The sequence below is a fragment of the Providencia stuartii genome, assembly GCF_029277985.1.
In the GTDB taxonomy this organism is placed as follows: Bacteria; Pseudomonadota; Gammaproteobacteria; order Enterobacterales; family Enterobacteriaceae; genus Providencia; species Providencia zhejiangensis.
Window position 1 is genome coordinate 1,441,788 of record NZ_CP119546.1, and the last position, 57,671, is coordinate 1,499,458.

At 41.5% G+C, this 57,671-nt stretch carries 50 protein-coding genes (2 of these 50 cut by a window edge); 34 read left to right on the top strand and 16 right to left on the bottom strand.

Annotation, left to right across the window (positions count from 1 at the left end; genetic code table 11):
* On the top strand, positions 1–16 hold the 3' end of the coding sequence (locus tag P2E05_RS06180; RefSeq protein ID WP_154622999.1) for a LysR family transcriptional regulator. 899 nt of this gene lie to the left of the window's left edge; only the last 16 of its 915 coding nucleotides appear in the window; its start codon lies beyond the left edge, outside the window; its stop codon occupies positions 14–16.
* 351 nt (positions 17–367) lie between these two features.
* Here the strand turns inward: P2E05_RS06180 and metK are convergent, their stop codons facing one another.
* Entirely contained in the window at positions 368–1,522 is a 1,155-nt protein-coding gene (metK, locus tag P2E05_RS06185; RefSeq protein ID WP_154622998.1) for a methionine adenosyltransferase, read from the bottom strand.
* A 643-nt stretch (positions 1,523–2,165) separates the two neighbouring features.
* On the opposite strand from metK, the gene speA reads away from it, so the two are divergent.
* The 4 genes from speA (at position 2,166) to P2E05_RS06205 (ending at position 7,612) form a co-directional block, all read left to right on the top strand.
* Positions 2,166–4,070, top strand: a complete 1,905-nt coding sequence (speA, locus tag P2E05_RS06190) for a biosynthetic arginine decarboxylase (RefSeq protein WP_163860884.1) — start codon at positions 2,166–2,168, stop codon at positions 4,068–4,070.
* A 104-nt stretch (positions 4,071–4,174) separates the two neighbouring features.
* A complete protein-coding gene (gene speB / locus P2E05_RS06195; protein ID WP_154622996.1) occupies positions 4,175–5,095 on the top strand; it encodes an agmatinase in 921 nt (306 codons plus the stop codon).
* A 460-nt stretch (positions 5,096–5,555) separates the two neighbouring features.
* The gene (locus P2E05_RS06200; protein ID WP_154622995.1) at positions 5,556–6,335 is read left to right on the top strand and encodes an acetoin reductase; all 780 of its coding nucleotides are present in this window, start codon (positions 5,556–5,558) and stop codon (positions 6,333–6,335) included.
* Between the two features lie 371 nt (positions 6,336–6,706).
* Positions 6,707–7,612, top strand: a complete 906-nt coding sequence (locus P2E05_RS06205; protein ID WP_154635630.1) for a sphingomyelin phosphodiesterase — start codon at positions 6,707–6,709, stop codon at positions 7,610–7,612.
* Between the two features lie 39 nt (positions 7,613–7,651).
* Here the strand turns inward: P2E05_RS06205 and P2E05_RS06210 are convergent, their stop codons facing one another.
* Positions 7,652–8,521 (bottom strand): alpha/beta fold hydrolase, encoded by an 870-nt coding sequence (locus P2E05_RS06210; RefSeq protein ID WP_272578140.1) that lies wholly within the window; start codon positions 8,519–8,521, stop codon positions 7,652–7,654.
* A 184-nt stretch (positions 8,522–8,705) separates the two neighbouring features.
* Here P2E05_RS06210 and P2E05_RS06215 point away from each other — a divergent pair, with 184 nt between their 5' ends.
* Positions 8,706–8,945, top strand: coding sequence for a helix-hairpin-helix domain-containing protein (locus tag P2E05_RS06215; protein ID WP_154622659.1), 240 nt, complete (start codon positions 8,706–8,708; stop codon positions 8,943–8,945).
* 173 nt (positions 8,946–9,118) lie between these two features.
* Here the strand turns inward: P2E05_RS06215 and mutH are convergent, their stop codons facing one another.
* The 6 genes from mutH to leuA all read right to left on the bottom strand — a co-directional run bounded on the left by mutH (position 9,119) and on the right by leuA (position 17,045).
* Complete coding sequence (gene mutH / locus P2E05_RS06220; RefSeq protein ID WP_154622660.1) at positions 9,119–9,802, bottom strand: DNA mismatch repair endonuclease MutH; 684 nt, start codon at positions 9,800–9,802, stop codon at positions 9,119–9,121.
* A gap of 549 nt (positions 9,803–10,351) precedes the next feature.
* The gene (gene sgrR / locus P2E05_RS06225) at positions 10,352–12,031 is read right to left on the bottom strand and encodes an HTH-type transcriptional regulator SgrR (protein ID WP_154622661.1); all 1,680 of its coding nucleotides are present in this window, start codon (positions 12,029–12,031) and stop codon (positions 10,352–10,354) included.
* A gap of 318 nt (positions 12,032–12,349) precedes the next feature.
* Positions 12,350–12,952 carry a 3-isopropylmalate dehydratase small subunit gene (gene leuD / locus P2E05_RS06230; protein ID WP_154622662.1) on the bottom strand — a complete coding sequence of 201 codons (603 nt, stop codon included), beginning with the start codon at positions 12,950–12,952 and terminating at the stop codon, positions 12,350–12,352.
* 13 nt (positions 12,953–12,965) lie between these two features.
* Positions 12,966–14,369 (bottom strand): 3-isopropylmalate dehydratase large subunit, encoded by a 1,404-nt coding sequence (gene leuC, locus P2E05_RS06235; protein ID WP_163860886.1) that lies wholly within the window; start codon positions 14,367–14,369, stop codon positions 12,966–12,968.
* Between the two features lies 1 nt (position 14,370).
* A complete protein-coding gene (leuB, locus tag P2E05_RS06240; RefSeq protein WP_154622664.1) occupies positions 14,371–15,462 on the bottom strand; it encodes a 3-isopropylmalate dehydrogenase in 1,092 nt (363 codons plus the stop codon).
* A gap of 2 nt (positions 15,463–15,464) precedes the next feature.
* Entirely contained in the window at positions 15,465–17,045 is a 1,581-nt protein-coding gene (leuA, locus tag P2E05_RS06245; protein WP_163860888.1) for a 2-isopropylmalate synthase, read from the bottom strand.
* Positions 17,046–17,929: 884 nt separating this feature from the next.
* Here leuA and leuO point away from each other — a divergent pair.
* From leuO to lpxC, 21 genes are all read left to right on the top strand, one after another.
* The gene (leuO, locus tag P2E05_RS06250; protein ID WP_272657584.1) at positions 17,930–18,883 is read left to right on the top strand and encodes a transcriptional regulator LeuO; all 954 of its coding nucleotides are present in this window, start codon (positions 17,930–17,932) and stop codon (positions 18,881–18,883) included.
* A gap of 236 nt (positions 18,884–19,119) precedes the next feature.
* The gene (locus P2E05_RS06255; protein ID WP_272657583.1) at positions 19,120–20,952 is read left to right on the top strand and encodes an AMP-dependent synthetase/ligase; all 1,833 of its coding nucleotides are present in this window, start codon (positions 19,120–19,122) and stop codon (positions 20,950–20,952) included.
* A 307-nt stretch (positions 20,953–21,259) separates the two neighbouring features.
* On the top strand, positions 21,260–22,987 hold the full coding sequence (ilvI, locus tag P2E05_RS06260; protein ID WP_154623205.1) for an acetolactate synthase 3 large subunit: 1,728 nt from the start codon (positions 21,260–21,262) through the stop codon (positions 22,985–22,987).
* Between the two features lie 2 nt (positions 22,988–22,989).
* Entirely contained in the window at positions 22,990–23,481 is a 492-nt protein-coding gene (gene ilvN, locus P2E05_RS06265) for an acetolactate synthase small subunit (protein WP_068445711.1), read from the top strand.
* A gap of 163 nt (positions 23,482–23,644) precedes the next feature.
* Entirely contained in the window at positions 23,645–24,658 is a 1,014-nt protein-coding gene (gene cra, locus P2E05_RS06270) for a catabolite repressor/activator (protein ID WP_163860892.1), read from the top strand.
* Positions 24,659–25,353: 695 nt separating this feature from the next.
* Entirely contained in the window at positions 25,354–25,812 is a 459-nt protein-coding gene (gene mraZ / locus P2E05_RS06275) for a division/cell wall cluster transcriptional repressor MraZ (RefSeq protein WP_154622685.1), read from the top strand.
* Between the two features lie 2 nt (positions 25,813–25,814).
* Positions 25,815–26,765: a 16S rRNA (cytosine(1402)-N(4))-methyltransferase RsmH gene (gene rsmH, locus P2E05_RS06280; RefSeq protein WP_154622684.1), complete on the top strand. Its 951-nt coding sequence runs from the start codon at positions 25,815–25,817 to the stop codon at positions 26,763–26,765.
* A gap of 2 nt (positions 26,766–26,767) precedes the next feature.
* Entirely contained in the window at positions 26,768–27,085 is a 318-nt protein-coding gene (gene ftsL / locus P2E05_RS06285; RefSeq protein WP_154622683.1) for a cell division protein FtsL, read from the top strand.
* A gap of 15 nt (positions 27,086–27,100) precedes the next feature.
* The gene (gene ftsI / locus P2E05_RS06290) at positions 27,101–28,867 is read left to right on the top strand and encodes a peptidoglycan glycosyltransferase FtsI (protein ID WP_154622682.1); all 1,767 of its coding nucleotides are present in this window, start codon (positions 27,101–27,103) and stop codon (positions 28,865–28,867) included.
* Positions 28,854–30,341 carry a UDP-N-acetylmuramoyl-L-alanyl-D-glutamate--2,6-diaminopimelate ligase gene (gene murE / locus P2E05_RS06295; RefSeq protein ID WP_272657582.1) on the top strand — a complete coding sequence of 496 codons (1,488 nt, stop codon included), beginning with the start codon at positions 28,854–28,856 and terminating at the stop codon, positions 30,339–30,341. Before ftsI ends, murE begins: the two co-directional genes overlap by 14 nt.
* Positions 30,338–31,711: a UDP-N-acetylmuramoyl-tripeptide--D-alanyl-D-alanine ligase gene (murF, locus tag P2E05_RS06300; protein WP_154622681.1), complete on the top strand. Its 1,374-nt coding sequence runs from the start codon at positions 30,338–30,340 to the stop codon at positions 31,709–31,711. Before murE ends, murF begins: the two co-directional genes overlap by 4 nt.
* Positions 31,705–32,787 carry a phospho-N-acetylmuramoyl-pentapeptide-transferase gene (mraY, locus tag P2E05_RS06305; protein WP_154622680.1) on the top strand — a complete coding sequence of 361 codons (1,083 nt, stop codon included), beginning with the start codon at positions 31,705–31,707 and terminating at the stop codon, positions 32,785–32,787. Before murF ends, mraY begins: the two co-directional genes overlap by 7 nt.
* Positions 32,788–32,797: 10 nt before the next feature.
* Positions 32,798–34,114, top strand: coding sequence for a UDP-N-acetylmuramoyl-L-alanine--D-glutamate ligase (gene murD / locus P2E05_RS06310; protein ID WP_231131800.1), 1,317 nt, complete (start codon positions 32,798–32,800; stop codon positions 34,112–34,114).
* Positions 34,114–35,307 carry a cell division protein FtsW gene (gene ftsW, locus P2E05_RS06315; protein ID WP_154622678.1) on the top strand — a complete coding sequence of 398 codons (1,194 nt, stop codon included), beginning with the start codon at positions 34,114–34,116 and terminating at the stop codon, positions 35,305–35,307. Before murD ends, ftsW begins: the two co-directional genes overlap by 1 nt.
* Positions 35,304–36,377 (top strand): undecaprenyldiphospho-muramoylpentapeptide beta-N-acetylglucosaminyltransferase, encoded by a 1,074-nt coding sequence (murG, locus tag P2E05_RS06320; protein ID WP_154622677.1) that lies wholly within the window; start codon positions 35,304–35,306, stop codon positions 36,375–36,377. Before ftsW ends, murG begins: the two co-directional genes overlap by 4 nt.
* A 101-nt stretch (positions 36,378–36,478) precedes the next feature.
* A complete protein-coding gene (murC, locus tag P2E05_RS06325; RefSeq protein WP_230085795.1) occupies positions 36,479–37,897 on the top strand; it encodes a UDP-N-acetylmuramate--L-alanine ligase in 1,419 nt (472 codons plus the stop codon).
* A 4-nt stretch (positions 37,898–37,901) separates the two neighbouring features.
* Entirely contained in the window at positions 37,902–38,822 is a 921-nt protein-coding gene (locus P2E05_RS06330; protein ID WP_196713376.1) for a D-alanine--D-alanine ligase, read from the top strand.
* Between the two features lies 1 nt (position 38,823).
* Positions 38,824–39,633, top strand: coding sequence for a cell division protein FtsQ (gene ftsQ / locus P2E05_RS06335; RefSeq protein WP_154622675.1), 810 nt, complete (start codon positions 38,824–38,826; stop codon positions 39,631–39,633).
* Positions 39,634–39,669: 36 nt separating this feature from the next.
* Positions 39,670–40,926, top strand: coding sequence for a cell division protein FtsA (gene ftsA / locus P2E05_RS06340; RefSeq protein ID WP_008910356.1), 1,257 nt, complete (start codon positions 39,670–39,672; stop codon positions 40,924–40,926).
* Between the two features lie 56 nt (positions 40,927–40,982).
* A complete protein-coding gene (gene ftsZ / locus P2E05_RS06345; RefSeq protein WP_154622674.1) occupies positions 40,983–42,152 on the top strand; it encodes a cell division protein FtsZ in 1,170 nt (389 codons plus the stop codon).
* 99 nt (positions 42,153–42,251) lie between these two features.
* Entirely contained in the window at positions 42,252–43,169 is a 918-nt protein-coding gene (lpxC, locus tag P2E05_RS06350; RefSeq protein WP_154622673.1) for a UDP-3-O-acyl-N-acetylglucosamine deacetylase, read from the top strand.
* A 58-nt stretch (positions 43,170–43,227) separates the two neighbouring features.
* Here the strand turns inward: lpxC and P2E05_RS06355 are convergent, their stop codons facing one another.
* On the bottom strand, positions 43,228–43,749 hold the full coding sequence (locus P2E05_RS06355) for a DUF721 domain-containing protein (RefSeq protein WP_154622672.1): 522 nt from the start codon (positions 43,747–43,749) through the stop codon (positions 43,228–43,230).
* A 106-nt stretch (positions 43,750–43,855) separates the two neighbouring features.
* On the opposite strand from P2E05_RS06355, the gene secM reads away from it, so the two are divergent.
* The 3 genes from secM (at position 43,856) to mutT (ending at position 47,637) form a co-directional block, all read left to right on the top strand.
* Entirely contained in the window at positions 43,856–44,380 is a 525-nt protein-coding gene (secM, locus tag P2E05_RS06360; RefSeq protein WP_154622671.1) for a secA translation cis-regulator SecM, read from the top strand.
* Positions 44,381–44,482: 102 nt separating this feature from the next.
* Positions 44,483–47,194 carry a preprotein translocase subunit SecA gene (gene secA, locus P2E05_RS06365; protein ID WP_163860899.1) on the top strand — a complete coding sequence of 904 codons (2,712 nt, stop codon included), beginning with the start codon at positions 44,483–44,485 and terminating at the stop codon, positions 47,192–47,194.
* 53 nt (positions 47,195–47,247) lie between these two features.
* Entirely contained in the window at positions 47,248–47,637 is a 390-nt protein-coding gene (mutT, locus tag P2E05_RS06370; RefSeq protein ID WP_163860900.1) for an 8-oxo-dGTP diphosphatase MutT, read from the top strand.
* A gap of 237 nt (positions 47,638–47,874) precedes the next feature.
* On the opposite strand, the gene yacG is transcribed toward mutT, so the two are convergent.
* The 7 genes from yacG to ampD form a co-directional block, all read right to left on the bottom strand.
* On the bottom strand, positions 47,875–48,072 hold the full coding sequence (yacG, locus tag P2E05_RS06375; RefSeq protein WP_154622668.1) for a DNA gyrase inhibitor YacG: 198 nt from the start codon (positions 48,070–48,072) through the stop codon (positions 47,875–47,877).
* A gap of 17 nt (positions 48,073–48,089) precedes the next feature.
* A complete protein-coding gene (zapD, locus tag P2E05_RS06380) occupies positions 48,090–48,848 on the bottom strand; it encodes a cell division protein ZapD (RefSeq protein ID WP_154622667.1) in 759 nt (252 codons plus the stop codon).
* A 9-nt stretch (positions 48,849–48,857) separates the two neighbouring features.
* Positions 48,858–49,463 carry a dephospho-CoA kinase gene (gene coaE / locus P2E05_RS06385; protein ID WP_154622666.1) on the bottom strand — a complete coding sequence of 202 codons (606 nt, stop codon included), beginning with the start codon at positions 49,461–49,463 and terminating at the stop codon, positions 48,858–48,860.
* Positions 49,464–49,619: 156 nt separating this feature from the next.
* Positions 49,620–50,807 carry a type II secretion system F family protein gene (locus tag P2E05_RS06390; RefSeq protein WP_154635761.1) on the bottom strand — a complete coding sequence of 396 codons (1,188 nt, stop codon included), beginning with the start codon at positions 50,805–50,807 and terminating at the stop codon, positions 49,620–49,622.
* A complete protein-coding gene (locus P2E05_RS06395) occupies positions 50,807–52,207 on the bottom strand; it encodes an ATPase, T2SS/T4P/T4SS family (RefSeq protein WP_154635760.1) in 1,401 nt (466 codons plus the stop codon). The genes P2E05_RS06390 and P2E05_RS06395 overlap by 1 nt, the downstream gene beginning before the upstream one ends.
* A gap of 15 nt (positions 52,208–52,222) precedes the next feature.
* Positions 52,223–52,648: a prepilin peptidase-dependent pilin gene (ppdD, locus tag P2E05_RS06400; protein ID WP_154635759.1), complete on the bottom strand. Its 426-nt coding sequence runs from the start codon at positions 52,646–52,648 to the stop codon at positions 52,223–52,225.
* Between the two features lie 399 nt (positions 52,649–53,047).
* Entirely contained in the window at positions 53,048–53,596 is a 549-nt protein-coding gene (gene ampD, locus P2E05_RS06405; RefSeq protein WP_154625098.1) for a 1,6-anhydro-N-acetylmuramyl-L-alanine amidase AmpD, read from the bottom strand.
* A gap of 252 nt (positions 53,597–53,848) precedes the next feature.
* On the opposite strand from ampD, the gene nadC reads away from it, so the two are divergent.
* From nadC to aceE, 4 genes are all read left to right on the top strand, one after another.
* The gene (gene nadC, locus P2E05_RS06410; RefSeq protein WP_154625097.1) at positions 53,849–54,748 is read left to right on the top strand and encodes a carboxylating nicotinate-nucleotide diphosphorylase; all 900 of its coding nucleotides are present in this window, start codon (positions 53,849–53,851) and stop codon (positions 54,746–54,748) included.
* A gap of 243 nt (positions 54,749–54,991) precedes the next feature.
* Positions 54,992–55,174 (top strand): PT domain-containing protein, encoded by a 183-nt coding sequence (locus tag P2E05_RS21645; RefSeq protein WP_276123057.1) that lies wholly within the window; start codon positions 54,992–54,994, stop codon positions 55,172–55,174.
* Positions 55,175–55,778: 604 nt separating this feature from the next.
* Complete coding sequence (gene pdhR, locus P2E05_RS06420) at positions 55,779–56,549, top strand: pyruvate dehydrogenase complex transcriptional repressor PdhR (RefSeq protein WP_154625096.1); 771 nt, start codon at positions 55,779–55,781, stop codon at positions 56,547–56,549.
* Between the two features lie 165 nt (positions 56,550–56,714).
* Positions 56,715–57,671, top strand: partial view of a pyruvate dehydrogenase (acetyl-transferring), homodimeric type gene (gene aceE / locus P2E05_RS06425; RefSeq protein ID WP_196713371.1) — the start only. Its footprint extends 1,710 nt past the window's final position; 957 of the gene's 2,667 nt are visible here — the first part of the coding sequence; it begins with the start codon at positions 56,715–56,717; its stop codon lies beyond the right edge, outside the window.

Consider the following 57,671-nt stretch of genomic DNA (forward strand, 5'->3'; position numbering starts at 1 on the left):
TTTGTCTAAATCATAATAGAAAATATATTAAATATTTTTCGGTTTGTGAGGCTGAGTTATGCTGAGCTACCCTAGTTATTATGATACAACCTATCTCTAGGGTTGGCTTATTTTATTATTTAGATATTGAACTATTGAGTTTTCTACTAAATTAGTTTAATTCATTTATTGAATTGAGCTGATATTCTATGATTAATACGGAGTGACAGTGACTAGATTGAAGGAGAGCGGATATTTTTAGGGCTATTCAGCGTGTGTAAATATTAAATCTATATTTCAATGAGTAGAAAAATAATCGAACATATTGAGTGTTAAAAAATAAACCCCAGCATTGTGGGGCCTATTTTTATTATCAGAGCCTTTTGTTTTATTTCAAACCGGCAGCTTCACGTAAAATAGCCGCTTTGTCAGTTTTTTCCCAAGGGAATTGAGAACGACCAAAGTGACCATATGATGCAGTTTGCTGATAAATAGGGTGTAGCAAGTCCAGCATTTGAATGAGTCCGTATGGACGTAAATCGAAAAATTCACGTACTAACAGAACCAGTTGTGCCTCTGGAACTTTACCTGTGCCAAATGTTTCAACCATGATAGAGGTTGGCTCAGCCACACCAATTGCATAGGATACTTGGATTTCACAACGATCCGCTAAACCAGCTGCAACAATGTTTTTTGCAACATAGCGGGCCGCATAAGCAGCAGAACGGTCGACTTTAGAGGGATCTTTACCAGAGAATGCTCCACCACCATGACGAGCCATACCGCCGTATGTATCAACGATAATTTTTCGGCCAGTTAAACCGCAGTCACCCATTGGTCCACCAATAACAAAACGACCTGTTGGGTTGATAAAGTATTTTGTTGTTGGAGCTAACCATTCAGTTGGAAGAACGGGTTTGATAATTTCTTCCATCACCGCTTCATGTAAATCTTGCTGTTTGATGTCTTCAGAATGCTGAGTTGATAATACAACAGCATCAATACCAACAATTTTGTTGTCGTCATATTGGAATGTTACTTGGCTTTTCGCATCTGGGCGCAACCATGGTAATGTGCCATTTTTGCGGACTTCAGCTTGGCGCTGTACCAAACGGTGAGCATAAGTCACTGGTGCAGGCATAAGAACGTCAGTTTCATTTGTTGCATAACCAAACATAATACCTTGGTCACCAGCACCTTGTTCTAATGGGTCTGCACGGTCAACACCTTGGTTGATATCTGGTGATTGTTTACCAATCGCACTTAAAACCGCACACGAGTTCGCATCAAAACCCATGTCTGAGCTGGTATAACCAATTTCGCGAACGGTTTTACGTGTGATCTCTTCAATATCAACCCAAGCGCTGGTGGTGATTTCTCCCCCAACCATCACCATACCTGTCTTGACGTAGGTCTCGCAAGCAACGCGAGCTTTTGGATCTTGCTCAAGAATCGCATCAAGAACCGCATCAGAGATTTGATCGGCAATTTTATCAGGATGCCCTTCCGATACAGATTCAGAAGTAAAGAGATGTGTAGCCATGAGATTAATACCTTAGAATTCGCTGATTGTAATTGGATGTTTTAACATCTAGACGTCTATTTTAATATTTTAACAAAAAAAGTGCCACCTGTTTTTGTTCTTGATAGAAAAACAGTGAGTGAAAAGACGTTACTGACAAATTTTATTTCTATTAGGGCAATAACGTTTTGCAATTTCTGCCTAATCAATGTATAAACAGCGACCGTGACGGTTAGTTAAAAATTTTCCGTTATACACCAGTAGGCAGACAATGTGCCTGCTATCGATCAGGAGTGTTTATCTTTTTCGTTATTGATAAAGATTAAACAGTTATATTGGGGGTTAATGGGTAATGATCCATAATCTACTGAATAACAGTAATCAACAGCTGAACGCGGATCGCCGCGTGTCTTTGGCGTTTACTTTCCTGCCTTTGTTTACTTCTTCTCGAAGTTACCATCATCTTCTTAGTACACCTTTGGCTACCAGTCGGTAACTGTCTGCCAAATGGTCGTATTTGTCACCGTTTAGATGTTCTAAGCACTTTAATTAATCCGAGTAATAGCTGTTTCCCCGACATAACTGCCCAGCAGTGCCACGTCTAATGACGGGCGACTTTCTGGCCGGAGAAAGCGTCACTCACCCCTCCATAAAGGAGTTTGTTATGAATGATAATATCGCTCGCAAAATGCGCCAGACGTACAACATCGCGTATTGGGGCGGTGGTTACTATCAGGTGAATGAGCGCGGAAATGTCTGTGTTTGCCCTAATCCTGATAACCCAGACACGTCTATTGATTTAGCTGAACTTGTTTATCAAGTTCAAGAGGAACAAGAGCATTTGCGTTTACCCGCATTGTTCTGCTTTCCTCAAATTCTACAGCACCGTTTACGTTCAATTAATGCGGCGTTTAAACGTGCTCGTGAATCTTATGGTTATACAGGCGATTACTTTTTGGTATATCCGATTAAGGTTAACCAACAGCGTCGCGTTATCGAGTCATTAGTGAATTCTGGAGAGCCTCTTGGACTGGAAGCAGGTTCGAAAGCCGAATTAATGGCGGTATTAGCGAATGCCGGCCGTACCCGTACTGTGATTGTGTGTAACGGTTACAAAGACCGTGAATATATTCGTTTAGCGCTTATCGGGGAAAAACTCGGTCACAAGGTGTATCTTGTTATCGAGAAAATGTCTGAAATTGAGATGGTGCTGAAAGAAGCGGAAAGCTTGAATGTGACTCCTCGATTAGGGGTACGTGCTCGTTTAGCGTCACAAGGGTCAGGTAAATGGCAAGCCAGTGGGGGGGAAAAATCTAAATTTGGCTTGGCAGCGACACAAGTGTTGCAGCTTGTTGAAATTCTGCGTAATGCCGACCGCCTAGAAAGCTTACAACTGCTGCATTTCCATCTTGGTTCGCAAATGGCCAATATTCGTGATATTGCGACAGGGGTCCGTGAGTCAGCACGTTTTTATGTTGAATTACACCGCTTAGGGGTCAAAATTCAATGTTTCGATGTTGGTGGTGGATTAGGGGTAGACTATGAGGGCACTCGCTCACAGTCAGATTGCTCAGTGAATTATGGTCTAAATGAATATGCCAATAATGTGATTTGGGCAATTGGTGATGCATGTGAAGAATATGACCTACCTCATCCAACGGTGATCACAGAATCAGGACGCGCACTGACTGCTCATCATACTGTCTTGGTTTCTAATGTGATTGGGGTTGAACGTAACGAGTTTACGAAAACATCTCCCCCAGATGAAGATGCGCCACGCTCATTGATTTCGTTGTGGGAAACGTGGGAATCGATGCAGCATCAAGGAAACAGTCGTTCATTGCGCGAATGGCTTCATGATAGTCAATTCGATTTGCAAGAAGCACATACACAATATGCGCATGGCGTTTTGGATTTAACTCAACGTGCTTGGGCTGAAGAACTTTATTTAAATATTTGTCGTCGCATTCAGCAAGATCTGGATCCGAGTAATCGCGCTCATCGCCCTATTATTGATGAACTACAGGAGCGTATGGCCGATAAGTTCTATGTGAATTTTTCGCTATTCCAATCATTACCTGATGCATGGGGGATTGACCAAGTTTTCCCCGTTTTACCCATTGAAGGTTTAGATAAGCCACTTGACCGTCGAGCAGTGTTATTGGATATCACTTGTGATTCAGATGGTATTATTGATCACTATGTTGACGGAGATGGCGTTGAAACAACTATGCCAATGCCTGCATATGATCCAGAAAATCCACCAATGATTGGCTTCTTTATGATAGGCGCGTATCAGGAAATTTTGGGAAATATGCACAACTTATTTGGGGATACGGCGGCAATTGACGTTTGGGTTGATAGCCAAGGTAATGTGCGTTATCTGCAAAGTGAAGAGGGGGATTCCGTTGCGGATATGCTGCAATACGTCAAGCTAGTACCAGAAGTCTTATTGGAAAGCTTTATCGAGCAAGTTAAAGGTACTGGGCTAAGCGAACAACTACAAAAAGATTTTGTGGATGAGTTTGAGAATGGTCTCTATGGCTATACTTACTTAGAAGACGAATAATTAGCGTTAAATGAACGGTGGCTAATCACGGGTGGCGTAAAGCTACCCGTGAGCCTAAATAATAAAAGTATTTGCAGATTACAAATGCTGATAGAGGAAGAGTGATGATTAATAGCACATTAGGTAACCAGATTGATAACTCTCTGGTTTCTAACGCATTTGGCTTTTTACGATTTCCACTGAATTTTCAACCATATAGCTCTGATGCTGAATGGGTGATCACCGGTGTTCCTTTTGATATGGCAACTTCAGGCCGTGCGGGAAGCCGTCATGGGCCAGCAGCGATTCGCCAAGTATCAACAAACCTAGCGTGGGAAAGCCATCGCTGGCCATGGAACTTTAAGCTAACCGAGCGTTTAAACGTTGTTGATTGTGGTGACGTTGTATTTGCTTTTGGTGATGCACAGGATATGTGCGATAAATTACAAGCGCATACTGAAAAACTCCTCGCGGCTGGAAAGCGTTGTTTAACGTTTGGTGGCGATCACTTTGTGACGCTTCCTCTGCTGCGTGCTCATGCAAAGCACTTTGGCAAAATGGCCTTAGTTCACTTTGATGCACATACTGATACTTATGGTAATGGGAGTCAGTATGACCATGGAACGATGTTCTATCATGCTCCGAAAGAGGGGTTGATCGACCCGACTCGTTCAGTGCAAATTGGTATTCGTACGGAACATGACAGCGACAATGGGTTTACGGTACTTGATGCGGCTCAGGTTAATGACCGTGGTGTTGATGAGATGATTGAACAAATCAAATCAATTGTTGGTGATATGCCTGTTTATTTGACGTTCGATATTGATTGTCTTGATCCTGCATTTGCACCGGGAACAGGGACACCGGTTGTTGGGGGATTAACATCTGACCGCGCGTTGAAACTACTGCGTGGTTTACAACCCTTAAATATTGTTGGTATGGATCTGGTCGAAGTGGCTCCTGCTTATGACCAATCAGAAATCACAGCATTAGCCGCGGCTTCTATTGCATTGGATATGCTGTACTTGCAAGCATCCAAAAAATAAGCCGTCATTGCTTTATTATTAGGCTGCCATATGGGCAGCCTAAGGTTGTTGACAAAGTGGGATAAAGCGTGGTTTTTCCCACTTTGTGTTGTCAGTCGAAAATCAATAAATTGATTATCCTCGTTTATTTTCAAAACCTATCCGACTTGCCGCCAAACATAATAGGTTTGTCAGCCTATTTTTTTCTTAAAAAATAGTTTGTTATTTGAACATATTTTTATAAATAGCATTTTTTGCTATACCTCTTAATGGGTATTTCTACCTCAATTTAATTATTATTTGGTTTTTTGTAGTCATTTCTATTGCAAATGCGAGTGATAATCAATCAAATAGAGTTGTATCTGTTACAATATTCACCTAAAACAGTTTAAGATCATAACTTTGTAACTTATTCGCAATCTTGCTAACGTATTGTTTAGTTAGAGTCATTTATTTTAACTATCCTAATGGGAGATAGCTCATGGCACTGAATAATAAAGTCATTTTGGTTACTGGCGCAGCACAAGGTATTGGTCGTGGTATCGCATTACGTTTAGCGAAAGAGGGAGCCGACATCGCACTTGTGGATCTTAAAAAAGATAAGCTAGCGGATGTGGCGAAGGAAATTGAAGCATTAGGCCGTAAAGCGACAACATTTGCAGCAGATGTCAGTAAACGTGAGGAAGTGTTTGCAGCAGTGGCGCATGCTGAAGCTGAATTAGGTGGTTTCGATGTCATGATTAATAATGCGGGGATTGCGCAAGTTAAACCTCTCGCCGATGTACGCCAAGAAGACATGGACTTAATTTTCAAAATTAACGTTGATGGTGTTATGTGGGGGATCCAAGCAGCCAGTGAGAAATTCCAACAACGTAAACAGAAGGGGAAAATTATTAATGCCTCTTCTATTGCAGGGCATGATGGTTTTGCAATGCTAGGTGTTTACTCTGCAACTAAATTTGCAGTGCGCGCATTAACTCAAGCGGCAGCGAAAGAGTATGCAAGCTCAGGCATTACTGTTAACTCATATTGCCCAGGTATTGTGGGTACCGATATGTGGGTGGAAATTGATGAGCGTTTTGCTGAAATTACAGGTGCACCAAAAGGTGAAACCTATAAAAAATATGTTGAAGGTATTGCATTAGGTCGAGCACAAACTCCAGAAGATGTGGCGGGCTTGGTCGCATTTTTAGCAAGTGATGACTCAGACTACATTACTGGACAATCAATCCTAACTGATGGCGGTATTGTTTATCGCTAATCCGTGGTGCGATTAGTTTTTACATAAACTCATGCCTAAATTGCGCCTGAAGCTATAAATATAGCGGAGGGCGCAATGGCTATATTGTATAACAAGAAAATATGGGTAATGAACGCTTGTCATCAATATTATCCTCTCGCTATCATCTCTTTTATATATCTTAAATATTATTCTAATTATTTAATTAGCTCTGATTACTGATAAAATTCTTTTGGTTATACAATAAGAAATAATCTATTCGCTATTGTTGATATGGTTTAGCATAGCTCTTGTCGTCATTGTCAAACACAATGTGTTTACTGAAATAGCCTTTATTTTAAAATGATAATGTAATTTATATATTATTAATCAATGACATGATAGGAAAAACTATGCCAAATAAAATTAAAGTGATGACATTTAATACTTATTTATTGCATGTTCCTCTTTTTAGTATTGGTGCATCAACAAGAAATACAAGAATTAATGCGATGATTAGAGATAATATTTTTTCTGATGTTGACATTGTTATTTTTCAAGAGGTTTTTAGCCAAGATTCTGAAAAGAAATTATTTTCAGGAATGAGAGAGTTGGGGTTTATTTATCACACACCGGTTGCGGCTCAATATAATGAATCTATCCTAGCTTATTGTGACTCGAATAATTGTTGGAATAATAAAAAAGGAACATGGGATATTATTCAGCAAGTTAACTCAGGTATCGCTATTGCTTCTCGTTATCCCATTATTTATCGTGAATATCATCTTTTTGATGATTCGGGCTGTGGTGCTGACCGTTTTAGTGCTAAAGGAGGAGTGAGGGCCGTTATTGACTTTAAGGGCAGTAAGGTCAATGTTATTGGTACACATATGCAGTCGGATGATCATTATTGTATAATGACAACCCCTTCAGATCATCGTAAAACTCAGCTTAATCAGTTAATCAACTGGGCTAATAGCATCGCTTCAGAAGAGAATTTAGCCGTCGTCTTAGGGGGTGACCTTAATATCAATTATACGCAAAGGGAATATATACAAGCTTTGGATATTATTGGCTGGGGAGAACCTGAATATGTTTCATCGACTCCTTCGTGGGATGTCACAAGCAATGATATCATTAAAGCTGCGCATCCAGATGAAAAAGAGAGTTGGCATTTAGATTATATTTTTGCAAAAAATGTTGCTTCGATCAAAGAACAAACCAGACAGGTGAAAATGAAAACAGCTTATTATTATAATAATAATGCTTATTATGATTATTCAGACCATTATCCAGTCGTGGCTGAAATTGAATTATGATAATATTCAACATTCAGCCAGTTATTAATTTATATTTACTTATTCAGCTTTTAAATTTTTTAAGATCGCTTCTGATTGGGTCCATAATAGAGAACCCCCTTCATTTTTAAACAGGAAATGTTGGCAATGAGGAAAGCGAGTGGCAAGGATATGGCCAAAATCGGGTGAGTGCACAGAACTTTCATCTTTTTGGCCATACCATAATGATACAGGGCATTGGATCTGTTCAGGTTGGAAAGGCCATGCTTGTAGCGTAATCAGCAAATCTTGAACATAGCCTAAATTACCTTGTACAAAAGCACGGTTCATACATTCGGTGTAAGCTTCTAAAAAGGTGGCTTCATGATAAAGCTGTTGGTCGATTTCAGCACTACAATTGAGAATAAATGCCAATAGCCATGGTGCGCTGACATTTTTTTTCAACCAGTCAGCGAGCGCTTCAGGGCTATTTATGGCTTGCTCTTGCATATTAATCACATCAGAGCGTAGTCGTTCTCTCGTTGCTGGATGTTCAAATTGGTCTTGGCCTGAGACGATGGATAATGCATTCGGAGTGCCATAAAAAGCCAGTGCCATGGCAAATACAGCGCCTTGAGAAAAACCAATCACTGAGTAATGTTTGATTTGCTGAGAATGCAACAACACAGCGACATCTGCGGCAAAACGAGAAAGTGATTTTTGTGGATCTTGGGAAGACTCCCCTAAACCCGCTCGCTCAGGCACAATCAATCGCAGCCCAAAACGGTTGAGGAATTCAATGCCAAAACCGAGTGTCCCACTCATACCTGCACCAGTACAAAAAATAACTGGAAAACCGGTTTTCGGCCCAGACTCATACCAACTCAAATGACGGCCATCAGGCAGTTGGAGTGAATTATGGCGTGTCGTGGTGAGCTGACGAGTATACATTGCTAATTCCTAACTTATGCTAAATCGAGGGTGTACTACCATAAATGTGATGAGTGACACAAAGGATATAGGAGATTTTATTGAAATAATAATAGCCATAAAAGAATAGTAAAATAATAATGAGGTATATTGCAAAGCTATTCATTAAAAAAAAGATAAGCTACTCATTTAATTAGGAACGAATATGGGGTTTTCAGAAGCGGACAAACAGTGTTTACTAGCGGTAAAAGGGGTAGGGCCGACGGTGATGAGTCGATTAGAACAAATGGGATTCTCGACGTTATCTCAGCTAAGTGAAGCATCCTATGAGGAAATTTTGCGGTTAGGCGCTGAACTCACAGGGTCTAGCTGTTGGAAAAACAGCCCACAGGCTAAGAAAGCAGTGGAAGGAGCCATTAACGCCGCTAAGATGGCCACTAAATAGCGAGTGGTTTTAAGGCTCCTGATTGATGAATAAGCGAATGTGATCCCAGCCGTATTCGCGAACGATAAAATGTGTTGATAACAAATAGAGACTTTAGTTATCTTGGCTTGAGCTGTTACCGGCGTATCTTGAGTAAGCGCGGATAGCGGTGTCATCATATATACATTTTCTTTTTAACCGAGTTGAAAATGCCTAGCGAGAAGAGGGGCTGTAAAATCTTTCTTAAGATAAAAGCCTCTCGGTAATGTCATGATAGTTTGCCCAAACTCACCAATTCCTTCTGTTAATGCTTTACTGTTAGCGGCTTTAGGGCGTATTTGTAGCACTTGTCCATGCCGTGCAGTGATGGTTTCAACCTTCCCAAGAACAATCAGATCCATCAATTCTTCCCAATCTTGACGTAGCAATTGCTCTTCCAGTGGTGAGGGACTCCATAGTAAAGGCGTCGCCACACGACGCTGTGCAAGAGGAATTTGGCGTTCTCCTTCAATAGGAAACCACAGTACCCGAGACAGTTTTCGACAAACATGGCTGTTTTCCCAAGTCAACCCACTATTGCCCGTTAAAGGCGCAACGGAAACAAATGTTGTTTCCAGTGGCACACCATGACGATCGATAGGAATCGTTTTTAATTCGACGCCAATTTCAGCAAAATCTTGTTCAGGCTTACTTCCTGCGCTAGCCCCTAGAAAATACTCTAGCAACATGCCGACCCAGCCTTTGTCGCGCTTTAAATCAGGGGGGATTGGTAATCCTGCATATTCAGCCAATTGGCCCAGCGTATAACCAGCAAGGGCTTGCGCTCTCGCCATTAAAACAGACTCATTTTCAGGTGGTGGTGGCGGTAAAAATGGCATAATGCGATTAAATAATAATCAAAAAAAGTTCACAGGGTAGAGAAAGTATATCACTTTTTACACCAGATAATTAATGCATTGATATATAAGATAATAATAGAAGACTTAACCACATTATCTTTAACGAAAAATAGGTTATTCACGTTCATCCCATAATAATCACAGGATCATTCACTAGGTTATCCACAGATTTATTGGATAACTGTGAAAAACTTTAATTACTGTGTGCATTTACAGGCTTGACTTACCTGTTTTTTTGAACTTAATCACACAACTTGCCTAAGTTAAGCGCATTACTTGTGGATAAATCATACATTGATTGATCTTTGTTCATTTGAACTCCTAATGAATAAAGTCGAAAACATAAACAGGAGATAACAGGATGGAATGTAAGTATCTTATTGTTTTAAAATGAGTTAGTAATGCGTGAGGATTTTCTTAAAGAAGTGACCTGTCGGATATACCCTGATTACTATCGGGTTGTTCACATGGATATCCACAGAAAAAGTGAATAACATCCTTATTATTCACCTATGGTGTTCATAACTTTTATGATTTCTGTGCATTATCCTCAGAAGGTTGAAACCATGCCGATTTAAAATCAAACCAACCGAACGTATTCATCCTTGCTCCACGCATGGTTTTTTGTCCTTGAAGCTCTAACCAATGATGGAAGATTGGATGAAAAATCTGTGAATCAACTAAGCTTTCACACCATGCTTCGACATTAAGTGATTGTTGTCGCCAATTTGACAGCTCCTCTTTGAGGGGGGAGCCTAAACATTCACGAAATAATGGCATTTCATATAAAGTGGCAAAAATTGAAAATTCGAGAGGTTTAAAGAAGTTGGCTGTCGCAAGCCAAATATCACTTTCTGCTGTGCCATTGAACCATTCAGGGTAATTAACAATGTTTATTTTTAATTCGATACCTTGCGTTTTCAATACACGCTTCATTATTTGGCTGATAGCATAAAACTCGTGGTGTTGATGATAGAAAGTGACCGTCAATTCGGTTAAATCAGCTGGCTTAGGTAATAGCGTTAACATGCGACTATGATGCCAATGCAGTAATAGCCCATAAGCGGGAGCCCAGTGCCGCTGATAAAATGATTCACAATGCGCGAGCAGATTGATTGGTGTTAAAAAACTGCATAGCCATTGACGTATATCACAACGCTGCGCTAGGGCAGAGCGTTGATCCATCAATAAAAAGTAGCATCCTTCTTCCATACGACTTTCTAACGAATCATTTGGTTTGCTGTCACTGTCCATCTTTAATGTGGTACACACCATTTGCTCAGATAATTCAGGCACGACCCAAATAGTGACCTCATCAAGTAGTGCACGGTAGCCAAAATAGCGGTCAAATGCAGTGATTGTCAGTTTTTGCGGTAAGTTTTTTTCAACCAAAAAAGGGCCTGTACCAATAGGTATTTGCTCAAAATTGTCAAAAGACTCCCACTCTTTGGGGAGAATGGCAGCATGAGGACTCCCTAATAGTAAAGGTAGCTGCTTGTCGACTTCACTTAATTGAATATCAATGACATTGGGAAGAGGGGAGGTGACAGATTTAATATGTGAAAATAATGGCCAGCACTGCTGTAAACGCATCAATGAACTAATAATATCATCGACTAGCATCTCTCTACCGTGGTGAAAGTAAATACTGGGTCTTAAGTAAAAACGCCATTCAGTGTCATTTATCATTTGCCAATAATGAGCGATACCATTTTCGACTTCCCCTTTTTCCTCATTTATATGCGTTAATCCATTAAATATCTGACTCATTAAGTGAATTTCAGAACGCCTCATGGGGGTTCCTGGTAGCAAATTAGGGAAATCACGGTAGTAGATGATGCGTAAAAGATTCTTACCTTGCCGATAACTGCGTTCTAATTCAGAGAGAACCATTTGGCGGATTGTTTCTTTATCTCCCACTAAAGCAACAAGTTTTTCAATGCTTTCTTCTTTTAGCAAACGCTCCGCTTGGGCTTGCTGTAACTCTAATCCATTAACATGAAAGAGTAAGGTTGAACGTTTCCCTCTGCCTGCTTCGGCTTGCCAACTGAGCCACCCATGAGATTGCATACTATTTAATAAAGTGCGGACGTGGCGTCGAGAGCAAAACAGTGTATCGGCAATATGTTGCAATGTGGTTTCACTATCTTGACCCTGAAAGTGTTGCCAAAGACGGACGAATTGTGTTTGTAAGCGAGAACTGGACATAAAAGAGGAACTCCGGCAATGATTACATCAATTTTTATTTCCTAATATCCATTTGATAATAGACACCAGTAAGTAGCTCGTTAGGCCTGTTAACTGGCAGGCTGACTCCCAGAATTATTGAGTAATGGTAATTTACCAGCCGATAGCAGCATTATCGGCTTTTTTTGTTGCCTTTATTTTGAATACTGTTATTGGATTTAGTCTACATAATAATGAGGATGATTTTAGAGTAAATCATGATGTAGGGGTAGGCTTATTCACTATTTATAAGATAAAACGCCCACAGAAGGTGGGCGTTTAGAAAGTGGTTGTTAATGCTTAGCGCATAAATGAAGGAATTTTCTGCTCATATTGCTTAATTTGATCAGCATGCTGCAAGGTCAAACCAATGCTATCAAGGCCATTCATCATGCAGTGACGACGGAAACTATCAATCTCAAAATGATAAGTTTTATCGCCTGCTTGAACCGTTTGCTGCTCTAAGTCAACTGTGAATTGGCAACCTTCATTGTTTTGCACATAGTTAAACATTTCGTCAACTTCTGCATCGCTCAGTTTTATTGGTAACAATTGGTTATTGAAAGAGTTACCGTAAAAAATATCAGCAAAACTAGGTGCAATAACCACCTGGATACCAAAGTCAGTTAAGGCCCATGGCGCGTGCTCTCTAGAGGAGCCACAGCCAAAGTTTTCGCGGGCGAGTAGAATACTCGCACCTTTAAACACTGGCTTGTTTAATACAAAATCTGGGTTTGGTTGCTGTCCGGCGTCATCAAGAAAACGCCAATCATTAAACAGGTGTTGTCCAAATCCTGTACGGGTGACTTTTTGCAAAAATTGTTTTGGAATAATCGCATCTGTATCCACATTCGCCGCATCTAAAGGGGCCACAATGCCTGTATGGGTAATAAATTTTTCCATGATAAATGCTCCTTTAGGCGTGAATATCGCGGACATCCGCAAAATGACCATTAATCGCCGCTGCCGCAGCCATTGCAGGGCTAACTAAGTGAGTACGTCCTGCTCGACCTTGGCGACCTTCAAAATTTCGGTTACTGGTTGATGCACATCGTTCACCAGGGTTCAAACGGTCATTATTCATTGCAAGGCACATGGAGCAACCAGGTAAACGCCATTCAAAACCCGCTTCGATAAAGATTTTATCTAACCCTTCTTGCTCCGCTTGAGCTTTAACTGGGCCTGAACCGGGAACAACGATCGCTTGAACACCAGAAGCCACTTTTTTACCTTTAGCAATAGCTGCCGCAGCACGTAAATCTTCGATACGTGAATTAGTACAAGAACCAATAAACACTTTATCAATTTTTACGTCAGACAGCTTGATACCAGACTTTAACCCCATATAAGCTAAAGCTTTCTCAGCAGATGCCCGTTCCACAGGATCACTGAAAGATTCTGGGGAAGGTATTGGTTCATTAATGGCAATAACTTGACCCGGATTCGTTCCCCAAGTGACTTGTGGCGCGATTTCACTGGCTTGCAATGTGACGATTTTATCGAATTGCGCATCTTCATCGGTTTTTAAGGTTTTCCAGTACGCAACAGCCTCATCCCACTCTTTTCCTTTAGGGGCAAATTGACGACCTTCCATATAGCTAAACGTTGTTTCATCTGGAGCGATAATACCTGCCTTCGCCCCCAACTCAATGGCCATATTACAAACGGTCATACGACCTTCCATACTGAGGTTTTCAATTGCTTCACCACAAAACTCGACAATATAGCCTGTACCGCCAGCACTGCCTGTTTTACCAATTATGGCTAAGACGATGTCTTTTGCTGTAATGCCGACCGGTGCTTTACCGATAACTTCAATTTTCATGGTTTTGGCGCGAGCTTGCTTCAAGGTTTGGGTCGCCATGACATGCTCAACTTCAGAAGTACCGATACCGAAAGCCAATGCACCAAATGCACCATGAGTTGCAGTATGCGAGTCCCCACACACGATGGTCATACCCGGTAAAGTAATGCCTTGTTCTGGCCCCATCACGTGAACAATACCTTGATAAGGATGGTTAAGGTCATATAAGGTCACACCGAACTCTTTGCAGTTTTTCATCAACTCTTGCATTTGGATACGTGCCATATCACCACAAGCGTTAATATCTTTTGTTTGTGTTGATACGTTATGATCCATGGTTGCAAAGGTTTTGCTTGGTTGATGCAATGGACGATTTTTGGTTCTCAAGCCATCAAAGGCTTGAGGTGATGTCACTTCATGAACCAAATGACGATCAATGTAGATCAGGGGTATCTCATTATCGACTTCACGTACAACGTGCGCATCATATAATTTCTGATATAAAGTTTTGGCCATGTTACACCCCTTCGGTGATATAACGGGCGATAATGTCACCCATTTCACTAGTACTGACGGACTTGCCACCACCGGCTAAATCTGCGGTACGATGGCCTTCTTCTAACGCTTTATTCACAGCTCTTTCTATGGCATCAGCGGCGTCATTCTGATTTAAACTGAATCTTAACAGCATGGCTGCCGATAAAATTTGAGCGATTGGGTTCGCGATATTTTTACCTGCGATATCTGGCGCGGAACCTCCTGCTGGCTCATAGAGTCCAAAGCCATCTTCATTTAGGCTTGCCGATGGTAACATCCCCATTGAACCAGTGATCATGGCACACTCATCAGAAATAATGTCACCAAACAAGTTTGAACACAAAACAACATCAAATTGAGATGGTGCTTTAATCATTTGCATTGTTGCATTATCGATATACATATGGCTAACAGCGACATCGGGGTATTCTTTAGCGATTTGATTAACAACTTCTCGCCATAAAACAGAACTTTGTAATACGTTAGCTTTATCAATTGAGGTCACTTTATGATGACGTTTCCGTGCTGACTCAAAAGCAATGCGTGCGATACGTTCTATTTCATAACGGTGATAAACTTCGGTATCGAAAGCGTATTCATCTTGCCCTTCACCTTTACGGCCTTTTGGCTGACCAAAATAGATACCGCCTGTTAATTCACGTACACAGAGAATATCAAAACCTTGGGCTGCGATATCGGCACGCAGAGGACAAAATGCCTCTAACGCTTGATACAAGCGGGCAGGGCGCAAGTTACTGAATAATTTAAAGTGTTTGCGTAATGGCAGCAGTGCTCCTCGTTCGGGTTGGCTATCTGGCGGCAAGTTTTCCCATTTAGGGCCACCAACGGAACCAAACAAAACGGCGTCTGCATTTTCACAACCTACGACAGTTTCTTCAGGTAGCGGTTTGCCGTGGCGGTCAATTGCGATACCGCCAACGTCATACTCTTTGGTTGTGATAGATAATGCAAAACGCTGGCGGATTGCATCCAACACTTTATTGGCTTGAGCCATGACTTCTGGTCCAATACCATCTCCAGGTAATACGGCAATATGATAGCTCTTAGACATTGTTATACAGCTTCCTTTGTATTTGATTGTGATTCTTTTTGAGATATTTTTTGTTTTTCTTTTTCAACTTGTTCAGAGCGCCAAATGCTGTTTAACACATGCACCATCGCTTTGGCGGACGATTCGACAATATCGGTTGCTAAGCCCATGCCGTGAAAACGACGATTAAAGCATTCGACAACGATATCGACTTGACCCAATGCATTTTCCCCTTGTCCTTTTGCAGACAACTTATAAGAGACTAAGTTAATTGGATAATTGGTAATTTTATTGATGGCTTGATAAATCGCATCAACAGGGCCATTTCCTGTTGCGGCTTCCGATTTTTCACTTTCCCCACAGCGCATTTTCACGGTGGCAGTAGCAACAACACTTGAGCCTGATTGGGTACTGAAATAATCCATGACAAAGTGATCCGTTTCATCTTGTTGGTTAGCAAAGAATGCCAACGCTTCTAAATCATAATCGAACACTTGTCCTTTCTTATCGGCTAAGTTCAGGAAAGCGGTGTACAATTCATCTAAATTAAAATCTTTCCCTTCATGGTAGCCCATCTCTTCCATTCTATGCTTAACGGCTGCACGGCCTGAACGAGATGTTAAGTTTAATTGGATTGCTTTCAAGCCAATTGATTCAGGCGTCATGATTTCATAGGTTTCACGATTTTTCAGCACGCCATCTTGGTGAATTCCCGATGAATGCGCAAATGCATTACTACCGACCACGGCTTTATTAGCAGGGATTGGGGTATTGCATAATTGGCTGACCAATTGGCTGGTACGGTAGATTTCTTTGTGATTGATATTGGTATGTACATTCATCATTTGCTCGCGCAATTTGATGGCCATGATGACTTCTTCTAAGGCGGTGTTACCTGCACGTTCACCTAATCCATTAATTGTTCCCTCGACTTGACGAGCACCAGCTTGTATAGCCGTAATCGAGTTGGCAACAGACATACCTAAATCGTCATGGCAGTGCACAGAAATGACCGCTTTATCAATATTTGGGACGCGTTCATATAAAGAGGTGATAATGCCACCGAATTGATAAGGCGTTGTGTAACCAACGGTATCTGGAATATTGATGGTGGTGGCGCCAGCTTTGATGGCTGATTCAACGATACGGCATAAATTATCAATATCGGTACGTCCGGCATCCTCACATGAAAATTCAACATCATCGGTGTAGCGTCTCGCGCGTTTAATCGAATCGATAGCCATATCCATGACACCATCAAATGTTTTATTTAATTTCTTTTGAACATGCAAATTCGAGGTCGCTAAAAAGATGTGAATTCGAAATGCCTCAGCCACTTTCAGTGATTCTGCCGCAACATCAATATCATTTTGAACACAACGCGCTAACGCGCAAATGCGACTATTTTTAATTTCACGCGCGATGGTTTGTACCGATTCGAAATCACCTGGGGAGGAAACAGGAAAACCAGCTTCAATAATATCAACACCGAGGCGTTCTAATGCGAATGCGATTTGCAATTTTTCTTTTACAGATAAACTTGCCTGTAATGCCTGCTCACCATCACGTAAGGTGGTGTCGAAGATAATGACTTGATCGCTCATGTTGTGTTCCTCTTATACAGATTTTATCGTTATGCTTTGCGATGCCGGCAGGCATAAAAAAACCCGCGGCTGGCGCGGGTTTTTTATGTTTCTGGACTGTGAGTTTTTATCTTCCGTCCATAAGCATACCGCGCACATTGGATGCGAGTAGTAGTAGGCTTAGTAGGCGAATAGAAGTTGTCATTTTCACAGTCTCTAAATAGGTTTTTAACTAATCTGTATTTATTGATACGTGATCTTTTCTTTGCTGTCAACTTTAGATTTTTCCGGCAATTTTGGAGAATTATGCATCATTAGCCAGAGTTAGTGATTGTGACTAATTTCACTATATTTAGTGATGTTTTTCTCTATATTTTATCGATAAGTTAGGGGTAAAATTCTTTTCATGAAATAACTAGATGGAAATATAGCATAAACTGATGGTTTGGGTTAAATTTTGTACAGTTTGTCATAGGGGAAACTATAACGTTAGATATAAAAATAAGCTCTAATTATAGTTTTTATTAAACAAATTATTTAATAAATGAATAATTTAAATTTAATCTGATAATAAGACCATTTTATGGTTGTTGATGATATTTATTATGATTTATTTTTAAATTTGTTTTATTATTTTTAAGTTAATAATAACGATTTTAAATGCGTAATTTAAAATCATTATGTCGATGAATACCTTCGTTTTGTTATAACATCTTTAGTGTGTTGTTACATTGATAGATAATATAATATAAGCGTCGTTTTAATAAATGCAGGGAACGCGAAATAGCTTATCATTGATAAGTTGTTCGAAGAATAATATTTAATGAATTTATAAAATCCTTATTTATTTAGGAGAAGATTATTTTCATTAATAAAAATGATAGATATCTTTATTGGAGTAAATAATGACTGATTTTGATGCGGTTTCACCAGCTAAAAAAGAGAATTGTGATATTAATTTGCGAAATGTTGATCTTAACTTATTGACGGTTTTTGATGTGGTCATGCAGATGCAAAATGTCACACGGGCAGCGCAGGTATTAGGTATGTCTCAACCTGCCGTGAGTAACGCTGTATCTCGTTTAAAATCAATGTTTAATGATGAGCTTTTTGTTCGGTATGGTCGTGGAATACAACCGACCTCCCGCGCTAAACAGCTCTTTGGGCCTGTTAGACAAGCACTACAACTAGTGCATAATGAGTTACCGGGGGCAGGTTTTGACCCGAAACTGAGTGATCGAGTATTCAATTTATCTATTTGTTCTCCATTAGATATTCGTTTAGCCGCAGTTATCGTCGAAAAATTTAAAGATATATCGCCTAATATTAATATCCATATTCATTGTTTCTTAGATAATAACATTGAACATAAATTAAAATATCAAGAAACTGATTTTTCGGTGAGTTATAATCAATTCGAAAAAAGCGAGTATCAACAACAAGTTTTATTTAATGATGAATTGGTTCTCGTTGTCGCGAAAAATCACCCTCGTATTGTGAATAATGTGACGCAATGTCTGTTGAATAGTGAAAAACATGCGGTAATGTCAATGGATAATATAGGTTCTTTCAGCCAACTTTATTATAGTAATACGGATTTATCCCACACGATTAGTTACCAAGGAACCGATTTGAACAGTGTTTTAAATATCGTTTCTCAAACTGAATTGGTGGCTATTGTTCCGAAGTGGCTGGTTGAAAACTCAAGTTACAAGCATCAATTACAGATGGTTGCATTGCCATGGCAAGAGAATACTCGTCCTTGCTATTTGACTTGGCATGAATCGACGGCTCGAGATAAAGGACATCAATGGATGAAATCACAATTTTGTCAGCTGATCACTGATTTGTTGACCTAAGGCTTTTGAATCACTCGCTTAAATTGTGATTATCGCTTTATTTACCGCTAACTCATCATGGTGAAATTCTGTGATGAGTTATGCTACCTATATAACATTTGCAGAATATTTACATTCTACCCCTTTTCACAATCCTCTTTCGTCTATACACTCAAGTTGTTCAGCTAACAGATGTAAGCTGAAATAATTAACTGGCGAAGCACGTCGTGTGTTTACCGAGTGTCTTCCGTTAACACATGTATTATAGGAAACATACTTTGATTACTGAAAATCTATATCCATACCATTTGGTCAATCGCTTACACAGTCGGTTTAGTGCCGCTGATTCAGCGAATCGGATAGCTTTCAGTCAATGGCATAATGGACAGCAAAGTGAGCTCACATGGCAACAAGTTGAAACGCATTCGACTGCGATTGCTCACCGTCTGTTAGCCCTTAATGTTGAGGTACAAGAAAATATTGGATTATTCGCGCATAACAGTATGAATTGGTCTTTGGTTGATCTTGCTGTGCTACAACTAAAAGCCGTTACTGTCCCTTTATATGCGACAAGTAGCCTAGAACAGGCTGCTTATATTATTAATGATGCAAATATTCGAATTCTATTTGTTGGTGAGCAAGAACAGTATCATGTTGCTTGTCAATTGAAGGCTTTTTGTCCTCAAATTACCACGATTGTCGTGCTTAATAACGATGTCGAGTTGGTAGAGTGTGGGGTAGATTCAGTGCATTTGGCTCATTTTATGGCCCAAGCTGAACCTAAATACCAAGAGGAATTAAACCAACGTATTGCCGCCCATCATCTTAGTGATCTGTTCACAATTATCTATACTTCTGGCACAACAGGCGAACCCAAAGGGGTGATGTTAGATTATTACAACATGGCCGCCCAACTTTACCTTCATGACCAGCGTTTAAAACTGACCGATGAGGATGTTTCTTTAAGCTTTCTTCCTCTATCGCATGTGTTTGAGCGCGCTTGGAGCTTCTATGTGATGCACACAGGTGCACGTAATGTTTATTTAACGGATACCAATGCGGTTAGGGCAGCGCTTGCTGATGTTAAACCGACAGTGATGTGTGCAGTCCCTCGTTTTTACGAGAAAGTGTATAGTGCAGTACAGGGTAAAGTTGCCAAAGCCCCTCTTATGCGCCGCTTATTATTTAAATGGGCGATCGCACAGGGCAATAAAAGAACTCAATCACTGGCTAGAGGTGAGCAACTTTCCGCATTCAATCAATCTCTATTTAATTTAGCCGACAAGCTCGTGTTAACTAAGCTGCGTCAGTTATTAGGCGGACGTATTCGATTCATGCCAGCGGCGGGGGCTCGTTTGGATGATGACGTCATTGCCTTTTTCCTTGCTGTAGGAATCAATATTAAATACGGTTATGGGATGACCGAAACCTGTGCCACAGTCTCTTGTTGGGAAGAAGGGCATTATCCATTAGGTTCTATTGGTACACCACTTTCTTCTGTAGAAGTGCGTATCGGCGATAACAATGAAATTCAGGTCAAAGGACCTGTCGTAATGAAAGGGTATTACAATCGCCCTCAAGATACTGATGAAGCATTCACGGTTGATGGCTGGTTAAAAACGGGGGATGCAGGTGAAATTGATGCTAAAGGTAACCTGTATATTACTGACCGTTTGAAAGACCTGATGAAAACATCAAATGGTAAATATATAGCACCACAAATGATTGAAGGTGTATTAGGGCAAGACCAGTTTATTGAACATATTGCTGTTATTGCGGATGCGCGTAAATTCGTTTCTGCGCTTATTGTCCCTTGTTATGATTCATTAGAAGAGTACGCCCGTTCTATTAATTTAAAATATCGTGATCGCCTAGAGCTATTAAGAGACTCCAACATTGTGGCTTTATTTGAAAGTCGCTTGAAAGAGTTACAGAAGAATATTGAAACTTTTCATCAAGTTAAACGTTTCACCTTACTCCCAGCGAATTTTTCTATGGAAAAAGGTGAGCTAACGCCTACGCTAAAACTACGTCGAAAAATTATTTCTGAACGCTATCATTCAGAAATAGAATCAATGTATCGCGAATAGTTAAATTATCACCATCTCATATAGCCGGATAGAATATTGATGATATCCGGCTTCTCTTTGTACTCTTTTTCATCTGTTTATAGTGAAAATTTCCACTTTTTTTTATTTTCTTGGTTAATTTAACTAATTATCGTAAAAGATAAAGACGATGTTGAATGTTGTCATTTTTGCTTAAGAAATGGTGTTTGCGTCGTCTCCAGCACAACGATATGTTAATAGTTGTCATCACTATGACAGGAATGACAATACACAATAAGAGGACAGTCATACCTCTGTTAACGGATAAAAATAGTCTGGGGGCAAACTCATGGAGATGTTGTCGGGAGCAGAAATGGTCGTCAAGTCTTTGATTGACCAAGGTGTAAAGCACGTATTTGGTTATCCAGGTGGTGCTGTTTTAGATATCTATGATGCACTGCATACAGTCGGAGGCATTGATCATATATTAGTTCGCCATGAACAAGCGGCAGTTCATATGGCTGATGGTTACGCACGCTCAACTGGCGATGTTGGAGTGGTGTTGGTAACGTCAGGACCCGGAGCGACAAATGCGATTACTGGTATTGCGACGGCATACATGGATTCAATCCCCTTGGTTGTTCTATCAGGACAAGTTGCAAGCTCCCTTATTGGCAATGATGCTTTTCAAGAATGTGACATGGTGGGGATATCCAGACCTATTGTAAAACATAGTTTTTTGGTTAAAAAAGCAGAAGATATTCCTGAAACCATCAAGAAAGCATTCTATATTGCGTCAAGTGGCCGGCCAGGCCCTGTGGTGATTGATTTACCCAAAGATACCGTTAGTCCAGCGCATAAATACCCTTATCGTTATCCGGAATCCGTATCTCTACGCTCTTATAATCCGACTCTCCAAGGACATAAAGGGCAAATTAAAAAAGCGTTATCCAAACTGATTGCGGCGGAGAAGCCGGTTTTCTATGTTGGTGGTGGTGCTATTAATGCAAGTTGCTCGCCGGAAATTATTGCATTAGCAGAAAAATTACAGCTTCCTGTTGTATCAACACTGATGGGGCTTGGTGCATTTCCAGAAACGCATCATCTTTCTGTAGGGATGCTTGGTATGCATGGAACCTATGAAGCGAATAAGGTTATGCATAATTCTGACGTGATCTTTGCTGTGGGCGTTCGTTTTGATGATAGAACGACCAACAATTTGGAAAAATATTGCCCAAATGCCACGGTTATTCAAATTGATGTAGATCCCACCTCGATCTCTAAAACGGTGAATACGGATATCCCGATTGTTGGGGATGCGAAACTGACGCTTCAGCAAATATTAAATCAATTAGAGCAAGTCTCAGCGACACAAAATAGCCAAGCATTAGCGGCATGGTGGAAAGAAATTGAAACTTGGCGTGAGAAAAAATGCCTCAATTACGAAAAAAATAGCCAGAAAGTGAAGCCTCAACAGGCGATTGAAGCGATTTATCGTTTAACTCATGGTGAGGCTTATGTGACTTCTGACGTTGGGCAGCATCAAATGTTTGCGGCACTTTATTACCCATTTGATAAGCCGCGTCGTTGGATTAATTCAGGCGGATTAGGCACGATGGGATTTGGTTTACCTGCGGCTTTAGGGGTTAAGCTCGCACATCCACAGTCAACGGTTGTTTGCGTGACAGGCGATGGCAGTATTCAAATGAATATTCAAGAGCTATCTACGGCGCTACAGTATGGCTTGCCTGTTATCGTACTGAATTTAAACAATGGCTTTTTGGGAATGGTAAAACAGTGGCAAGATATGATTTATCAAGGTCGCCACTCTCAATCTTATATGGAATCGCTCCCTGACTTCGTTAAACTGGCTGAAGCGTATGGTCATGTTGGCATCGCGATCCATTCTCCTGATGAGTTAGAAGAAAAATTGCAACAAGCCTTGGTTGAAGTGAACCAAAATCAACGCCTAGTGTTTGTTGATATCAATGTTGATGAAACTGAACATGTTTACCCAATGCAGATCCGCGGTGGTGCAATGGATGAAATGTGGCTGAGCAAAACAGAGAGGACCTGAGCATGCGTCGTATTTTATCAGTTTTACTCGAAAACGAATCTGGTGCATTGTCCCGTGTGATTGGGCTGTTTTCTCAACGAGGTTACAACATTGAAAGTTTGACCGTAGCCCCCACGGATGACCCCACCTTGTCACGTATGACCATTCAAACGAAAGGGGACGCGAAGGTTCTTGAGCAGATAGAAAAACAGCTGCATAAATTAGTGGATGTGCTTCGCGTTAGCGAGCTTACCGCTTCAGCACATATAGAGCGTGAAATCATGTTAGTAAAATTGCAGGCTTCAGGCTATGGCCGCGATGAAATCAAACGCTGCTCCGATATTTTTCGTGGACAAATCGTTGATGTGACACCAACGCTTTATACCGTTCAGCTAGCAGGAACAAGCGATAAACTGGATGCATTTATTGAAGCGGTGCGTGGTGTTGCTGAAATTGTTGAAGTTGTACGTTCAGGTATTGTAGGAGTTTCACGCGGCGATAAAATTATGCGATGAAAAATTTGTCTTCTAAAGGTAGAATGTAGTCATATAGAGCCCCGATTGATTCGGGGCTCTGACCGTTGGCAGCTATTTTTGCCTTGCAGCGGTAATCAGGGACTGTAAAAATAAATAGTAAAATCAATGAGTTGGTTTTATATGATAACACAAAGAGGTTAACGTGAAACTGGATGAAATAGCACGTTTAGCAGGGGTTTCCCGCACAACGGCTAGTTATGTGATCAATGGCAAGGCCAAGCAGTATCGAGTCAGCGATAAAACTGTAGAAAAAGTGATGGCTGTTGTCAGAGAGCACAATTACCATCCAAATGCTGTAGCAGCAGGGCTACGAGCAGGGAGAACACGTTCGATAGGGCTAGTGATCCCCGATCTCGAAAACACAAGTTATACTCGCATTGCTAATTATCTTGAACGTCAAGCACGGCAACGTGGTTATCAATTATTGATCGCGTGTTCCGAGGATCAGCCAGATAACGAAATTCGTTGTGTCGAGCACCTTTTACAGCGTCAGGTTGATGCCATTATAGTTTCAACCGCGCTTCCTCCTGAGCATCCTTTCTATCAGCGTTGGGCGAACCGTTCTTTGCCTATCATTGCCCTTGATAGAGCATTGGAAAAAGATCACTTTATTAGTGTGGTCGGTGATGACCAAGAAGATGCATTTATGATCTCTGCTGAATTACGAAAATTCTCGGCAGAATCCGTATTGTATCTGGGGGCTTTACCTGAGTTATCAGTAAGCTATCTTCGTGAGCAAGGTTTTAGGAAAGGTTGGCAAGGCGACTCCCGTGAAGTGAATTATCTGTATGCAAATAGTTATGAGAGGGCTTCTGCCGCTGAGGTTTTTGCTGATTGGCTAGATAAAGGTAACTCCATGCCTGATGCGTTATTCACGACGTCATTTTCGTTGCTACAGGGAGTACTGGATGTGGCGCTAAAACGTGATGGTCGTCTACCGGAGGACATGGTGATTGCCACATTTGGCGATAGCGAGTTATTAGATTTCTTAGGATGCCCCGTTTTATCATTGGCACAGCGCCACAGAGATATCGCTGAGCGAATCTTGGAATTGGTGTTGGCGAGCCTTGATGAAAAACAAAAACCAGACGCAGGAATTACTCGTATCCGTCGTGATCTCTGCCGTCGTGGTAGTCTTGGCCGCAAACAGCAATAAATATAAAAAATAATTAAAACCAGACAAAATGTCTGGTTGAATATAGAGTGATATTGATCACGTTTATCGCTATTATCTTAGCCCCTATGCAAAAGGGGCTTTTTATTTGATGCGAAAAATACGTAAATATTTAACTTTAGGACTATTCTTAACTGGATGTATTTAATTTTCTCTCGCAAGGAAAACAAAATAAAAAATTTAATTTAAGAAATGGCAGTTAAATAAATAAAAGTCATATGAACGCATATTTGAGTTATAACACTGTCTATTAAAACAGTATTTTAACGTATTGAAATTTATTGTTTTTATTTTTCTACGGGGCTGTTATTGATAATATTTGTAGTTAATTAGCATTTACCGTTATTTAAAAAGTAAAGAATCGGTTATAGGTAGGCTGATTAAAAATGAGACGGGTATAGGAAATATCATCATTTGAGTGTTTTTTCATCAATAAAATAGAATTAACCTTGTATTTATTGTTTTGTTGAAAATAAATGAATTATATCAATCCGTTATTCCTCATTTTATCTCTGCGCTCGATTTTACCCTCTCTTATCTTTTCTGAATTGTTCTGTAAATAAAGCAAAAGCTACAGGTGTCTGGCTTGACAACGTTTTCCTACCATTCGTAAACTTTATAAGTGGAGAATTGTGGGGTAAAGTGGGTTAATAGGAAATAAAGAGGTTTTACTGGGTATGTTTCGTGGGGCAACACTGGTAAATCTCGACAGCAAAGGGCGTCTAACCGTGCCTACCCGATATAGGGGAATGTTGAGCGAGGAATCTAAGGGGCAGATGGTATGTACTATCGACCTCCACCAGCCATGCCTATTACTTTACACGTTACCTGAATGGGAAATTATTGAAGAGAAGCTCTCACGGCTTTCAACCATGAACCCAGTAGAAAGAAGAGTACAACGGCTTTTATTAGGGCATGCCAGCGAATGCCAAATGGACAGTGCCGGACGTCTTTTGTTAGCTAACACACTACGTCAACACGCAGGGCTAACAAAAGAGGTCATGCTAGTGGGCCAAATAAATAAATTTGAACTTTGGGATGAACAGACTTGGTATCAGCAAGTGGAAGAAGACATTAATGCTGAACGACAAACCCAAGAACCCCTGTCAGCCCGCTTACAGGATTTGTCACTATAAACATGACACAACAGCAATTTAAACATGTAACAGTACTGCTTGATGAAGCAGTAAATGGCCTAAATATCAAACCAAACGGCATATATATTGATGGAACATTTGGGCGAGGGGGGCACTCAAGGCTGATATTGAGTCAGTTAAATGACCAAGGACGCTTGATTGCGATTGACCGCGACCCTGAAGCCATTAAAGCAGCGCAACTCATTAATGACCCGCGCTTTATGATTAAACATGGGCCATTTTCTGCAATCGCTGAATATGTTGAGGAAGAAGGGTTAGTTGGCAAGATTGATGGCGTATTGCTGGATTTAGGCGTTTCATCACCGCAATTAGATGATCCTGAACGCGGTTTTTCATTTATGCGTGATGGGCCATTGGATATGCGAATGGATCCAACTAAAGGACAATCAGCACATCAATGGCTCATGTCTGCGCAAGCTGATGATATCGCGTGGGTGTTGAAAACATTTGGAGAAGAACGTTTCGCAAAACGCATTGCTAGGGCGATTGTTGAACGTAACCACAACCCAGAAGAGACGCCGTTGACCCGTACACGTGAGCTAGCTGAATTGATCGCTCAAGTAAGCCCAATCAAAGAGCGCCATAAGCATCCAGCAACTCGCAGCTTCCAAGCCATACGTATTTATATTAACAGTGAGCTAGAAGAAATTGAGCAGGCATTGGAAGGGGCTGTATCCGTGCTAGCACCCGAAGGGCGTCTCTCAGTGATTAGTTTTCACTCCTTGGAAGATAGATTAGTAAAACGGTTTATTCGTCAAAATAGCAAAGGGCCCAGTGTTCCCGCAGGGATCCCATTAACGGAAGCTCAAATAAAAGCGCTGGGTACGGCTAAGTTGCGTGAAGTGGGCAAGATGAAACCTTCAGCCGCGGAAGTTGACGAAAACCCTAGAGCACGTAGTTCAGTACTACGTTTTGCACAAAGGATGGCATAAAAATGGTTCCTGAAAGGCATAGTCTTGGAAAAGTGATTGGTCGTGACCTTTTCCGTTATGGGATTATTCCATTGATTTTGCTAGCCGCCATTATTATCAGCGCTGTCTTTGTGGTCACGACAGCGCATGAAACACGTCTCCTGACGGCGGAAAAAGACAAGCTATACGAAGAAAAGGACGCACTTGATATCGAATGGCGTAATTTAATCCTAGAAGAAAACGCGTTAGCCAGCCATAGCCGAGTTGAACGTTTATCTGTGGAAAAATTACAAATGGTTCACGTTGAGCCTTCTCAAGAAAATATTATTGTTTCTAAGTAGTAGATAAGGTTACGAATGAAAGCACCTAAGTCAGCTAAAAACAAGAAACAGGAAGAAAATACCAGCTTTGTGAGCTGGCGTTTTGCTTTGCTGTGCGGCGGTATCCTGCTAGCTTTAGCTGGGCTGTTAGTGCGTGTTGCTTATCTGCAAATCATCGCACCTGAAAAACTGGTTAAAGAGGGCGATATGCGCTCTTTACGTGTACAGGAAGTCTCTACAGCACGCGGAATGATCAGTGATAGAGAAGGACGCCAACTTGCTGTCAGTGTGCCTGTGAATGCCATTTGGGCTGACCCCAAAGTGGTGTTTGAAAAAGGTGGGATCAATAACGATGAACATTGGAAAGCGTTAGCGGATGCGCTTGAAATCCCACTAGAACAAATCAAAACAAAAATTTCGGCGAACCCAAAAGGTCGTTTTGTCTATCTTGCTCGTCAGGTAAACCCTTCTATTGGTGAATACATCACAAAATTAAAATTACCGGGTATTTATCTACGTAAAGAATCTCGCCGTTATTACCCTTCAGGTCCGGTGACCGCGCACTTAATTGGCGTAACCAATATTGATGGCGAAGGCATTGAAGGCGTTGAAAAAAGCTTTGAGCGCTGGTTAAAAGGCTCTCCAGGTGAACGAACAGTTCGTAAAGATCGTAATGGACGTGTTATTGAAACGGTTTCCTCCGTTGATAGTCAAGCGGCGCATAACCTCGTGCTCAGTATTGATGAGCGTATTCAATCCATTGTTTATCGTGAATTGACTAAGGGCGTACAGGAGAATAAAGCTGAATCTGGTGTTGCTATTTTAGTTGATGTGCATACCGGTGAGATTTTAGCTATGGCTAATAGTCCATCCTATAACCCAAATAATTTAGCGGGTACTCCGATGGATGCCATGCGTAACCGCGCGATAACCGATATTTTCGAGCCTGGTTCGACGGTGAAACCACTTGTTGTCATGAGTGCGTTAAACAACAAAATTATCAAAGAAAATACCGTGCTGAATACCTATCCATATCGCGTCAATGGCCATGAAATTAAGGACGTTGCGCGTTATGCGGAGTTATCAATAACGGGTATTTTACAGAAGTCGAGTAACGTGGGTGTTTCAAAACTGGCGTTAGCGATGCCTGCCACAGAGCTGGTGGATGTGTATAGCCGCTTTGGGTTTGGCAAGCCGACTAATCTGGGGTTAGTCGGGGAAAGTAGTGGCATCTTTCCAAGTAAAAAAACACGGTGGTCTGATTTAGATAGGGCCACCTTTTCTTTTGGGTATGGACAAATGGTCACTCCGTTACAATTAGTCCGTGCCTATGCAACAATTGGTAGCTTTGGAATATATCGCCCATTATCCATTACCAAAGTGGACCCACCTGTCCCAGGAACCCGAGTGTTCCCAGAACAAACCATGCGTACAGTGGTTCATATGATGGAAAGTGTTGCTCTACCGGGAGGCGGTGGAACACGTGCTGCGATAAAAGGTTATCGAATAGCGATTAAAACAGGTACTGCGAAGAAAGTCGGGCCTGAAGGGCGGTACATCAATCAATATATTGCCTATACAGCAGGTGTTGCACCTGCAAGTAACCCACGTTATGCCCTTGTCGTTCTTATCAATGAGCCTAAAGCGGGTAAATATTATGGTGGTGCAGTATCCGCACCGGTATTTGGTTCCATCATGGGCGGTGTATTGCGAATGATGAATGTTGAGCCAGATGCATTACAAGCAGATGATAAAAGCGACATAGTGATCAATAAAAAAGAGGTTAAAAGTGGCAGATCGTAATCTTTGTGATCTTCTTTCGCCATTTGGCGTTAGCACAGCAAATATCTCACTACATGAGATGACGTTAGACAGCCGTAAAGCAGCGGCTGGTGATCTGTTTATTGCAATTAAAGGCCATCAATCGGATGGTAGGCACTATATCTCCCAAGCGATCGCTCAAGGTGTTGCCGCTGTCATCGCAGAAGCGAATGGCGAAGCGGATGAAGGTGAAATTCGTTACGTTCATGGGGTTCCTGTTATTTATTTGAATGACCTGAATAATCGTTTGTCTGCATTGGCCGCGGAGTTTTATCAGCATCCAGGTGCAAAAATGAAGTTGGTTGGTGTGACAGGAACCAATGGTAAAACGACGACAACACAATTAATTGCTCAGTGGGCAAAAGGGTTGGGTGAAACCAGCGCGGTGATGGGAACTGTAGGGAATGGTCTACTTGGACAGGTCGCGCCGAGTGAAAATACCACGGGTTCAGCAGTGGATATCCAAGTTGAATTAACCCAATTATTAAAATGTCAGGCGACATTAACCGCAATGGAAGTTTCTTCACACGGCTTAGTTCAAGGTCGTGTTGCTGCCTTACCGTTTGCTGCCGCTGTATTTACTAATTTAAGCCGTGACCATTTAGATTACCACGGTGATATGGAAAATTACGAAGCCGCGAAGTGGCTATTATTCTCCACGCATCAAACAAAAGCGCAAATTATTAATGTTGACGATGATGTCGGTTTGAAATGGCTGCAACGCTTACCAAAAGCCTGTGCTGTTTCAATGGAACAGCGTATTCCTGAACAGTGGCAAGGGCCATGGTTACAAGCCACAACGGTTGAGTATCACGACCGTGGAGCCACCATTCAATTTACCTCATCATGGGGTAACGGCACCTTAGAAAGTCCATTAATGGGGGCATTTAATGTCAGTAATTTGTTGTTAGCAATGAGTACATTGCTGATGATGGATTATCCATTAACACAACTCTTGGAATCATCATCATCTTTATCGCCGGTGTGTGGTCGTATGGAAGTCTTTAGTGCGCCGAACAAACCAACGGTGGTGGTTGATTATGCGCATACCCCTGATGCGCTTGAGAAAGCATTAGCAGCGGCACGTTTACACTGTAAAGGAAAATTATGGTGTGTATTTGGTTGCGGGGGGGATCGCGATAAAGGTAAACGTCCATTAATGGGTGCGGCGGCTGAAGAGTGGGCAGACAATGTTGTCATTACTGATGATAACCCGCGTAGCGAAGAGCCATTAGATATCATCAATGACATTATGGCTGGCATTCTTGACTCTAGCCGAGTTCTGGCTATTCCGGGACGTGCTGAAGCCGTGACCAGTTCTATCATGCAAGCTAACGTGGATGACGTTATTGTTATTGCGGGGAAAGGCCATGAAGATTATCAAATTATCGGTCATCGCCGCTTAGATTATTCAGATAGATTGACGGTCGCTAGATTATTGGGGGTGGTAGCATGATCCCGCTAACGTTGTCTCAACTCGCCGCTATCACGGGTGGATATCTGTATCATGCCGATGGCGTTGATGCAGGAACACGAGTATTAAGCGATGTGAGCACGGATAGCCGCCAAATTGGCGAGAACAGCTTATTTATTGCGTTGAAAGGTGAGCGTTTCGATGCCCATGATTTTGTGCCTTCAGTGGCTGAAGGCGGTGCAGCGGCTGTGCTGGTTGAGCGTCAACTTGATATTGATTGCCCTCAAGTCGTTGTCGCAGATACGCGTCTGGCCATGGGGCAGCTTGCTGCTTGGGTACGCCAACAAAGCCAAGCCAAAGTGGTTGGCTTAACGGGGTCGTCGGGGAAAACATCGGTAAAAGAAATGACGGCCTCTATTTTGTCGCAACGCGGTAAAACACTGTATACCGCGGGTAATTTAAACAATGATATCGGTGTACCTTTAACGTTATTTAGGCTAACTCACGAATATGAATATGCAGTGATTGAAATGGGAGCGAATCACCCTAATGAGATCGCGTACACCACGAATATCGTTAAGCCGCAAACTGCTCTTGTGAATAACTTGTTCGCGGCTCATTTAGCTGGATTTGGCTCACCTGAAGGCGTTGCTAGGGCAAAAGGTGAAATATACCAAGGTCTACCGGATGAAGGCACCGCAATTGTTAATCTTGATAGTTGTTCTGCCAAATGGCAGTTTCAGCCACGCCAAACGGTGTGGTGTTATTCATTAACAGCGCAAGATAAAGCGGATTTTTATCCTTCTGACATTGAGGTCAAGCAGCTTTCAACCGATTTTACTTTGCATACACCCGTTGGACAGGTTGCTATCACTTTACCTCTGCCAGGCATGCATAACATTGCTAACGTTTTGGCGGCTAGTGCTTTGGCTATCTCAGTGGGCGCAACGCTGGAAGATATTCGTCAGGGGCTAGCCACAACTCAAGCTGTGCCGGGGCGTTTATACCCAGTGCAGTTGAGTGAGACAAAAGTTGTCTTGGATGACACTTATAATGCCAATGACGGCTCAATGATTGCAGCCATTCATGTTTTAGCTAAAATGCCCGGTTATCGCATTTTAGTGGCCGGAGATATGGGTGAACTCGGCGATTATGCAAAAGAGTGTCATCAACGAGTTGGTATAGCCGCAAAAGATGCAGGTCTGGATAAAGTACTGAGTGTCGGTATGCTGAGCGAAATGATCAGTCAATTCAGTGAATGTGGAGAGCACTTTGCATTCAAAAAAGACTTATTAACCCGACTGATTCCGCTAGTACAGCAGAATGAAGTTGTTTCTATTTTAGTTAAAGGTTCACGCAGCTCCGCGATGGAAGATGTAGTGAATGCATTGAAGGAGTGCTTTGCATGTTAGTCTGGCTTGCCGAAATATTGGTGCATCAATTTTCTGTCTTTAACGTCTTCTCATATTTGACGTTTAGAGCCATCGTCGGTTTGCTGACAGCACTTGCCATTGCGTTATGGATGGGGCCACGTTTAATTACTTACTTACAAAAAATGCAGATTGGTCAGGTTGTACGTGATGTTGGGCCTGAATCGCATTTTAGTAAGCGTGGTACGCCAACAATGGGAGGAATACTGATCCTGTTTTCGATCAGCATCTCAGTATTGCTCTGGGCGCGTTTAGATAACCCATACGTTTGGTGTGTATTACTCGTGTTAGTCGGGTATGGCCTTGTCGGATTTGCGGATGATTACTTGAAAGTGGTCAGAAAAAATAGCCGAGGGTTGATTGCTCGTTGGAAATATTTTTGGCAGTCACTGATTGCACTTGTGGTTGCATTTTCAATGTACGCAGTAGGGAAAGATACCCCTGCAACGCAATTAGTGGTGCCGTTCTTTAAAGACATCATGCCACAACTTGGGCTGCTGTATATTTTGTTGGCGTATTTTGTGATTGTTGGTACCAGTAACGCGGTTAACTTAACGGATGGCCTTGATGGATTAGCGATTATGCCAACGGTTTTCGTGGCAGCCGGTTTTGCATTAGTGGCGTGGGCAACGGGTAACGTCAACTTTGCTAGTTACTTAAATATTCCATTTTTACCACATGCGGGTGAATTAGTTATTGTTTGTACGGCGATAGTGGGGGCGGGGCTCGGGTTCCTATGGTTTAACACTTATCCTGCGCAAGTTTTTATGGGCGATGTTGGCTCCCTTGCTCTTGGTGGTGCACTCGGTACGATTGCCGTTTTATTACGCCAAGAGTTCCTGTTGGTCATTATGGGAGGCGTCTTTGTTGTTGAGACATTATCCGTCATCCTACAGGTGGGTTCTTTCAAATTACGTGGTCAACGTATATTCCGTATGGCGCCAATTCACCATCATTATGAACTGAAAGGTTGGCCGGAACCACGCGTAATTGTACGTTTTTGGATTATTTCCTTAATGCTGGTACTGATTGGACTGGCAACACTGAAGGTACGTTAAAATGGCAGGTATGCAGGGTAAACAGTATCAGGGTAAAAAAGTGGTCATCATTGGGCTGGGGTTAACTGGCTTATCTTGTGTGCACTTTTTCTTATCACACGGCGTTATTCCGCGAGTGATGGATACCCGAGCTGTTCCTCCGGGCGTTGAACAATTACCGAAAGAGGTGGAATGCCATCGCGGTAGTTTAAACAACCAATGGTTGCAAGAGGCGGACTTAATTGTTGCCAGCCCCGGTATTGCATTAGCGACACCTGAATTACAGCAAGCGGCGAATAACGGTATTGAAATTGTCGGTGATATCGAATTGTTCTGCCGCGAAGTTGATGCGCCTGTTATTGCGATCACAGGCTCTAATGGAAAAAGCACCGTGACCTCTTTGGTGGGGGAAATGGCTCAAGCTGCGGGTATCTCCGTTGGTGTTGGCGGAAATATCGGTATTCCAGCATTGTCTTTGTTAAATCAAGGTCACCAACTGTATGTGTTAGAGCTATCTAGTTTTCAATTAGAGACGACATCCAGCTTAAAAGCCCTTGCAGCAACAGTTTTGAATGTCACTGAAGACCATATGGATCGCTATCCGCTAGGTCTAGCGCAGTACCGCGAAGCGAAGTTACGTATCTATCATCATGCGTTGAATTGTATTGTTAATGCTCAAGATCCATTGACGTTACCACAGCATACCGATGAGGAAGCATGCATTAGCTTTGGTGTTGATAGTGGCGATTATTATTTTGATACACAGCAGCGGACATTGGTCGCAAAAAATGAAGTGCTGATCAAGGTTGATGACATGCACTTAACGGGACAACACAATTATACCAATGCATTAGCGGCTCTTGCTCTTGCTGATATCGCGGGTATAGCTCGCCATGCAAGTTTAAGTGTGCTGAAAAATTATGCAGGATTAACGCACCGTTTCCAACTGGTGTTACTGAATAACGGGGTGCGTTGGATTAACGATTCCAAAGCAACCAATGTGGGTAGCACTGAAGCGGCACTGAATGGCTTAAAAGTAGAAGGTACACTGCATCTTCTACTTGGGGGCGATGGTAAATCGGCAGATTTTACACCATTGAAGCCCTATCTTGCTCAGGACAATGTGCGCCTGTACTGCTTTGGTCGTGATGGTAAAGCACTAGCTCAGCTGGAACCTGAAAAATCCGTGTTGACTGAGACAATGGAACAGAGCATGCGTTATTTAGCTCCGAATCTAAAATCAGGGGATATGGTTTTACTCTCACCGGCATGTGCAAGCCTCGATCAATTTAAGAATTTTGAGCAACGAGGTGCCATTTTTGCTCAGTTAGCGAAGGAGCTAGGCTGATGACGATACCGGGTGCTTTACGTCTGAAGAATTGGGTGATTGGAGAGAAAGGGGGTGTCATCGCTGGCTCTACACTCTACGATCGCACCTTGGTATGGCTGGCTTTGGGATTAGCCGCTATCGGTTTTGTTATGGTGACATCGGCATCGATGCCTGTTGGGCAGAGACTGACTGACGACCCATTTTATTTTGCTAAACGTGATGTCATGTATTTAGCTGTCGCCTTTATCTTAGTTTTAGGCGTGATGCGAGTTTCCATGGCTGTTTGGGAAAAATACAGCTTTGTGTTGTTGATGGTTTCTCTTTTACTGTTAGCGGTTGTACTGGTAGCGGGTAGCTCCGTTAACGGTGCATCACGTTGGATTGATGTTGGGATTGTAAAAATTCAGCCAGCAGAAATTTCTAAATTCGCGCTATTTTGCTATGTATCCAGCTACTTAGTGAGAAAATCAGACGAAGTAAGAACTCGCTTCCTAGGCTTTGTAAAACCCATGTGTATTTTAATTATCATGGCGTTATTACTGCTGTTACAACCGGATTTAGGAACGGTTATCGTCCTCGTCGTGACGACATTAGGGTTACTATTCTTAGCTGGAGCACGATTAGCCCCCTTTATTATTGGGATTGCCGCTTGTGTTGTTGGTGTACTCGCCTTGATTTGGTTGGAACCTTATCGTTTGCGCCGTGTGACATCATTTCTCAATCCATGGGAAGACCCATTTGGAAGTGGTTATCAGCTAACCCAATCGTTGATGGCATTCGGTAGAGGTGAGTTATTGGGTCAGGGACTGGGTAATTCGGTGCAAAAACTTGAATATTTACCAGAGGCTCACACTGACTTTATTTTTTCCGTTTTAGCGGAAGAGCTGGGGTATGTTGGTGTTGTTTTGGTTTTACTGATGGTTTTCATGTTGGCATTTAGGGCGATGATGATTGGTCGTCGTGCATTGCTAGCTAACCAATTATTTGCTGGGTATTTAGCTTGCTCAATCGGTATTTGGTTTACTTTTCAGGCATTAGTAAACGTAGGGGCAGCAGCAGGTATGTTGCCAACTAAAGGGTTAACCTTACCATTGATTAGCTACGGTGGGTCGAGCTTGCTCGTGATGTCCGCGGCTATCGCAGTATTATTACGTGTAGATTTTGAAACGCGTCTGGAAAAAGCCCAGGCGTTTGTAAGGAGTGCTAAATGAGTCAAGCAAAAAGGTTACTGGTCATGGCGGGTGGGACTGGGGGACATGTTTTCCCAGGTTTAGCTGTGGCGCATTATTTGCAGGCTCAAGGCTGGGAGATCCTCTGGCTAGGTACTGCCGACCGTATGGAAGCGACACTAGTGCCGCAACATGGCATCGACATTGAGTTTATCCGAATATCAGGGCTCCGAGGTAAAGGCATTATGGCATTAGCCGCCGCGCCTTGGCGGATAGGCAAGGCAGTTTGCCAAGCAAAAGCGATTATTAAGCAGTATCGACCCGATGCTGTGCTGGGAATGGGGGGCTATGTTTCTGGTCCCGGTGGAATTGCGGCATGGTTATCGGGAGTGCCCGTCATTCTGCACGAGCAAAACGGTATAGCCGGTTTAACCAATAAATGGCTTTCAAAAATAGCTAAACGTGTTTTACAGGCATTTCCGGGCGCTTTTCCGCATGCCCCTATTGTTGGAAATCCAGTTCGTAAGGATGTATTGGCACTGCCATTGCCAGAAGAGAGATTATCGAATCGCGATGAGAGAATACGCGTACTGGTAGTAGGGGGGAGTCAAGGCGCGCGTATTTTGAATCAAATTATGCCTGAAGTTGCTGAAAAAGTCGGCAAACAGTTAAATATCTGGCACCAAGCTGGAAAAGGAAGTAAAGAATCTACCGAAGCGTTGTATAATGAAAGGCTAAAAAATTCAGTTAATTCCGAGTATAAAGTTACTGAGTTTATTGATGATATGGCTCAAGCTTACGCATGGGCGGATATTGTGATCTGTCGTTCAGGTGCTTTAACAGTGAGTGAAATCGCTGCGGCAGGGTTACCTGCTATTTTCGTACCTTTTCAACATAAAGATCGTCAGCAATATTGGAATGCTTTACCGTTAGAAAAAGCGGGGGCGGCCAAAATACTTGAGCAACCTCAGTTTACCGCGGATAACGTCGCTAGCCTGCTGGAGCAGTGGGATCGACAAGAATTATTATCGATGGCTATCAAAGCACGTTCTTGTGCGATTACCGATGCGACCGAACGAGTCGCGGCGGTGATTAGTGAAGTGGCTAAATAGCCGCGATCATCGATAAAACGACATTGATATAGAATTAACAAAAGCGAAGACATAGAGTGAATACACAACAGTTGGCGAAATTAAGAACAGCAGTGCCTGAAATGAGAAGAGTTCGGCACATCCATTTTGTCGGTATCGGCGGTGCTGGCATGGGTGGTATTGCCGAAGTACTGGCTAATGAAGGTTATCAAATCAGTGGTTCTGATTTAGCGCCAAATGCAGTGACTCAGCAACTGACCGCTTTAGGAGCAACGATTTATTTTAATCATCGCCCTGAAAATGTTGAAGATGCGAGTGTTGTTGTCGTTTCAACGGCCATTTCTGCGGATAATCCAGAAATTCAGGCAGCACACGAGTTGCGTATTCCTGTTATTCGTCGTGCTGAAATGCTGGCTGAATTAATGCGTTATCGACATGGTATCGCTGTCGCAGGTACGCATGGTAAAACGACAACGACGGCTATGATTTCAGGAATTTATGCTCAAGCAGGTTTAGACCCAACATTTGTTAATGGGGGGTTAGTGAAATCTGCGGGGACTCATGCTCGTTTAGGAAGTAGCCGTTATCTGATTGCTGAAGCGGATGAGAGTGACGCATCATTTTTACATTTGCAGCCTTTGGTTGCGGTAGTGACCAATATTGAAGCTGACCATATGGACACTTATCAAGGTAATTTTGAAACCTTGAAAGATACGTTCATCAACTTTTTGCACAACTTACCATTTTATGGTCGTGCAGTGATGTGTATTGATGATCCGGTGATCCGCTCTTTATTACCGCGTGTAAGCCGTTATGTGACGACTTATGGTTTTAGTGACGATGCGGATGTGCGTATTGTTAAGTATGAACAAAAAGGTAATCAAGGCTTCTTTACTATCGCCCGTGAAAATATGCCTGAGTTGACGGTGGTTCTTAATGCACCAGGTCGACACAATGCCCTTAATGCGGCAGCCGCTGTGGCGGTAGCAACGGAAGAAGGGATTGATGATCAGCATATTCTCTCTGCACTTATAGAGTTTCAGGGGACAGGGCGTCGTTTTGATTTCTTAGGCAATTATTCATTACGCCATGTTAATGGTAAAGAAGGGGAAGTGATGTTGGTTGATGATTATGGTCATCACCCAACTGAAGTGGATGCGACGATTAAAGCGGCAAGGGCGGGTTGGCCTGACAAGCGAATTGTGATGGTTTTTCAGCCACACCGCTATTCACGTACTCGCGATTTATATGACGACTTTGCACATGTTCTCAACCAAGTTGATGTGTTACTGATGTTGGAAGTGTATCCAGCGGGGGAGAAACCCGTACCCGGTGCAGATAGCCGTTCATTATGCCGAACAATTCGTGGTCGTGGTCAACTTGACCCGATTTATGTGGCAGAGCCTGAACAAGTCGCGCAACTGCTCGCTCAAGCACTGGAGCCTAATGACTTAATTTTGGTTCAAGGTGCTGGAAATATTGGTAAAATAGCCCGTAATCTTGCTGAGACAAAATTACAGCCACCAATGGCAGAGGAGTAAACTCATGGCCGAAAAAATTGCGGTGTTATTTGGCGGTACATCTGCTGAACGTGAAGTCTCTCTGCAATCTGGGCAGGCAGTACTTGCGGGTTTACGTCAGGCCGGTGTTGACGCTCATCCAATTGATACGAAAGACTTTCCTGTTATCACGCTTAAGGAAAAAGGATTCGATAAAGTATTTATCGCCCTTCATGGTCGTGGTGGTGAAGATGGTACTATACAAGGGATGTTGGAGTTCTTAGGGTTACCTTATACGGGGAGTGGCGTAATGGCTTCTGCTCTCAGTATGGACAAATTAAGAACCAAACAACTTTGGGAAGGCGCAGGCTTACCGGTCGCACCTTACGTTTCATTGAGTCAATTTAGCTTTAGTCAGTTGACGGAAGCAAAAATTTCAACATTAGTGTCACATCTAGGACTCCCCCTTATTGTCAAACCGAGCTTAGAAGGGTCAAGTGTAGGGATGAGCAAAGTTGATAACATGGATGATTTATCAACCGCGTTGGAATTAGCATTTCGTTTCGATGAAACAGTATTAATTGAAAAGTGGTTAAGTGGGCCGGAATTTACGGTGGCGATGATTGGTGAGCAAGCGCTCCCTTCCATTCGTATTCAACCTGCTGGGGTATTTTACGATTATGATGCGAAATATCTTTCAGATGAAACACAGTATTTTTGCCCAAGCGGCTTAGATGAAAAATCAGAAGCTGCGTTGTCACAATTGGCGGTACGTGCTTATCAAGCTGTTGGTTGTCGTGGTTGGGGACGCGTTGATGTGATGCAAGACAGTGATGGTCAGTTCTATTTATTAGAGGTGAATACCTCACCAGGCATGACGAGCCACAGTTTAGTTCCGATGGCCGCACGTCAAGCAGGTATGGATTTTTCGCAGTTGGTGGTACGTATTTTGGAATTGGCTAACTGATATGTCACAGGCAGCATTAAATGTTCGACATCATAAGCATAATGATGGCAGCAATGACCCAAACTCAGGCCCAAGTAATGGGGCATTTCTTGGTGGGTTGATTTTTTTCTTAATGGTTGTTGGAACAATCATTTGGAGTGGCTGGACCGTCATGAATTGGATGAAAGATGCGGACAGGCTGCCAATGTCAAAGTTAGTACTGACGGGGGAGCGTCATTACACAACGAATGATGATGTCAGAAAAGCGATATTAGCACTTGGTCAACCGGGCACGTTTATGACCGTGGATGTCAATGCCATTCAAAATCAGATCAGTGCTATGCCATGGATACGTCAAGTCACAGTTCGTAAACAGTGGCCTGATGAGTTAAAGATTCATCTGGTAGAATATGTTCCTTACGCTCGTTGGAATGATCAGAACATGGTTGATAGTGAAGGGCGAGTTTTTAGCCTCCCCGCGAGTGAGAGTAACAAAGGCGATTATGCGTTACTTTATGGCCCTCAAGGTAGCCAAAAAGAAGTTATCAAAGAGTATGTTGAATTTAAAAGAATACTGGCAGAACAAAATTTAAAATTGAAATCAGTCTCTATGACTGCACGCCATGCTTGGCAACTTATTTTAGATAATGATGTTCGAATAGAACTCGGAAAAAAAGATGTACTTGAGCGGTTAAATCGTTTCCTTGAACTTTATCCGCTGTTGCAGCAAACCACAGATAAACGTGTTGATTATGTCGACCTTCGTTATACCAGTGGCGCTGCGGTGGGGTGGGCTCCTTTATTAGTGGATGCACCACTGGAGTTACAATAATGAATATTGCTAATAACTCAGACTAGGCAGAAGCAAATGATCAAAACGACGGACAGAAAATTAGTTGTAGGCCTTGAAATTGGGACTTCCAAGGTGTCGGCCCTTGTAGGCGAAATTCTGCCCGATGGTATGGTGAATATTATCGGGGTGGGAAGTTGTCCATCTCGTGGAATGGACAAAGGTGGCGTTAACGATCTGGAGTCAGTCGTTAAATGTGTACAAAGGGCGATTGATCAGGCTGAGCTGATGGCAGATTGCCAAATTTCTTCAGTTTATCTTGCGTTATCGGGTAAGCATGTTAGCTGTCAAAATGAAATTGGTATGGTACCTGTGTCGGAAGAAGAAGTGACACAAGAAGATGTTGACAGTGTTGTTCATACCGCTAAATCAGTCCGAGTTCGCGATGAACATCGCATTCTTCATGTTATACCGCAAGAATTCGCGATTGATTATCAAGAAGGTATTAAGAACCCTGTTGGTTTGTCTGGTGTACGTATGCAAGCCAAAGTTCATTTGATCACTTGCCACAACGATATGGCAAAAAATATCGTGAAAGCCGTTGAACGTTGTGGGCTGAAAGTTGATCAGTTAATTTTTGCTGGACTTGCTGCTAGCTATTCTGTTTTGACGGAAGATGAGCGGGAGTTGGGGGTTTGTGTCGTTGATATTGGCGGCGGCACGATGGATATGGCGGTGTACACCGGTGGTGCATTACGTCATACCAAAGTGATTCCTTATGCAGGCAATGTTGTGACCAGCGATATTGCTTATGCTTTTGGAACTCCACCAAGTGATGCAGAAGCGATCAAAGTTCGTCATGGCTGTGCTGTCGGTTCGATAGTCAGCAAAGATGAAACGGTGGAAGTACCTAGCGTGGGAGGACGCCCACCAAGAAGTCTGCAACGTCAGACTTTAGCGGAGGTCATTGAACCACGCTATACAGAGCTGTTAAACCTCGTAAACGAAGAAATTTTAAATTTACAGGAACAGTTACGTCAACAAGGTGTCAAACACCATTTGGCAGCGGGGATCGTGCTTACTGGAGGCGCTGCGCAAATAGACGGTCTCGTCGAATGTGCACAAAAAGTCTTCCATACACAAGTCAGGATTGGTACCCCGCTCAATATAACAGGCTTAACGGATTATGCTCAGGAGCCATACTATTCAACTGCGGTTGGGCTTCTGCATTACGGTAAAGAAAGCCATCTTGGCGATGATACCGAAACGGAAAAACGTGCTTCAGTTAAAGGGTGGTTTAGTAAAATCACTGGTTGGCTGAGAAAAGAATTTTAATTTTTATTCAGAAGCATATTATTAGCTTCGAAGTAAGCACAAAACGGAGAGACATTATGTTTGAACCAATGGAGCTAACCAACGATGCGGTGATTAAAGTCATCGGCGTTGGTGGCGGCGGCGGTAACGCCGTTGAACACATGGTGCGTGAGCGTATTGAAGGCGTTGAGTTTTTTGCCGTCAATACTGACGCACAGGCACTGCGCAAAACCGCAGTCGGACAAACAATCCAGATTGGTACTGGTATTACTAAAGGCCTAGGTGCAGGAGCAAACCCTGAAGTAGGTCGTAATGCCGCTGAAGAAGATCGTGAAGCTTTACGCAATGCACTTGATGGTGCAGACATGGTCTTCATTGCAGCCGGTATGGGTGGTGGTACAGGTACAGGTGCTGCTCCAGTCGTGGCTGAAGTTGCTAAAGAGCTGGGTATACTAACGGTTGCCGTCGTGACTAAGCCTTTCAATTTTGAAGGCAAAAAGCGTATGGCATTTGCGGAATCGGGAATTACTGAGTTATCAAAACATGTTGACTCATTGATTACGATCCCGAACGATAAACTATTAAAAGTCTTAGGTCGTGGTATCTCTTTATTGGATGCTTTTGGTGCTGCAAACGATGTCCTTAAAGGTGCCGTTCAAGGGATTGCAGAACTGATCACACGCCCTGGCTTGATGAACGTGGACTTTGCTGACGTACGCACTGTTATGTCAGAAATGGGCTACGCAATGATGGGTTCAGGTGTTGCTCGTGGTGAAGATCGTGCTGAAGAAGCGGCTGAAATGGCTATTTCAAGTCCACTTCTAGAAGATATCGACCTTTCTGGCGCACGCGGTGTTCTTGTCAACATTACCGCTGGTTTCGATCTGCGTTTGGATGAGTTTGAAACGGTCGGTAATACCATTCGTGCATTCGCATCTGATAATGCGACCGTTGTTATTGGTACATCACTCGACCCTGAGATGAATGATGAACTACGTGTTACTGTTGTTGCAACAGGTATTGGGATGGACAAGCGTCCAGAAATTACACTGGTCAATAACAAAATGTCACAGCAGGTTTCTATGGAACAGCGCTACCAGCAAATGCAAAGTAGCATGTCTTCTATGTCTTCATTGACAGAAGAAAAACCAGCTGCGGCGAAAGCGGTGAATGACCAAAATACGCAAACAAATAAAGAACCTGATTATTTGGATATTCCTGCATTTTTGCGTAAACAGGCCGATTAATTTTAATTATATTGGTTTCTCCGCTTTTTGTGCTAAACTTTCCTGCTGGTTATCTAGTATGATAATCAGCAGGACGGATAACATTGCGAGAAAAAAACGATGATCAAACAAAGGACACTTAAACGTATAGTTGAAGCGACTGGTGTTGGTTTACATACTGGCAAGAAAGTCACGCTTACTCTGCGTCCAGCGGCGGCAAACACCGGGGTCATCTACCGTCGTACTGACCTAAATCCTCCGGTTGATTTTCCGGCTGATGCTAAGTCTGTCCGTGATACCATGTTATGTACTTGTTTAGTTAATGAAGATAACGTGCGTATTTCGACCGTAGAGCATCTGAATGCTGCTTTGGCAGGATTAGGTATCGATAACATTGTTATTGAAGTCAATGCGCCTGAAATCCCGATTATGGATGGCAGTGCAGCACCATTCGTCTTCTTATTGCTAGATGCAGGTATTGAAGAACTGAATTGTGCGAAAAAATTCGTACGTATTAAAGAAAAAGTGCGTGTAGAAGATGGTGATAAATGGGCTGAATTCACACCATATAATGGTTTTAGCCTTGATTTTACTATCGATTTTAATCACCCTGCTATTGATAGCAGTACGCAGCGTTATAAAATCGATTTTTCTGCTGAAGCCTTTGTTAGCCAAATTAGCCGTGCGCGTACATTTGGTTTTATGCGTGATATTGAATATCTGCAATCTCAAGGCCTATGCTTAGGCGGTAGTTTCGATTGTGCTATCGTTGTTGATGACTATCGTGTCCTCAACGAAGATGGTTTGCGTTTTGAAGATGAATTTGTTCGTCACAAAACACTTGATGCTATCGGTGACCTATTCATGTGTGGACATAATATTATTGGTGCATTTACTGCCTATAAATCTGGTCATGCATTGAATAACAAACTTCTACAAGCGGTACTGGCTAAAGAATCTGCTTGGGATTTGGTGACATTTGAAGATGAAGCTGAATTACCCGTGGCATTCAAAGCACCTTCAACGGTTTACGCTTAATCAAGTTAAGTTGGTAAACAGTTGAATCAGTTGTTGTTATAAAACGCGAATGTCAGCGTTAATCTTTTCTGTTGGTTGTGCTGGTACTCTCTCCGGCCAGCGCAGCCAGCCGCTCTAGTCTCTGTTTTAAATCTTTTGAACTATTCTCTGCTAAACGTAAAAGATGCTTAGCCGTTTCCGCACTTATTCTCCGTTCATTCCTAGTTTGCATATTTTTAACTGTTTGATTATTCAGTGAGCTATTTTCAGTCTTTTTTCGCATAAGAGTAGGATTGATTCTGATGTCTATGGAAGATAAAGATGGTAGAATAGAGCCTCGTAATGCAGAAAGTAGATTAAGTTTTTCGTAATTTAATCGGGTCATCCAGCTTGCATTAGCAACCTCGATAATCAAAATGCTGTTACGATAGTTTGCAACGCGGCACATTGGCTTAAGTTCGCTAGGGAGCAATCCTTTAACAGCTTTGTTAAGCCGATTAATCGCGTTAGCAGTACGCTGAATAGTTAATAGGGGGCTGCTCGTTTTAGCGAGTGACTCCTCAAGGACATCGAATAATGCTTGTGGGTGACTATCTCTCATTTTTCGGCTCCGCCTAATGTGTTAGGTTTATTCTTAAGTATAGCTTGAGTAGTATAACGCGAACTTGAATAAAAATAGTGTAACAGCAACATAATATAAGACTTTGATGGGCATTTTAAATCTTTGGCGACAATTTGGTAGAAGATACTTGTGGTCTCATTTCCTATTAGGACTTGTCGCTACAGGGATTGGCATGCCTGCGATTTTAAATGCCTTATCAGATGCTCAGCAAACCCAGTTTAATTCGTCTGTTAATCGCCAAAATCAAGCGGTTAGTGCTTTTGATAACTTATTTGCACAACAACAACCCCAACGTTCTTCACCGTCCTCGTCGTATTCTGTGAATTATTGGCAGCAACATGCGGTTAGGAATGTCATTCGACAACTGACTTTCGCTTTTTCAAACACTGAAGATGGCGATACGAATTTACAAGATGAAGCTAAAGGTTCACTACTAGCTCCGCAAGTCATGCTTGATACGTTGTATGCCATGCTGGCACAACGTTCACTTCAATGGGGTGACAATGTTACCCAACCGGAACGCTACGCTTTTCCACATTTTGTAGCATATCAACCTGCAATTTGGGTTGCTCAGGTTCATGGGATCCGTGCCGGTCCTCTTATGAGTTAATTAGCAATAACATTGTCGATCTTGAGATATGCACTATGTTCTAAGCAAATTACATGATTTAATTGTTTAGTAATTAACTGAATTACCTGAGAATATATAAATATGTTAACAAAATTATTAACCAAAGTTTTTGGTAGTCGTAATGACCGTACCCTCCGTCGTCTGCGTAAAGAAGTCGAAAAGATTAATCGCCTTGAGCCGGAGTTTGAAAAGTTAAGTGATGATGAACTCAAAGCTAAAACCCAAGAATTCCGTGAGCGTCTGAGTAAAAACGAAAGCCTTGAAAGCATCATTCCTGAAGCGTTTGCAACTGTTCGAGAAGCCAGTAAACGTGTTTTTGGTATGCGTCACTTTGATGTACAGCTGATTGGTGGGATGGTTTTGAACGAGCGCTGTATCGCTGAGATGCGTACTGGTGAAGGTAAAACACTGACAGCGACTCTCCCTGCTTACTTGAACGCATTAACGGGTAAAGGGGTTCACGTTGTTACAGTTAACGACTATTTGGCGAAACGTGATGCTGAAAACAACCGTCCATTATTCGAATTTTTAGGCCTGAGTGTTGGTATAAACCTTCCAGGTATGCCAGCAGGACTTAAGCGTGAAGCTTATGCGGCTGATATTACTTATGGTACTAACAACGAATTCGGCTTTGACTACTTACGTGACAACATGGCATTTAGCCCAGAAGAGCGCGTACAGCGTAAATTACACTACGCATTGGTGGATGAGGTTGACTCAATTCTTATCGATGAAGCGCGTACACCACTTATTATTTCTGGTCCGGCTGAAGATAGCTCAGAACTGTACAAAAAAGTTGATAAATTAATTCCTAAACTTGTGCGTCAAGAGAAGGAAGACTCTGACACTTTCCAAGGTGAAGGGCATTTCTCAGTAGATGAGAAATCACGTCAGGTCACGCTGACTGAGCGTGGTTTAGTACTGATTGAGCAACTGTTAACGGAAGAAGGCTTAATGGAAGAAGGTGAATCACTGTATTCTCCATCAAACATTATGCTGATGCATCACGTGATGGCAGGCTTACGCGCTCATGCGTTATTTACACTGGATGTGGATTATATTGTTAAAGACGGTCAAGTTATCATCGTTGATGAACATACAGGCCGTACAATGGAAGGCCGCCGTTGGTCTGATGGCTTGCACCAAGCGGTGGAAGCAAAAGAAGGTGTTGAGATCCAAAATGAAAACCAAACACTGGCATCAATTACCTTCCAAAACTATTTCCGCTTATACGAAAAACTGGCGGGTATGACGGGAACCGCGGATACCGAGGCATTTGAGTTTAGCTCTATCTATAAATTAGATACCATTGTTATCCCAACTAACCGTCCTATGATCCGTAAGGATTTACCTGACTTAGTCTATATGACTGAAGAGGATAAATTCGCAGCGATTATTGAAGATATCCGTGAAAGAACACAAAACGGCCAACCCGTGCTCGTGGGGACTATCTCAATTGAGAAATCAGAGCTGATTTCTAATGCATTGAGAAAAGCAAAAATTGAACATAATGTATTGAACGCGAAATTCCATGCTTTAGAAGCGGATATTGTTGCGAACGCAGGTCAAGCTGGAGCGGTTACTATCGCGACTAACATGGCTGGTCGTGGTACGGATATTATGTTGGGTGGTAGTTGGCAATCTGAGGTTGCAGCTTTGGAAGCGCCAACTCAAGAGCAAATTGATGAAATCAAGGCGCGTTGGAAAGAGCGTCATGACGCGGTACTTGCTGCTGGTGGTTTACATATCATCGGTACAGAACGTCATGAATCTCGTCGTATTGATAACCAGTTACGAGGTCGTGCGGGGCGTCAAGGTGATGCCGGTTCTTCACGTTTCTACCTCTCCATGGAAGATGCGTTGATGCGTATTTTTGCCTCTGATCGTGTCACAGGCATGATGCGTAAATTAGGCATGAAACCGGGTGAAGCGATTGAACACCCATGGGTCACGAAAGCTATTGCAAATGCGCAACGTAAAGTTGAAAACCGTAACTTTGATATTCGTAAGCAGCTGCTTGAATATGATGATGTAGCGAGTGACCAACGTCGTGCTATTTATACTCAGCGTAATGAGCTGCTTGACGGTGGTGATATTAAAGAAACGGTAGATAGCATTCGTCAAGATGTATTCACGACCACTATTGATGCCTATATTCCACCACAATCTTTGGAAGAAATGTGGGACATTGAAGGGCTGCAAAAACGCTTAGTCAGTGATTTCGATTTAGATTTACCAATCAAAGAATGGTTGGATAAAGAGCCTGAATTACATGAAGAAACTCTTCGTGAGCGTATTATGGAAAAAGCCATTGAAATCTATCAGAAAAAAGAAGAGATCGTTGGCGCGGAAATGATGCGTAATTTCGAAAAAGGTGTCATGCTACAGACGTTAGATACATTGTGGAAAGAGCATTTGGCTTCGATGGATTATTTACGTCAAGGTATCCATTTGCGTGGTTACGCGCAGAAAGATCCAAAACAAGAATATAAGCGTGAATCTTTCAACATGTTTGCGAATATGCTTGAATCGTTGAAATACGAGGTTATCAGTACACTATCTAAAGTTCAGGTTCGTTTACCTGAAGAAGTTGAAGCTTTAGAACAACAGCGTAAAGAAGAAGCAGAACGCTTAGCGAAAAAACAGCAGTTGAGTCATGATGCCGGCGCTGAATCATTGATGTCTGAAGCTGAAGCACAGATAGCCACACAGGGTCATAAAATCGGTCGTAATGATCCTTGTCCTTGTGGTTCAGGCAAAAAATATAAGCAATGTCATGGTCGCTTAAAGTAATTTAATATCACATCACACAAGGCGGGGTAACCCGCCTTTTTAACGAAGAAATTATGGAAAAAAAACATCTGTATATTGCCGCTGGCATCATCCGTAATGATGACCACAAAATATTTATTACTGAGCGCCCAAGCGGCACTCATATGGCGGGTTTTTGGGAATTCCCTGGCGGAAAATTAGAACACGGGGAACAGCCTGAAGATGCGTTAATTCGCGAGTTAGAAGAGGAAGTAGGGATAATTGTCACTGAATGTGAGCTCTTTCACTGTGTTGAGCATGAATTTGATGAACGCCGTGTGACTCTCTACTTTTATATGGTTTCTCGTTGGGAAAATGAGCCTTATGGGAAAGAGGGACAAAAAAGCCGTTGGGTCGATCAGAAAGATTTAGTGGCTAGTGAGTTCCCACCTGCGAATCGTATTATTATTGATATGCTAAAATAATTTTCCCTGAACTCACCGTCTGTTAAGAGGGGATTAATCATCATTTCTGTGCTGATAGAAGAGGGTGATTAAAATCAGGCTGTGAGTAAAAGTAAGGTAAGCTTTCGTTTATTAAGCGGTTTACGCTAAAGTGAAATGGCGCGAGTTATTCGCATAATGCCTTATATTCCCGTTAATTTATTAACAACAGGATATAAGGCATGTCATTAACAGCAATAGCTATCTTGCTTGTTGCTATTAATGTTCAGGTTGTTCACTCCAATTATCACTGTCAGAAATATCACCTTGGCTGGCAATTCGTTTTTCTTCAGCCGCCCACTCACCAAGATCGATAAGTTGGCATCGCTTACTGCAAAATGGCCTAAATGGGCTTTCTTCTCCCCAAATAACAATTTTCTGGCATGTTGGACAATTAACTTCAATTTTTTCCGTCATTTACTACTTCCCCCTTATTAACAGCAGGATAATTCAAAAGTCATCATTGCGGGTACAATACCATTTTCGCTGTCAATGTGAAGAAAACGAATTGCAAATCGTGTTTTATGGCCTGAAATTTGAGGGAAAATCAGCTTATCGCTTGATAGCCTCACCCTTAATAACTCTTTATCTTCGACACTATCTTGATAAAAGCCATTGTGACACTCTTTAATTTCAAAAGAGCCCGCTTGACGAATAAGGTTCAAGATTGTATCTAACGTATCTTTCAAAGGGGCTAGGCTTTTAAGCCAACCGCTAATAGCTTGCTCTTTCTGTTCTTGCGGCATATGTAACCACAATTGGAGTGTGGGGAGATCAAAACTACAGCATCCGCCGGGAATACTTAATCGTTGGCGAACCATACTAATGATTTTATCGTTCCTTAGCTGTTGACCAAATCTAGGTGCCGTTGTGATATTTGCGGCTTTAGTTGCAAGGTCGTTAAGTAGAGATGAAATAAGCTGATTGTCTGCATTCGGTGCATCGGACCAAGCAGATAAACGTCTACGTTGCTTTTCAAGCTCTTTGATCATATCAGATCGCACTTCGCCCCTATCAAGAATTTCTATTAATTCTGATACGGAACGGAAAAAAGCAATACCGGATGTATAGGAGGTAATGTGGCTAAGTTCATAAACTTGATTTAGCAGTGTTTCGAGCCTTAGCCATGAGCGAATTTTTTCATTCAATGGATACTCGTAAGTGACGAAGTTTACAGTGTTTGATTCACTCATATTGATTTCCTATTTGTTCTGTTGTGCTAGCGTCATATACTTTTCGTGGAGTGCAGCGACCTTTTCGGCAATATCAGATTCACCATCATGATTTGTAATAATGTCATCACTTTGTAACAAGCGGTTTTCTCTGCTAGTTTGCGATTGCATAATATTAGCTACATGTTCTTGATTAACATTATCTCTTTGCATTGTGCGCTGAATTTGTTCTTCAGGGGTAACATCAATGACAAGAACCCGATCCGCTAGGTGTGATAGCTTGTTTTCAAATAATAAAGGAACAACCCAAATGACATAAGGGTTGGTAATTTGTTGTAATTGTCTTTGTGTCTCTTGCTGAATGAGGGGATGAAGTAGGGCATTTAGCCATTGTTTTTCAGATTCATTAGAAAAAATAATTTTCCTAAGATGCTGGCGATTGAGAGAACCATCCGATTGAATAATGTTTTCATCATAACGGTTTTTAATCGCTGCAAGAGCAGGCGAATTAGGTTCTACCACCTTTCTAGCAATAATATCGGCATCGACCAGTGGTACCCCTAGCTTAGCAAATTGATTAGCAACGGTTGTTTTTCCGCTACCAATTCCTCCTGTTAGTGCAACAATATAGGCCATAATCGTATTCATTGTTTTGAAAAATAATAGGTTACACGGATTTCTCCTGTTTGTCTTCACTCAGGAGATAATACGCACTGTAAGCTTACCGGACTTACCGTCAGTAGGTAGTTCTATAGCATAAATAGATAAAATGCTATCCTATAATTAACTATATCAAATGGTTGTTATAACATTTCCTAAATTAAATATAGGGAGGTACATTGCGACCATTATGCTCCCAACAAGTAAGGCCATTAATAGGAGCAATATGGGTTCTAAGTTTTTGAGTGATTTTTCCATGAGGGCGGTATGTTGAGTTGAAAAATGAGTAAATAAGTATTGTGAAAAGTGAGGTAGTTGGCCTGACTCTTCTGCCACCGCAATCAATTGATAGACTATTGCGGGGAAAAAAGAGTTATGTTTAACGGCATTAGACAATGATTCTCCTTTTAACACAGATTGATATACCAATAAGCTAGTTTTTTTATAGATTGGTGTATGGATCGTCTCTGCTGTGCATTTCAGACATTCTGTTAATGGCAGTCCCGCGCCTAGTGTAGAGGATAAGGTTAGAAAGAATATATTGAGATTATTTATTTCAATGAGTTTTTTTATCGGGGGAATATAAAACAGTAAACTCGCCATGAATATTGAAAAATAAGCATTAAACCGCCAAATAAGTGATAAGGAAATTAGGGTAATCGGCAGTAAATAAACTAAATACTGAGTGATTAAATTAGAAATGCTTATCATTAATTTAGTGATCGCTGGTAACTCATGTTGAAAACTATGATAAATAGTTTCAAATTGAGGTAGTACATAAATTAACATAATAAAAACTAACACAATTGACAATAACACGAGTATTAACGGATATCTCAGTGACTTTATAACCTTTTTTTGGGCTTCAGCATCGTGTTTTAGCATGGTAGCGATAATTTTAAAGGTTTTTTCATAATCTCCTGTTTTTTCGGCTACTTTTACTAAACTGATAATTGTTGGAGTGAATATGTTCGGGTGCTTCTCAAGATTATTGGAAAGATTATTCCCACGTTTTAAATCATAAATTGCTGATGCGATGATTTTTCTCCACAATGGATCTTTTATATTTTTTTGTAAAATATATAGGCTTTGCAATAAATTAATGCCAGAGGAGAGGAGCGTATTTAATTGATAAAAAAAATGGACGCGATAATGAATGTTGCTCTTATTCAGAATGAATAACGATCTAAAACGGATTTGAATAGGCGTGTGTTCAGACTCGAGTAACTCAATAAATGCAGATTTTTTATTTCTAGAGATAATGGTATCTTTAATAAGATTATTTTCATGAGATAACGCGATATAGGAATAAATAAACATTATAATTCCTCTCCATATCCGATGACTGAATATAGCTCTTGTAGCGTTGTTTCTCCGCTATCGATTAAATTTAAACCATCTTGAAAAAGCGTTTGAAAATGATTAGTATGATTTTTTTCATAATGAAAAATTTGGCTAAGCGCATTTTGTTCCAGATATTCATAGATTGCTGTTCTTCCCATAAAACCCGCAAAACAGAGATCACATCCAGCCGATGACCATTCTTTAATTGAGATATTTTCACTTATTTGCACGACCTTTGGCTGTTTTACTTTACAGTTAGGGCATAATCGACGTACGAGTCTTTGTGCAATGACCATTTTTAAACACGAACTGAGTTGTGATTTACTCACCCCGAGTTGAGTCATTCTATCAATGGCACTTAACGTGCAGTTGGTATGCAAAGTTGATAATACTAGGTGCCCTGTTTGTGCAGCTCTGGTTGCAATCTGGGCTGTTTCCTCATCCCTAATTTCTCCGATCATAATAATATCTGGGTCTTGTCGAAGTAACGCGCGTAATATATGTGCAAAACTTAGCCCATATTTATCATTAACGTGTATTTGATTAATGCCTGACAATGGGATTTCAATCGGGTCTTCAATAGTCGATATATTACGTGAAGATTGATTGAGATATTCTAATGAACTGTAGAGTGTGACTGTTTTTCCACTACCGGTAGGCCCAGTCACGAGAATTAACCCCTGTGGCTGCAATAATTTTTTCTTTAAACTGACCAGTAACTGATTATTCATACCAATTTGTTCAATAGAATATTTTAGCTGAGTATTCTGTATTCGTAGAACCAACTTTTCTCCATATAGCGTTGGAATCGTTGATAAACGGATACTGTAGTTGTGTCCATCAAAATACCAATTCATTTGCCCATCTTGCGGTAATCGTTTTTCCGCAATATTTAATTTTGCTAGTATTTTTATGCGTGCAATAATTTCATTATTGATTTCTAATGGTGGGGATGGAATAAAATAGAGTTTACCATCAACGCGTAGGCGGATTTTCAGCCCCTGTTTTGTCGGTTCAATATGAATATCAGAAGCGCGTTTTCTTACTGCGGCTTTCAACATATTTTCAGCAAAATCAACGGCTGGAGAAGTGATAGCTAATTGTTCTTTTTCCTGGCTATGGTATACGGTTTCTGGTTCTTGAATCTCGGCATATTTTTTATTGAAGTAGTGGTCAATTTTTTCTTTTGGCCATATATCATAACATACAGGCACACCAGCAATAAAACGTAAAGTCGCAAGAACATTATCATGAGGTTTTTTAGGTACACCGATAGACAGTCGTTTATTATTATAATCTACAATAATAATATAATGTTTGTCACAGACACTTTTAAGCTCTTTGAATATAAAATCCTGTTCCCTGGTGGTCATCATAATTTATCCTATTTTTCAGAATACAAATGTATTTTCACATAACGTTTTTAATTTATTATCATTGCTGCTTTCACATATGACTTGCCATTGAAAGGGGGAGCTATCAGTCGGGACTGTTGGTGTTAATGTGACGGATAAACTGTCGAGATTTTTGTCTGCGGTGAAATTTATCACTCCGGATGCTACATCTATATTTTTTATATATTTTCCTTTTATATTGTTGGGGATATTTTCACTCCCTGCATTACAGGCTGCGAGTGTTCCTCTATTAAAGGCACAGATCTCTATATTATTCTTATAAGGTAAAATAGTTTGCAATACATCGGTTATGGCGGCCTTTTGCATATAACCTTGATAACCGGGGATAGCAATAGCACTTAATATGGAAATTATTGCAATAACGACCATGATTTCAATTAAAGAAAATCCTTTTTGATTCATATAGCCTCCTTGTTGGGTGAGGGGATACTTTAAAATGGAAGGGATGATTATTTAATTCAATAAAATTCATTTTGCGAAAGGCTATGTAAATGAAAAATTGAAAATGACACATATTACATTTTCTTGGGAGGAGCCTCGCAAATACAGATTGAATGGAAAATAACATGTTTTATTTATTAGCGAGTATGATAGCTATAATATGTATAAAGAATAAATAGGATAAGTTGATTATAAAAATAATAGGAACCTTATTATATATTTCTATTATTTATTGCGATTAAACGAGGTTAGCAAGATATGTGATAGATCCAATTTGAAAAACGCTATAGTGCGATTAAAACAGTGGATAAATAAAAGCGGCAAAAGATGCCGCGAGATGTTAATTCATAATAGTGTTTATCAACAGTGTGTGGCTAACTGTGTTTTAAATCGTTGCCAATCAAAATAAGGTCCAGGATCTGTCTTTCGATTGGGGGCGATATCGCTATGCCCCGTGATGTGGTTCCTGATTTCAGGGTATAGCGTGATAAGAGAACACGTGAGTTTGGTTAATGAATCGTACTGTGCAGTAGTAAAAGGTTCAAAATCAGTACCTTCTAGTTCAATACCAATAGAAAAATCATTACACTTTTCTTTACCTTGATAACTCGATTGTCCTGCGTGCCACGCTCGTAGATGAAAAGGAACATATTGAATAATTTCGCCATCTCGGCGAATTAAACAATGAGCAGAAACACGAAGGTGTTTAATTTCGTCGAAAAAGGGATGCTCTGTTGGATTAAGTGTTCCAGTAAAAAGTTGGTTGATATAAGGCCCCCCAAACTGCCCTGGCGGGAGGCTAATGTTGTGGATCACCAAAAGAGAAGGGGACACATTTTCTGGTCGTTCATCATGATGTGGTGACGGGATATGGGTCACATTTTGCAACCAACCATTATGTATTTTCATATCCAGTGCCATAGTATTCCTTTCTATCTATTCTTCATTTGCAAACATCGCTGTGAGGAAGAAAGATTAGCATATACATAGAATAATTCGAGTTGTATGTTTGTATTCAATAACGTGTTTTTTTTGTTAAAGCGAAGAAGATGCTAAAGTAATTTGGTTGATTAAGCGAGAGATAGGTTTATCACACATGCCATGTGCCTTGAAGTGACAGGATAGATGGCGAATTGCACATACAGGTATTGGAGTTTATTGATGGCGACAAGGCGTTATGACGAAAATCAAAGACGTGAAGCACTGTTTGAAAAATTAAATACTGATATTCCTTTTATGGTCACTCATGCATTAAAAGAAGACCTTGGCCAAATTGTAGATGTTCGACAAGACATCACGGGGCAATTGTTACAGCCAGCAGCCCGCGCAACTGCTCGTATTATCACGAGAGAAGATGGTGTGTTTTGTGGTCAAAAATGGTTAGAGGAAGTATTTAAGCAGCTTGGTGGGCAAATCGATATCACATGGCATGTTAATGATGGTGATAAAGTGGTTCCAAACCAGCTACTTTGTGAAATGTCAGGCCCTTCGCACATCCTATTGACTGGTGAAAGAACGGCCTTAAATTTTATTCAAACGTTGTCTTCAGTTTCCACGGTCACCGCGCAATATGTGGCACAACTTGAAGGCACTAAAGCAAAACTCTTAGATACGCGTAAAACTATTCCAGGGCTAAGAAGCGCTTTAAAATATGCAGTATTAATGGGAGGAGGATATAACCATAGACTTGGTTTATCAGATGCTTATTTAATTAAAGAAAACCATATTATTTCTGCTGGCTCAGTAGCTAAAGCTGTCACGTTGGCACGACAAGCTCATCCTGAAGTGCCAATTGAAGTTGAGGTTGAAAATTTAGATGAATTACTGCAAGCATTAAAAGTAGATGCAGATATCATCATGCTCGATAACTTTACCGTTAATATGATGAAAGAAGCCGTGGTGCTAACGGCTGGTAAAGCCGCCCTCGAAGTGTCAGGAGATGTAACATTAGACACGATCAAAGAGTTTGCAGAAACAGGCGTTGATTTCATTTCTGTCGGCGCGCTCACGAAACACATTAAAGCGATGGATCTATCGATGCGTTTTGCGGAAGAAAAATAAGTAAGCACTGATAGATGGAAGTAGATTTAACCTATTTATGAGTTTTAACCTTCTGTATATACAGCAAAACTCTCGTCCTTGATGGCTAGGTAAGAGAATGACCAAAGCGAGAAAGTGCCTTATTTTCTGGCTTTGGTGTCATCGAGTGAGCCTCGATTTCTATATCGTTATTTAATAGAGACGGTGCCGACAGATCGTTTTATTGGTGCACTGAAGTGACTTTCTAGGGAAGGAACATTGAGCATGACAAAATGCGTTGACGATGTTGATTTTATTTCTATTGTAATCAACCAATCAACCAATCAACCAATCAACCAATCAACCAATCAACCAATCAACCAATCAACCAATCAACCAATCAACCAATCAACCAATCAACCAATCAACCAATCAACCAATCAACCAACCAACCGGTTAACCGACTGACCAAGTTATAAGCAGAGTACATATTTATTTCAGGGTGTTAAACGATATTTTGGCTTATCTGTGTGGAGAGAGCTTAAAATAACGACACGGCTACGCTTTGAGCTGCATTCTTGTCTGAATACGATGTAATCGGGTCGCTTGTAGATTTTTGTATGGTTAAATTTTGCTATTTTAGTGAAACCATACAACTCTTATATTGAGTAAAACAACAAATAGTATGAATAGTTAGCGATATTCTTCACTCCAACTCATGTATGTTTCTTGCGCGTATCGCTTTGATTGAGAGCAGTAAGAGAATATTCATTTTTTATGAATTTAAATTCCAAATATCTGCAACTATATCGTTTCAGCTTCTTTGTTTAAGCATATAAATTCGATAAAAATGTTAAATTGGCGTGTTTGTGATAGGCGAATTGGTTATCAAAACATGCTAAATTTTAAAAAAATCTGTTAAAATTTGCAGGATTTTATGATTTAGCGCAAGGTCTTTATGGACAGTTAGTGAATACTTTGTTACTTTATTAATCCATAATGAAATTGGTATTACCAATTAACACTGAGTGATACCTAATCAATAATTAATCACTAATGATCATGGCAGGTTATGGCTTACGGTAAAATTCGCCAACCAAAATTATCGGATGTCATCGAGCAGCGCCTCGAGCATCTTATTTTCGAAGGGACATTACGCCCCGGCGAAAAGCTGCCTCCTGAGCGTGAACTGGCAAAACAGTTCGACGTTTCTCGGCCATCAGTACGTGAAGCTATCCAAACCCTCGAAGCCAAAGGGCTATTATCACGCCGTCAAGGTGGTGGTACGTATGTTCAAAAACAAATGTGGCAAAGTTTTAGTGACCCACTAACCGAACTCCTTACCGGTAATCCAGAATCTCAATTCGATCTTCTTGAAACTCGTCATGCCCTTGAAGGTATAGCGGCTTATTATGCCGCATTACGCGGTACTGATGAGGATTTAGAACGTATTCGACAAAGTTATGAATTGATCATAAAAGCTCAACAAAGTGGGGATATTGATGCGGAATCTAATGCGGTTTTGCAATATCAACTTATTGTCACAGAAGCAGCACATAATGTAGTCATACTGCACTTATTACGCTGTATGGTGCCGATGTTGGAACAGAATATTCGTCAGAACTTTGAGTTTTTATATACCCGTAAAGAAATGTATAAAGCAGTTAGTGAACATCGTGCTCAGATATTCTCCGCTATAATGGCAAGAGAACCTGAGAAGGCAAGAGAAGCTTCTCATCGTCATTTAGCATTTATTGAAGAGTTACTTTTGGATATTAGCCGTGAACAAACAAGACGTGAACGCTCTTTACGTCGGTTGCAACAACATCCTGAATTAAATTAGTAATGCAGATTACTGACTGCTGCGTCTGTATTACTGTGACTACTCTCTGTGAGAGTTCTAGCGGCAACAACAGCAGGGCCTATCTTCCCGCTATTTTCTGCAAAGTAGCGCGAAGATAGGCTCCACATAAACATTAAAAAATAGATAACAGATAAGGAATACACCATGTCAGATATGTTGAAAAATGACGTGGATCCGATTGAAACTCGCGACTGGCTACAGGCGATTGAATCGGTCATCCGTGAAGAAGGTGTTGATCGTGCTCAGTTCATTATCGAACAGGTATTGAGCGAAGCGCGTAAAGGCGGTGTAAACATTGCTGCTGGTGCATCTGGTAGTTCTGATTATATCAACACAATTGCTGTTGAAGACGAGCCTGCATACCCTGGTAACATGGATTTGGAGCGCCGTATTCGCTCCGCAATTCGTTGGAACGCAGTGATGACTGTACTGCGTGCTTCTAAGAAAGATTTGGAACTGGGTGGCCATATGGCATCATACCAGTCTTCAGCGACTTTATATGAAGTTTGCTTTAACCATTTCTTCCGCGCTCATAACAATAATGATGGCGGGGATTTGGTCTTCTTCCAAGGTCATATTTCTCCAGGAATTTACGCTCGTGCATTCTTAGAAGGGCGCTTAACTGAAGAGCAGATGAACAATTTCCGTCAAGAAATTGGTGGTAAAGGTCTATCTTCTTATCCTCACCCTAAACTGATGCCTGATTTCTGGCAATTCCCAACAGTGTCAATGGGTCTTGGTCCAATTAACGCAATCTATCAAGCTAAATTCTTGAAATATCTTGATAACCGCGGTTTGAAAGATACTTCTGCACAAAGAGTCTATGCATTCTTAGGTGATGGTGAGATGGATGAGCCAGAATCTAAAGGTGCAATCACTATCGCAACTCGCGATAAGCTAGATAACCTCGTATTCGTTATTAACTGTAACTTGCAGCGTTTAGATGGCCCTGTAACAGGTAACGGCAAAATTGTTAATGAGCTAGAAGGTATCTTTAGCGGTGCTGGCTGGCAAGTTATTAAGGTTATGTGGGGTGATCGTTGGGATGAACTGCTACGTAAAGATACTAGCGGTAAACTTGTCCAATTGATGAACGAAACC

Coding starts and splice junctions, on each gene's coding strand:
- speA (WP_163860884.1), top strand. CDS start 2,166: ATGAATGATAATATCGCTCGCAAAATGCGCCAGACGTACAACATCGCG.
- mraZ (WP_154622685.1), top strand. CDS start 25,354: ATGTTTCGTGGGGCAACACTGGTAAATCTCGACAGCAAAGGGCGTCTA.
- P2E05_RS06200 (WP_154622995.1), top strand. CDS start 5,556: ATGGCACTGAATAATAAAGTCATTTTGGTTACTGGCGCAGCACAAGGT.
- rsmH (WP_154622684.1), top strand. CDS start 25,815: ATGACACAACAGCAATTTAAACATGTAACAGTACTGCTTGATGAAGCA.
- coaE (WP_154622666.1), bottom strand. CDS start 49,463: ATGGCCTATATTGTTGCACTAACAGGAGGAATTGGTAGCGGAAAAACA.
- secA (WP_163860899.1), top strand. CDS start 44,483: ATGTTAACAAAATTATTAACCAAAGTTTTTGGTAGTCGTAATGACCGT.
- P2E05_RS21645 (WP_276123057.1), top strand. CDS start 54,992: ATGACAAAATGCGTTGACGATGTTGATTTTATTTCTATTGTAATCAAC.
- leuB (WP_154622664.1), bottom strand. CDS start 15,462: ATGTCTAAGAGCTATCATATTGCCGTATTACCTGGAGATGGTATTGGA.
- P2E05_RS06390 (WP_154635761.1), bottom strand. CDS start 50,807: ATGTTTATTTATTCCTATATCGCGTTATCTCATGAAAATAATCTTATT.
- P2E05_RS06355 (WP_154622672.1), bottom strand. CDS start 43,749: ATGAGAGATAGTCACCCACAAGCATTATTCGATGTCCTTGAGGAGTCA.
- ftsW (WP_154622678.1), top strand. CDS start 34,114: ATGACGATACCGGGTGCTTTACGTCTGAAGAATTGGGTGATTGGAGAG.
- leuD (WP_154622662.1), bottom strand. CDS start 12,952: ATGGAAAAATTTATTACCCATACAGGCATTGTGGCCCCTTTAGATGCG.
- P2E05_RS06215 (WP_154622659.1), top strand. CDS start 8,706: ATGGGGTTTTCAGAAGCGGACAAACAGTGTTTACTAGCGGTAAAAGGG.
- leuA (WP_163860888.1), bottom strand. CDS start 17,045: ATGAGCGATCAAGTCATTATCTTCGACACCACCTTACGTGATGGTGAG.
- murG (WP_154622677.1), top strand. CDS start 35,304: ATGAGTCAAGCAAAAAGGTTACTGGTCATGGCGGGTGGGACTGGGGGA.
- P2E05_RS06255 (WP_272657583.1), top strand. CDS start 19,120: ATGTATTATAGGAAACATACTTTGATTACTGAAAATCTATATCCATAC.
- ilvN (WP_068445711.1), top strand. CDS start 22,990: ATGCGTCGTATTTTATCAGTTTTACTCGAAAACGAATCTGGTGCATTG.
- pdhR (WP_154625096.1), top strand. CDS start 55,779: ATGGCTTACGGTAAAATTCGCCAACCAAAATTATCGGATGTCATCGAG.
- murD (WP_231131800.1), top strand. CDS start 32,798: ATGCAGGGTAAACAGTATCAGGGTAAAAAAGTGGTCATCATTGGGCTG.
- ftsQ (WP_154622675.1), top strand. CDS start 38,824: ATGTCACAGGCAGCATTAAATGTTCGACATCATAAGCATAATGATGGC.
- ftsL (WP_154622683.1), top strand. CDS start 26,768: ATGGTTCCTGAAAGGCATAGTCTTGGAAAAGTGATTGGTCGTGACCTT.
- ilvI (WP_154623205.1), top strand. CDS start 21,260: ATGGAGATGTTGTCGGGAGCAGAAATGGTCGTCAAGTCTTTGATTGAC.
- ftsA (WP_008910356.1), top strand. CDS start 39,670: ATGATCAAAACGACGGACAGAAAATTAGTTGTAGGCCTTGAAATTGGG.
- mraY (WP_154622680.1), top strand. CDS start 31,705: ATGTTAGTCTGGCTTGCCGAAATATTGGTGCATCAATTTTCTGTCTTT.
- murF (WP_154622681.1), top strand. CDS start 30,338: ATGATCCCGCTAACGTTGTCTCAACTCGCCGCTATCACGGGTGGATAT.
- ppdD (WP_154635759.1), bottom strand. CDS start 52,648: ATGAATCAAAAAGGATTTTCTTTAATTGAAATCATGGTCGTTATTGCA.
- sgrR (WP_154622661.1), bottom strand. CDS start 12,031: ATGTCCAGTTCTCGCTTACAAACACAATTCGTCCGTCTTTGGCAACAC.
- nadC (WP_154625097.1), top strand. CDS start 53,849: ATGGCGACAAGGCGTTATGACGAAAATCAAAGACGTGAAGCACTGTTT.
- ftsZ (WP_154622674.1), top strand. CDS start 40,983: ATGTTTGAACCAATGGAGCTAACCAACGATGCGGTGATTAAAGTCATC.
- ampD (WP_154625098.1), bottom strand. CDS start 53,596: ATGAAAATACATAATGGTTGGTTGCAAAATGTGACCCATATCCCGTCA.
- leuC (WP_163860886.1), bottom strand. CDS start 14,369: ATGGCCAAAACTTTATATCAGAAATTATATGATGCGCACGTTGTACGT.
- P2E05_RS06210 (WP_272578140.1), bottom strand. CDS start 8,521: ATGTATACTCGTCAGCTCACCACGACACGCCATAATTCACTCCAACTG.
- zapD (WP_154622667.1), bottom strand. CDS start 48,848: ATGAGTGAATCAAACACTGTAAACTTCGTCACTTACGAGTATCCATTG.
- yacG (WP_154622668.1), bottom strand. CDS start 48,072: ATGACGGAAAAAATTGAAGTTAATTGTCCAACATGCCAGAAAATTGTT.
- mutH (WP_154622660.1), bottom strand. CDS start 9,802: ATGCCATTTTTACCGCCACCACCACCTGAAAATGAGTCTGTTTTAATG.
- secM (WP_154622671.1), top strand. CDS start 43,856: ATGGGCATTTTAAATCTTTGGCGACAATTTGGTAGAAGATACTTGTGG.
- P2E05_RS06395 (WP_154635760.1), bottom strand. CDS start 52,207: ATGATGACCACCAGGGAACAGGATTTTATATTCAAAGAGCTTAAAAGT.
- ftsI (WP_154622682.1), top strand. CDS start 27,101: ATGAAAGCACCTAAGTCAGCTAAAAACAAGAAACAGGAAGAAAATACC.
- murC (WP_230085795.1), top strand. CDS start 36,479: ATGAGAAGAGTTCGGCACATCCATTTTGTCGGTATCGGCGGTGCTGGC.
- lpxC (WP_154622673.1), top strand. CDS start 42,252: ATGATCAAACAAAGGACACTTAAACGTATAGTTGAAGCGACTGGTGTT.
- leuO (WP_272657584.1), top strand. CDS start 17,930: ATGACTGATTTTGATGCGGTTTCACCAGCTAAAAAAGAGAATTGTGAT.
- metK (WP_154622998.1), bottom strand. CDS start 1,522: ATGGCTACACATCTCTTTACTTCTGAATCTGTATCGGAAGGGCATCCT.
- P2E05_RS06205 (WP_154635630.1), top strand. CDS start 6,707: ATGCCAAATAAAATTAAAGTGATGACATTTAATACTTATTTATTGCAT.
- mutT (WP_163860900.1), top strand. CDS start 47,248: ATGGAAAAAAAACATCTGTATATTGCCGCTGGCATCATCCGTAATGAT.
- speB (WP_154622996.1), top strand. CDS start 4,175: ATGATTAATAGCACATTAGGTAACCAGATTGATAACTCTCTGGTTTCT.
- P2E05_RS06330 (WP_196713376.1), top strand. CDS start 37,902: ATGGCCGAAAAAATTGCGGTGTTATTTGGCGGTACATCTGCTGAACGT.